Genomic DNA, 56,731 nt, shown 5'->3' on the forward strand with positions numbered 1-56,731 from the left:
GCAAGACGATGGGCCACGCGGGCGCGATCGTCTCCGGTTCGGCGGGTACGGCGTCGGCGAAGAAGGAAGCCCTTGAGGCGGCGGGCGTGAAGGTCGGCAAGACGCCGAGCGAGACCGCGGCCCTGGCCAGGGCCATCGTCGAAGGCAAGTGACACACGCGGGTGACCCCGCTGTCCGGCACGGGCAGCGGGGTCACTGCTGTTTCGGTCCTTTGTGGAAGGACACGGCCCCGGCCGTCGAAACCGTCGAGCACTCAGCCGAACCATTCGGCTACTCGTTGTGCCGGAAAGATCGGCGAGATGAAAACGGCATCTCCCATGTCGGGACACGAGTCGGGCATGTGATCAAAACTTTGCCCGCGCGTCCGTTGCTTCTTTCCGGCAGTCGTCGCTGGTCAACAGCCTTGTGCCGGGCGGGGCCGCCCAGGTGCGGCGCACCGGGCTTCAGAGTCCCGCACTCACCTGACCGGGTGCTGGTGTAGCGTCCGGCCCTGCCAAGTGCAGCGTTCGGCCCATCCGGGGAACCAAGATGTGCCACGCTGCGTCAAAGGTGGAAAAATTTGTCCGAACTATCGCGGTGAGCACCAGCTGAGGAGAAGCACGCGATGACCTTCCCGAGCGGAGCGCCGGGCGGCTACCCGGGTCAAGGCCCGCACCAGCCCCCGCCCGGCCCAGCAGGTTACGGCCCCCCGCCCGGCCACGGGGGTGGCGGCCTCAAACTGGGCCTCCCGCAGATGCTCGCACTCGGTGCGGGCGGTCTGGGGCTGCTGAATCTCTTCCTCGGCTTCGCCCCCGTCGTCACCGGCGCCTCCTTCTACGAGGCGTTCTTCGGCTGGGTTCCGGCCCTGTTCGCGGCCGGTGGCCTTGCCGTGCTGCCGGTGATCCTGCCGGGCGGTGAGAAGAAGGCCGGCCTCCTGCCCGTCGTGCTGACCGTGTCGGTCATGTTGGCGTTCCTGTTCAGCGTGTTCTCCGCTCGCGGGGACATCGCCGCCGGCGGCATCATGATCCTGATCTTCGGCATCCTGCAGACCGGTGCCGCGGTCGCCGCCTTCCTCTTCGAGCAGGGCATCATCAAGCCCCCGGCGCCGAACCCGTACGGCGCGCCCGGTGGCTACCCGCAGCAGCCGCCTGGTGCGTACCCGCCCAGCGGTACCTTCCCGGCGCAGCAGCCGCCGGGTGGTGCGCAGGCGACCGCGCAGCAGTCGCAGCCTGGTCAGCAGCCGTTCGGCGGACCTGGCCAGCAGACGCAGTTCGCGCCGCAGCAGGGCCAGTTCGGCGCGCCCGGCACCCCGCCGGGTGGCTACCCGCAGCAGCCGCCGCAGCAGTAGACCTCTTCTCGACGGGCGGGCCGTGATCTTCACGGCCCGCCCGTCGTCTTGTGTAGACGCACTGTGACCAGGTGCGACATGGTTCACTTGATCGGTTGACGGGCGGCGTGCCTGCTGGCCTGGGCACCTTGCGTGGTGTCAGGGTGACTGTATGTCCCTGTCCCCACCCGACTTCGCGGAAGACGTGGACGAGCCGCTCACCAGTCGGGCCCGGGTGCTGTTCGTTGCCGGGATCGGCCCGTTGATCCTCGGCTACGCGGCCGTGGCCGGTCTGCTCGCGCTTGTCATCTCCGTCGCGACCAAGACAGACATCGCCACGTTGAGCGTGTTGTCAGCCGCTATGCCGAGTTGGCTGGCGGCGTACCAGACGCCGTTGTCGCTCGACGGGCACGCGTTGGGTGCGTTGCCCCTGCTGCCGACGTTGCTGGTCATGTTGTTGGTCGGCCGCGCGGTCACGAACGCGGCGGATCGGCTGGACTTGGAGTCCCCACGGGACGTTGTGCCGATCATCGCGACCGTCATGGCCACCCATGCCGTCACGGGTGTGGTTCTCGCCGGGGTGACGGGGACGGCGACGATACCCGCCGGGTTGCTTGTCCCTGCTGGTGTCGCAGGCCTTGCGGCGGTCATCGGTCTGGCCAGGCGCGGCTACTTCGACGAGGTTCTCGATCGTTGCGACGAGTTGGTGGTGCACGGGCTGCGTGCGGGCCTGATGGGCCTCGTGACCATGGTCGGGCTCGGTGCGGCGTTGTTCCTCTTGGGACTGTCCACGTCGTTCTCGACGGCCGCGTCGCTGTTCGCACCCGGGTTCGGCGACGGCTTGGGCATGTTCCTGATGTCGGTCGCGTACTTGCCCAACGCCGTCGTCGGTGGCGTCTCCTTCATCGCGGGCCCTGGTGTGACGATCGGCCAGTTGAACGTCGCGCCACTGCACTTCACGGGTGGTCCGTTGCCGAGTGTGCCGATTCTCGCCGCGTTGCCCGAGGGAGGCGGTCCGTGGTGGCCGATTCTCTTCCTGCTGCCGATGGCGGCGGGCGCGCTGGTCGGCTGGGTCCTGCGTGACGCGAGCGAAGACCCGATCGCCCGGCTGCGTGCTGTCGGCACGGCGGCTGTTGTCGTGGCAGGCGGTTGTGTCCTGCTGGGCGTCGGGGCAGGCGGACGGCTGGCCGACGGTGTGTTCGACCCGCTGAGCGTGCACCCGTGGAGCACGGGCCTGGCGATGCTGCTGTGGATCGCGTTGCCCGCCGCGACAGTCACCTGGTGGGCTGGTCCGCGGTTGGTGCTCGCTCCGGGGCGTGGGCTGCTGGACGATGCCGTCGAGGCCGAGGCAGTCCCCGAAGACGAAATCGAAGGCGAAACCGGCGAAGACGAAGACACGTCACAGGCCGAGCTCGAGGACGAGGAACCCACTGAGCAGGACGAGGACGAGCCGTCGCCCGGTGACGACGACGGCGACGAGCCGGACCTGCCCGAAGAGATCCAGAAGTGAGCACTTAGGCTGGCCGTAACCGACCAGGCCAGGAGATCACGCTGAGCGCCCACCCGCATTCGCTGCCCACCCCCGCCAAGGTCGTCGTGCTCGTCTCCGGATCGGGCACCCTCCTGCAGGCGCTGCTCGACGAGATCGGCGACGGGTCCGTCCCCGCCGTTGTCGTCGCGGTCGGTGCCGATCGCGCTGGTATCGAAGGCCTTGCGCGTGCCGAGCGCGCCGGAGTGCCCACGTTCGTCGAGCGGGTGCGTGACCACGCCGACCGCGCCGCGTGGGACGAGGCGCTCGCCAAGAAGGTCGCGTCGTACGAACCGGATCTGGTGATCTCGGCCGGGTTCATGAAGATCCTCGGCGAGGCGTTCCTGACCCGGTTCGCCGGGCGCGTGATCAACACGCATCCCGCGCTGCTGCCCGCTTTCCCCGGCGCGCACGCGGTCGAGGAAGCCGTCGGCTACGGCGTCAAAGTCACCGGCTGCACCGTGCACCTCGTGGACACGGGCGTGGACACCGGGCCGATCCTCGCCCAACAGGCGGTGCCGGTCGAGCCCGGTGACGATGTGGCCGGACTGCACGAACGGATCAAGACGGTGGAGCGGCGGCTGCTGGTCGACGTGCTCACGCGCCTGGTGCGCGAGGGATACACCGTGGATGGACGAAAGGTGAGCTTCCCGTGAACTCAGAGACACGCCCGGTTCGGCGCGCGCTGATCGGCGTCTCGGACAAGGCCGGTCTGCTGGAGCTGGCGACCGGGCTGCACGCGGCCGGCGTGGAGATCATCTCCACCGGTGGCACCGCGAAGGTGCTCGCCGACGCGGGCGTGCCCGTCACGCCGGTCGAGGAGGTCACCGGTTTCCCCGAGTCGCTCGACGGCCGGGTCAAGACGTTGCACCCGCGTGTGCACGCCGGCCTGCTGGCCGACATGCGCCGCCCTGAGCACGTGCAGCAGCTCGCCGATCTGGACATCAAGGCGTTCGACCTGCTCGTGGTGAACCTGTACCCGTTCGAGCGGACGGTCGCGTCCGGTGCGTCGCCGGACGAGTGCGTCGAGCAGATCGACATCGGCGGCCCGGCGATGCTGCGCGCGGCGGCCAAGAACCACGCTTCGGTCGCGGTCGTGATCGACCCGTCCCGCTACTCGTGGGTTCTCGAGAAGGTCAACGCGGGCGGATTCACGTTGGCGGACCGCAAGCAGCTGGCGCTGGAGACCTACCGGCACACCGCGTCCTACGACATCGCCGTGGCGTCCTGGATGGGCAGCGCGCTGTCGCCGGACGACGAAGGCAGCACCTTCCCCGGCTGGGTCGGCGCCAGCTGGAAGCGGTCGAACGTGTTGCGGTACGGCGAAAACCCGCACCAGGGCGCGGCACTGTACGTCTCCGGCCACGGCGGGGCGGGCCTTGCGACGGCAGAGCAGTTGCACGGCAAGGAGATGTCGTACAACAACTACGTCGACTCCGACGCCGCCTACCGTGCGGCATACGACCACGCTGAGCCGTGTGTCGCGATCATCAAGCACGCCAACCCGTGTGGCATCGCGGTATCCACTGTGGACATCGCGGAGGCGCACCGCAAGGCGCACGAGTGCGACCCGGTGAGCGCCTACGGCGGCGTGATCGCGACGAACCGCGAAGTCACGGTGGAGATGGCCGAGCAGGTCGCGGACATCTTCACCGAGGTGATCGTGGCGCCGTCGTACGCCGACGGAGCGGTGGACGTGTTGACGCGCAAGAAGAACATCCGAATCCTGGTCGCTCCCGAGCCGCAGCGCGGCGGTGCCGAACTGCGCCCGGTGTCCGGTGGTCTGCTCCTGCAGACCAAGGACACGCTGCAGGCAGACGGCGACGACCCGGCGAACTGGACGCTGGCGACCGGGTCCCCGGTCGACGACGAGACGCTGGCGGACTTGGCTTTCGCGTGGCGCGCGTGCCGTGCGGTGAAGTCCAACGCGATCCTGCTGGCGTCCGGCGGCGCGACCGTCGGCGTCGGGATGGGCCAGGTCAACCGGGTCGACTCCTGCCGACTGGCGGTGACCCGCGCCGGTGACAGGGCGAAGGGAGCCGTTGCGGCGTCCGACGCGTTCTTCCCGTTCCCCGACGGTCCGCAGGTGCTGATCGAGGGTGGCGTGAAGGCGATCGTGCAGCCCGGCGGTTCGATCCGTGACCAGGAGACCATCGCCGCGGCGGAAACCGCTGGTGTCGCGGTGTACCTGACCGGGACCCGCCACTTCGCCCACTGACGTTCGTCCGCCGTTCACAGTCGCCCGGCAGGATCCCGTGGATGCGAAGAGTCCTGCTCGTAGTGTTCATCGCGATCCTCGCCGGGCAACACCCCGCTGTGGCCACGGGGTACCCGCAGGTCGATGCCCGGGTGGAGACGCCCGGCCTGTTCGACGACGCTGAAGGCGGCAACGCCGACGCCGACGACCCCGCGATCTGGGTGAACGAACGCGACCCCAGCCGCAGCATCGTCTTCGCCACAGCGTCGAGCCAGGGAGACAACACGTTCGCGGCCTACGACCTGCCGGGAAGATACCGGACATCGTTCCAGGTCAAATACGGCAACGACCTGGTGCAGGAAAGCGACGGCGCAGCGGTGATCGATACAGGTCTCGGCCCGCGATCCCCCCATGGCCTGCTTGTGGTGCAGGACGGCGACAATTCCGGAGAACCGAGAGACAGCACCAACTTCAAGTTCGTCCGCTGGGACGACGTGTCCCATGCGATCCGGTGAAAACCGCCCAACGGCGGCCCCGGTCGACGAGCAGGCAGGCGCAGAGCAGCCAGCTTGCACGCCAGCGCAGAAGTGGGCGGCTTGCGCGCACGCCGCCTGCTCCGCACATTCCCGGCCGACTCTGTTCGTCGAACTCCTACTTCGCTTGGTCAGCAGTTGGCCATGATCCGGTACGTCTCGTCAGGCACATCCGTGACGAACATGTGCCCAGGCGAATGCGTTATCGCGAACGGCGGGCAAGACGTCATCAGTGCGGCTTGCGGAGTAACCCCGCAAGCCCAATACATCGGTACGTCACCATCTTCTGCGTCGACCGCGTCGCCGAAGTCCGGTGTGGACAGATCTTTGATGCCGAGTCCGCCCGGGTCTCCGATGTGCACCGGGGCGCCGTGCACGTCCGGCATCATGGCGCTGATCCTGCTCGCCTTCTCCACCATGTCCGCCGGGATCGGTCTCATCGACACCACGAGTGGTCCGCGAATGCGTCCCGCTGGTCGGCAGTCTCGGTCGGTGATGTACATCGACACGTTGCGGCCCTGTTCGATGTGCCTGAGTGGGATTCCGGCCGCGATCAGTCCGTGTTCGAACGTGAAGCTGCATCCGAGCAGGAACGCCACCAGGTCCGAGCGCCACATCCGCGTCACGTCTCGCACCTCGCACAGCAGCTCGCCGTTCTCCCACACGCGGTAGCTCGGTATGTCTGTACGCAGGTCGGCGTCGGGTGCCAGTGGTGTGCTTGTCACGCCTGGGTCTGTTACGTCGAGGATCGGGCAGGGCTTCCGGTTCCGTTGCGCGAAAAGGAGGAAGTCGTATGCCCAGTCGCGGGGCACCGCGATCAGGTTCGCCTGCGCGTAGCCTGGCGCCCAGCCGCTTGTCGGTGCTACTTTCCCTGCCCTGAAGGACTTCCTAGCCTCTTCCGGGGTCATGTCAGTTCCCTCCCCAAGGTTTCCGGCAGTCCGAGCAACGCCAGCACCGCTATGCCGTACGCGACCGCTCCGAACACCATTGCACCACCGACACCCCAACCGGTGGCCATGAAACCGACCAGCGTGGGGAACAGCGCGCCGACCGCGCGGCCGAAGTTGTACGTGAATCCCTGGCCTGTGCCGCGCAACGCGGTCGGGTACAGCTCCGCCAGGAATGACCCGAACCCGCTGAAGATCGCCGAGGCGCAGAAGCCGAGCGGGAAGCCCAGTATCAGGACCAGGGTGTTCGCGCCTTCCGGGATGTTGATGTACGCGATGATCAGCACCGCGGACAGCACCGCGAAGATCGTGAACGTCTTCTTGCGTCCCAGCCAGTCGGTCAGGTAGCCGCCGGTGACGTAGCCGAGGAACGCACCGGAGATCAGGAACGCCAGGTAGCCGCCGGTTCCGACGACAGTCAGTCCCCGTTCGGTCTTCAGGAACGTGGGCAGCCACGTCGCCAGCGTGTAGTAGCCGCCCTGCACGCCGGTCGCGAGCAGCGCGGCGAACAGCGTGGTCCGGGTGAACTCGCCTTTGAAGATCGCGGTGAAGGAACCGCGGTTCTTGCTTTCCTTGCGTTGTTGTTCGACGTGCGGTGCGTCGGTGACGTTGCGGCGGACGTACCAGATCAGCACCGCGGGCAACGCGCCTGTCCAGAACAGGATCCGCCATGCGATGTCGGGGTCGGCGAGGCTGAAGACCACCGTGTAGACGATCACCGACAGACCCCAGCCGACCGCCCACGCGCTCTGGATGAACGCGACCGCGCGGCCCCGGTACTCGGGTTTGGCGTACTCCGCGATCAGGATGGCGCCCGCCGCCCACTCGCCGCCGAAGCCGAGGCCCTGGAACGCGCGCAGGACGAGCAAAGTCTCGTAGTTCGAGGCGAACCCGCACGCCACGGTGAAGACCGCGTACGTGATCACCGTGACGACCAGCGTCCGGACGCGGCCGATCCGGTCGGCCAGAACCCCCGCGATCGCGCCGCCGATCGCGGACACCACCAGCGTGACCGTGGTGAGCAGGCCCGCTTCCGCCTTGGTCAGGCTGAAGTACGCCGTGATGGCCACCATGCTGAGCGGCAGCACTTGGAAGTCGTACGAGTCGAGGCCGTATCCGCCGAACGCGCCGACGAACGCGCGCCGTCCGCGCGCGCCGAGCGACCTGAACCACTCGAACGGCCTGGATTTGCCCTGGGTTGTCGTGCTCATGGCACCTCCCGAGGATGCTGTTCGCAGGTGTGTTGGCCCAGCAGTGTGTTGACTGTAAGGATCGTTCAACAATCCTTCAAGAGGTAAGCTGGACGAATGTCGGCCGAGACGTCAGGACTGATCGCCGACCGGGCGCTGCTCGGCCGGACAAGCACTGCCGAGCGGGTAGCCGACGTCCTGCGGACGCGGATCAGCGAAGGCTTCTTCTCGCCGGGCACGCGCCTGGCCGAAGACGCGATCGCCGGTGCGCTTGCCGTGTCCCGCAACACTTTGCGCGAGGCCTTCCGGTTGCTGACGCACGAGCGCCTGCTGACGCACGAGCTCAACCGCGGCGTGTTCGTCCGTGTGCTCACGACCGACGACGTGATCGACATCTACCGCGTCCGCAAGCTGGTCGAATGCGCTGCGGTTCGTGACCTGACCGAGCCGCCAACTGGCCTGGATTCGTTGCTCGCGGCGGTTTCCGATGGCGCCGCGGCGGCCGAGCAGGCCGATTGGCGCGGTCTCGGCACCGCCAACATCCGGTTCCACCAGGTGATCGCCTCGTTCACGGGCAGCCATCGGGTGGACGAGTTGATGCGCGGCATCCTCGCGGAGTTGCGTCTGGTGTTCTACGTGATGCAGGACCCGCGCTGGTTCCACGAGCCCTATCTGGTGCGCAACGGCGAGATCGCCGCGCGCCTGCAAGAGGGGGACGGAGCCGGTGCGGCGACGATGCTGGCTGTCTACCTTGACGACGCCGAACACCAGTTGGTCGGCGCGTACGCGAACCACAACCCGGCAGAGTGACCCGCCTTGCGGCCCCTCTCGGCGGCCCGCTAAGCTAACCTCAGCGCTCGAACACATGTTCGAGACGCGCCGGCTCCCCACGGCGGTCGTTCGGTGTGCGGGAGGTGTTCCGGTGTCGGGGTCAGCAGTGACGAGAGCGGCGTCGCTGATGTCCGGGGCCATGCCCGACGGGGTGGGAGTGGCCAGCGGCCTGACCCTGACATCGGTCGACCGGGAACGGGTGCTGCCGGTGAGTCAAGCACTGGCTGGCCTCTTCCCGTGGGGTGGCTTGCGGCGTGGCAGCACGGTGGCGGTACGCGGGTCCGTCACAGTGCTGCTCGCGCTGCTTGCCGAAGCCACGGCCAGTGGGTCGTGGGCCGGGGTGGTAGGCATGCCGCGACTGGGGGTCGTCGCCGCGGCGGAACTCGGTGTCGCTGTGTCCCGATTGGCCTTGGTGCCAAGGCCGGGGCCCGATCTTCCCGCCGTGGCCGGGGCATTGCTCGACGGGATGGACATCGTGGTGATCGCGGCGGCCGGGCGGTTGCAGGAGTCGCATGCTCGCCGGTTGTCCGCGCGGGCCCGTCATCGGGGCGCGGTCCTCGTCCCGTTCGGCCCGTGGCCCGGAGCGGACCTGGAACTCACGCACGTCCGCAGCCACTGGGCCGGGCTGGCGAAAGGCTACGGCCACTTCCACAGCCGTGAGCTCACCATTGCCGCTCGGGGCAGGGGTTCCGCGGCGCGGCCGACCACGGCAACGGTTTTCGTGAGCCGGGACGGCATGGCGGCCACGCCGACGCCGTTGCCTTCCGACGGTGTCTGGCCGCCTGAGACCGGGCCGGTGCCGGTCGAGCCGTCCATGGTGGAAAACGTCACGCGTCTGCGTGCCTGATCCTCTGTGCCCGGCAGGACCGGTCGGGAATCGAGAAGCACCAGGCACCGCGCCGGGTTCAACGTGACTGCCGGTCGTGTCTCCGATGTTTGATGTTGTTGCGGCGCAAAGGAACCGCTGATATGTCCGCTCGGAGCTCCTAAGTAGACAAAGATCACATCTACTCGATCGAGTGATTGACCCGCCGATAAACGGAACCTATGTTCGAATCATGAGAACGGCGGTGATCTGGTGCCCGGACTGGCCGGTGGTGGCGGCCGCTTCGAGTGCCGGGCTGCCCGTGACGATCCCCATGGCGGTGGTGGCGGCCAACCGGGTGGTCGCCAGCTCGGCTGTGGCCAGGGCCGAGGGCATCCGGCGGGGCATGCGCCGCCGGGAGGCCCAGGGGCGTTGTCCCGAGTTGGTCGTGTTCGACGACGACCCGGTCAGGGACGCGCGGCTGTTCGAGGCGGTCGCGGCGGCGGTGGAGGAGCTGGCCGTCGGCGTCGAGATCGTCCGACCGGGGTTGGTGGCCGTGCCCGCGCGGGGGCCGGCCGGCTACTTCGGCGGTGAGGAGGCGGCGGCCGAGCGGCTGATCGATCAGGTCGCCGACCGGGTCGGGGTGGAGTGTCAGGTCGGTGTGGCCGACGGCCTGTTCGCCGCCACCCTGGCCGCGCACCGCGGGGTGCTGGTGGAACCGGGGGCCAGCGCGGGGTTCCTGGCGCCATTGGCCGTCAACGAGTTGGCGCAACCAGGCGGTCCGGAGCGCACAGAGCTGATCGACCTGTTGCGCCGCCTGGGTTTGCGGACTCTCGGCGCGTTCGCCGGGATCACCGAGCGCGATGTGGCCACCCGGTTCGACGCGGACGCGATCCGAGCCCACCGCCTGGCCAGAGGCCTGGACGAACGTCCGCCGTCCAGGCGCAGGCCACCGCCGGACCTCGCGATCAGCGAGGAGCTCGACCCACCGGTCGACCGGGTGGACGCGGCTGCCTTCGTGGCCAAATCCCTCGCGGACCGATTACACGCGGGCCTGGCCGCACACGGCCTTGCCTGCACCCGCTTGGGCATCTACGCGCGCAGTGAGCGGGAGGAGGAGCTGGGCCGCGTCTGGCGGTGCGCGGAACCGTTGACACCCAACGGAATCGCCGACCGAGTGCGATGGCAACTGGATGGTTGGTTGCGAACCGGCGGACCAACCGCCGGGATCAGGACACTGTGGCTCGAACCTGAGGAGGTAGTCGAAGGCAAAGCACTACAACTGGATCTATGGCGAGGCGAAGGGCACGCCGAAGCCGGGGAGAAAGCCGGACGGGCCATGGTCCGCGTCCAAGGCCTCCTGGGCCCGGAATCCGTGTACACGCCAGTACTGGGCGGTGGCCGCGACCCCGCCGAGCGCGTGCGGCTGGTGCCGTGGGGCGAGGAGCTCACCCCGGCGGCAGACCCGGACCTCCCCTGGCCAGGGCAGCTCCCCGCGCCATCACCGGCGGTGGTGTTCCCCGACCCGGTCCCCGTGACCGTCGTCGACAAGACCGGCGAGCCCGTCCGAGTGACGGACCGCGACCTGCTCACAGCAGACCCCGCAACGGTAGGCGTCAACGGCGCCCCACCCCGCCCGGTGACCGGCTGGGCAGGCCCATGGCCGGCCAACGAACGCTGGTGGGCAAAGGAAACCCGCTGCCAAGCCCGAATCCAGGTCCTCATCGGCACCGAACCGGCCCAAGCCGCCCTCCTCCTCGCCTACCACGAGGGAGCATGGACAGCACACGCCCACTACGACTGAACAAGCCATTCGCAACAGCTCCCGCAGTGGCCTCTGTAGCCGGTGCTGAAGTCGTCGATGCCCAGCCCAACGCCCATCTCCCTGATAGGCGGAATCCATGGCCGCGATGAACACCGTGGCAGCGCTACAAGCGCGTGCACACAACAAGCTCAAACTATGTACGGGCCGCCGTTGGGGCCCGTCAGGCAACAATCCCGACGTGCCCCACGGAGCACTGGGGGCGGCTCCTACGGCGGCCTGCGGGTGCGCTTGCTGCTGAGCAGTTCGAGAACACGGATCGCATGCCTGCGCCCTTTCTCGTCCGCCCGCAGCGACCAGACGATGACCACGAAAAGGGCCACGTACCGGAGCGCCACCGCTGCACCGACAACACTGCTGACGAGCACAACATCACCAATCAAGGCGGCGCTCCTCTCCGCGCTGCCAACCGATCGAATGATCGGAAGTCCTGTAGAACGCACCCCCACGCGCGATCAACAGGACTCTGGCTGGTCAGAGAGAACAGTCAGCTATGCAGTTGGTGCAACTAGGTCGAGCCTAGATCGTGCGGACCTGCTCGACAATGAGTATCGCCCGTTCGCCGTACGCCAGTTGGAGTCCGCTCACGCTGGTCTGCCCTGTCGGAGGCGATGTCGACGAGTACGGCGGTTGCGGAAGTTCGTGGTCGTGGGTGTCCAGGAACACCCGGTGTGCGCACCACAGTGATCAACCGGGCTTCTGTGCGGTGTCACCCTGGTCCTGGGCAGGTACCTCGCTGTCCGAGTCGTTGACGTATCGTGGTACGGGCTGACAGTTCGGGCATCCGCGACAGCCATGACCGGACACCGAGAACCCGCACCGGGGGTGGCGTTCCGGCTCACTCGTCTTCGTCATCCTCTCACGCTCCTCCTTGTCTACATCGGACAGTTTGGGCGGCGAGAAGATCCCCCGATAGTGGTGCTGATGATCTTTGTCGGTCAGGGCTGGTGGGCCCGCACAGTCCGGATGAACCACGTCAACGCGGGCGTGACCGGTTCCGGTCGGTCCCAGCCGTTGATGATCGCCAGCAGTTCCATGTAACGGTCCCGCCTCTCGTCGGCGGCGGGTTCCACCTCGGCCACGCGGTCGGCTGGGACGATGCTTGTGGCGAGCGCGTAGGCCTCCGGAGACGCCGGATCGAGCGACAGGTCGGCGTTGTCCCGGATCAGCGCGACGGCGTTCGGTTCGAGCGGGTGGTCCGCGTAGCGCTCGGCCATCCGGCGCATGGCCGCCTGGAAGTCCTTGTCCCGCGCGAGTTCGGTCAGCTCTAGCCAGGCTTCCAGCTGGCTGGCCGACGGGGTCGCGGGCAGGTGGGGTGTCATGTTCTGCGCGATTCCCGGCCGCAGCCCCAGCCGGGACGGCAGATCCGGCTCCCCAGCCAGTGCTTTCAGCGCCGCGTGCTGCTCCCGCAGTGCGCGGATCCGGGCTTCGACGGTGTTGGCGTGGTCTGCCGCTGCTTCGGCCACTGCGATCTCCTTGTCGAGGATTTCACGGACAGTGCGCAGGTCGATGCCCAGCGACCGCAGCACGCGGACGAGTTCCAGCCTGGCACCGGCCTCGGCCGAGTACTGCCGGTGACCAGCCGGGCTGCGGCCGGTCGGCGGGACGATGTCCTGGTTCGCGTAGAACCGGATGGCTTTCACCGTCAGTCCGGTCCGTTTGGCCAGTTCGCCGATCGTGTAGCGCACGTCGTCACTCTGCGAGCTCCCCACGGGGGAGACTCAAGCACAATTTCAATTAACAAAGCTGGACGTGCCATACGGTGGTAAGACCACGTTATGATCCGCAGCCCCTTCGATGACCTCGCCGACTACGTCAAACTGCCGCGCAACGGCTCGCCACGGCTGTCGCCGGATGGCCGCAGACTCGTCTACACGGTTGCCGTGCCCGACGAGAAGAAGAACCGGTACGTCACCTCCTTGTGGGAGGTCGACTCCGGTGGTGAACACCCGGCCAGGCGGCTCACCTGGGGCGCCGAAGGCGAGGCAAACCCCGCGTGGACGCCGGACGGTGACCTTCTGTTCACCGCCAAGCGGCCGAGTGACCAGGACAAGGCCGCGCTGTGGCTGCTGCCGTCCGGCGGCGGGGAGGCGCGGCAGGTCGTGGCGCCGTCCGGCGGCATCGACGATGTCCGGGTCAGCGACAGCGGCACGGTCGTGATCTGCTCGCCGCTGCTGCCGTCCGCCACGGATCCCGAGCACGACAAGGAACTCCGTGAGCTGCGGGACGATGCCGGGATCACGGCCATCCTGCACGAGGAGTACCCGATCCGGTACTGGGACCGGCACATCGGACCGGACCGGCGTCGGCTGCTTGTCGTCGAGGACAACGGGTTGCGGGACCTGACCGGGCACGTCGGCCGTGCGCTGGACAGCAACGAGACCGGTTGGGACATCTCGGCTGACGGTTCGACGGTCGTCGCGGGCTGGCTTGTCGCGGAGGCCACCGGTCACCAGCGCAGCACTCTCGTCGCCATCGACGTCGCCACCGGTGACCGCCGGGTGCTGGCCGACAATCCGGACTACGAGTACGTTTCGCCCGCGATCTCCCCGGATGGCACGCACGTCGCGGTGGTGATCCTGCGGCGCTCCGCTCCCGATGAGGTCTTCGACCGCTGGCTCGCCGTCATTCCGCTCGGTGGTGGCGATATGCGGCCGCTCGCCGGGGAATGGGACCGCTGGCCACGGGATCCGCTGTGGACGACGGATGGCCGGTCCCTCGTCGTCGTCGCGGACGACAACGGCCGGGCGCCGCTGTGGCGCGTCGACGTCGAGACCGGTGAGCCGACGAGGTTGACGCCGGACGACGGGGCATACACCGACTTCCAGGTCTCCCGGGACGGGCAGTGGGTCTACGCGTTGCGTTCGGCCGTGGACAGCCCGCCGTCGCCGGTCAGGATCGCGCTGGACAGGTCCACAGTGGAGCGTCTGGCGGAACCGGATTACGAGGTTCCGGGACGACTCGAGGAAGTCACCACCACAGCGGCTGACGGGACCACTGTGCGTGCGTGGATCGCGTTGCCGCAGTCGACGGAACCCGCTCCGCTGCTGCTGTGGATCCACGGCGGCCCGTACATGACGTGGAACGCGTGGACGTGGCGCTGGAACCCGTGGCTCGCGGTCGCACGCGGGTACGCCGTGCTGCTGCCCGACCCCGCGTTGTCGTCGGGTTACGGGACGGAGTTCATCCGCCGGGGCTGGGCGAACTGGGGTGGTGCGCCGTTCACGGACCTGATGTCGATCACCGACGAGGCGCTGGAACGGCCGGATGTCGACGCGAGCCGGACCGCCGCCTTGGGCGGGTCGTTCGGCGGTTACATGGCCAACTGGGTGGCCGGGCACACCGACCGGTTCGACGCGATCGTCACCCACGCCTCGCTGTGGGCGATGGACCAGATGCTCTCGACCACCGACATGGCGTTCGACTTCACGCGGGAGATGACCGATGCGGACGCCGAAGCCAATTCACCGCACCGGTCGGCCGACGCCATCAGCACGCCGATGCTGGTGATCCACGGCGACAAGGACTACCGCGTGCCGATCGGGGAGAGCCTGCGGCTGTGGTGGGACCTGTCGTCGCGGGCAAAGGCCGACAGCCCGCACAAGTTCCTCTACTTCCCCGACGAGAACCACTGGATCCTCAAACCGAATCACACGATGGTGTGGTACTCGACTGTCTTCGCGTTCCTGGCCCAGCACGTGCTCGGGCAGCCGTGGCAGCGCCCGGAAAACCTGGGCTGACCAGCGTGAACACCCGGAGGGGCCCTCGTGCGCCGCACGAGGGCCCCTCGACTTGACCAAGGTGACCCGTAGGGACATACTCGAACACATGTTCGAGCACTTCTCTTCGTTGTACCGGTCGGACCGGGACATGGCCCAGGACCTCCTCACCGAGTTGATCCCGAGGCAGCGTCCGCCGATGGAGGATCAGCCGCCGAAGTTCTGGGGTCCGGGCGGCGGTGGGTATCCGGGTCCTGCCGACGCGGACTTGAAGTAGGCGTTCGAGTCCTGCTGGAACAGGAAGAACAGCGTCGCGCCCAGCGCGGCGACCTGGACCAGCGAGAAGATCAGCAGCACCGCGCCGAAGCCGCCGCCGACGGTGAACAGCAGGCCGAGGCTGAACAGGCCGATCAGCCCGAGCAGCGCGCCCAGCCCGCTGAGCACGGCCAGCACGATCCGGGCCCACTCCGCGCCGTTGCGCATCATCACCGAGATGACGAACAGGCCCGCGCAGATCAGCAGGCCGAAGACCGTGGCACCGCCGTTGTAGAACCCGCCGAAATAGCTGGAGAACATGATCGCGTAGACGATGTAGTACAGCGCGCTGATCAAGGCAGCCCCTGCGGACAGCAGGAAAGCCCAGATCACGCTCTTGGGCACGGGCAGCGTCGGCCGGTTGCCGCCGGTGCCCCAGTTCGCGCCGATCCCGGTGAACTTCATCGCGAAGCCGGGGACATCGGGGGTCTTGGGGTGCGCGCCACCACCGGCATGGTGGTTGCCGTAAGGCTGCTGGGGCTGGCCGTAAGGCGGTTGTGGCTGACCGTACGGCGGCTGCTGGTCGTATGGCTGTTGGCCGCCACCTTGCGGCTGGCCTTGTCCGGACGGCCCCTGACCATACGGGGAGCCGCCGGGTTGGCCCGGCTGGTACGGGCCCTGCGGGTGCTGAGTCACGGCTGGACGGTAAACGCGTGACGCTGTGGGAAAAAGGGTTTCGGGTCCCGATTGGACCAAAGTCTGCCCGGTCGGGCAGTGTGGCCCGGTAACCGGAAGTGGAGCGACATGGGGTGGAACAACCCGCCGGTCCGCTGGACGGAACTGGAACGAGCCTTGTCCGGCAAGCCTTTCCAGAACGGCGACGGCGGTGACAGTCCAGCGTGGACCCATCACCGCGAACCGTACACCCGGCCACCGGGCATCGGCCTGCCCGGTGCGACCGACCACCCCGGCGAGGAACGGGTGCCGTACGCCGAACTGCACTGCCACTCCAACTTCAGCTTCCTCGACGGCGCCAGCCACCCGGAGGAGCTGGTGGAGGCGGCGGCGCTGCGGGGCCTCGACGCGATCGCGATCACCGACCACGACGGCATGTACGGCGTGGTCCGGTTCGCCGAGGCGGCAAAGGAACTCGGTGTGCGCACGGTGTTCGGCACCGAGCTGAGCATCGGCTTGCCCGCGCCGCAGACCGGCGTGCCCGACCCGGTCGGCGAGCACCTGTTGCTGCTGGCCCGCGGGCTGGACGGGTACACCCGGCTGTGCCGGGCGATCAGCGCAGGGCAGCTCGCCGGTGCCGAGAAGGGCCGTCCGGTGTACGACCTCGCGCAGGTGGTCGACGTGACCAAAGGTCATTGTGTCGCACTCACCGGCTGCCGCAAGGGTCCTGTGCGCCGCGCGCTGGACGCCGGTGGACCGTCGGCGGCGGCCGAACGGCTCGGTCAACTCGTCGACATGTTCGGCAAGGACAGCGTCGTCGTCGAACTGACCGACCACGGCATGCCGGGGGACAGCTTCCGCAACGACGTGCTGTCCGGGATGGCGGCCGAGTTCGGGCTGCCGACGATCGCGACCAACGCGGTGCACTACGCGCAGCCCGACCGTGCCCGTCTGGCGGCTGCCATGGCCGCCGTGCGGTCGCGCAAAAGCCTGGACGAGATGGCCGGTTGGCTACCGCCCGCGACCGCGTACCTGCGGTCAGGGGCCGAGATGCTCGAACGGTTCGAGCCGCGTTACCCCGGCGCCGTGCAGCGGGCCGCGGTGCTCGGCGTCGAGCTCTCGTTCGATCTGCGTCTGGTGGCGCCGAAACTGCCGCCGTTCGACGTACCGCCGGGGCACACGGAGGACTCGTACCTGCGGTACCTGACGTACAAGGGCGCGGCAGGCCGCTACGGCCCGCCGGACGGCAACGCCAGGGCGTACGAGCAGATCGAGCACGAGCTGCGTGTGATCGAGGAACTCGGGTTCCCCGGTTACTTCCTGGTGGTGTGGGACATCGCCCGGTTCTGCCGGGAGAACGACATCCTGTGCCAGGGCCGTGGTTCCGCCGCGAACTCGGCGGTCTGCTACGCGCTCGGCATCACCGGAGTCGACGCGGTCGCGCACGACCTGCTGTTCGAACGTTTCCTCGCGCCTGCCCGTGACGGTCCACCGGACATCGACCTCGACATCGAGTCCGACCGCCGCGAGGAGGCGATCCAGTACGTCTACCAGAAGCACGACCGCTGGTGTGCGGCGCAGGTCGCGAACGTGATCACGTACCGCGCCAAGTCGTCGGTCCGGGACATGGCGCGTGCGCTCGGGTACTCGCCCGGCCAACAGGACGCGTGGAGCAAACAGATCGACCGCTGGGGCCCGGTCCGCGACACGGTCGGCGAGAACGACCACGACATCCCCGGTGTCGTGCTCGACCTGGCCGGTCAGATCGAGGGGTTCCCGAGGCACCTCGGCATCCACTCCGGTGGCATGGTGATCTGCGACCGGCCGGTCGGCGAGGTGTGCCCGATCGAGTGGGCGCGGATGGCCGACCGCTCGATCCTGCAGTGGGACAAGGACGACTGCGCCGCGATCGGGCTGGTCAAGTTCGACCTGCTCGGCCTCGGCATGCTCTCCGCGCTGCACTACGCGATCGACCTGGTGCGCGAGCACGAGGACATCGACGTGGACATCGCCAACCTCGACCTGAACGACCGGAACATCTACGACATGTTGTGCGAAGCCGACTCCATCGGCGTCTTCCAGGTGGAGAGCCGCGCGCAGATGGCCACGCTGCCCCGGCTGAGGCCGGAGAAGTTCTACGACCTCGTGGTGGAGGTGGCACTGATCCGGCCCGGTCCGATCCAGGGCGGGTCGGTCCACCCGTACATCCGCAGGAAGAACAAGAAGGAGGACGTCACCTACGACCACCCGCTGCTGGAACGCGCGCTGGAGAAAACCCTTGGTGTGCCGTTGTTCCAGGAGCAGCTGATGCAGATAGCCGTGGACGTCGGCGGTTTCGACGCGGCCGAGGCGGACGAGCTGCGCAGGGCGATGGGCGCGAAGAGGTCGACCCGCCGGATGGAACGCCTGCGTGAGCGGTTCCACGAAGGCGCTGCGGCCAAAGGGATCACCGGTGAGCTGGCCGAGCGGATCTACTCGAAACTGCTGGCGTTCGCCAACTTCGGTTTTCCCGAGAGCCACGCGTTGAGCTTCGCGCACCTGGTTTTCGCCAGCTCCTACTTCAAGTACTACCACCCCGCCGCGTTCTGCGCCGCGTTGTTGCGCGCCCAGCCAATGGGTTTCTACTCGCCGCAGTCCCTGGTCGCCGACGCGCGCAGACACGGCGTAGAGGTGCGCGGGCCGGACATCAACGCCAGCCTCCCGCACGCGACGCTGGAGCGCACCGACGCGAAACCCGCTGTCCGGCTGGGAATCGGCGCGATCCGTACGATCGGCCAGAAGCCCGCGGCCGCGATCGTCGCCGAACGGCAGGCGAACGGCCCCTTCAAGAGCATGACCGACCTGGCCCGGCGGGTTCAGCTGACCACCGCACAGGTCGAGGCGCTGTCCACGGCGGGTGCCTTCGGCTGCTTCGGGGTCAGCAGGCGAGCGGCGCTGTGGTCGGCCGGTGCCGTGGCGGGCGACCGGCCGGACCGGTTGCCGGGAACGACGGCGAGCGCCGCCGCGCCGACCCTGCCGGGGATGGACGCGGTCGAGCTCGCGGTGGCCGACGTATGGGCGAACGGCCTGTCACCGGACAGCTTCCCGACCCAGTTCGTCCGCGACCACCTCACCGGGCTCGGCGCGTTGCCTGTGGCAGAGCTCTCGGCTGTGAAGTCGGGAACCCGGATCCTCATCGGCGGCGCCGTCACCCATCGCCAGCGGCCGGCGACCGCGGGCGGGGTGACGTTCCTGAACATCGAGGACGAGACCGGAATGGTGAACGTGGTGTGCTCACCAGGTTTGTGGGCACGCTACCGCCGGGTCGCCCGAGGCAGCGCGGCCATGCTGGTGCGTGGAATCGTCGAGAACGCCGAAGGTGTGATCAGCCTGCAGGCCGATCGCTTGCAGAACCTGGACTTGCGCATCCCGTCGAAGTCCCGCGACTTCCGGTGACCCGGATCGAACGGGCCGCCGCAGGCCACCCCGCCGGAGGGGCGAAGTTGCGCACGCCGGACAGCCAGATCACCGGATAGTCCCTTACGATCCCGGTGTGTCCGAGGGCGCGGCCGATTTCGAGATCGGTAAGGACGGCTTGACCGTGATCATCGTGGGCGTCGACGGCAGCCCACCATCTCTGCACGCCGCCGCGTGGGCCGGTGGTCTCGCCCGCCGGGAACGGGCGCGGCTCGTCCTGGTCTACGTCGAACCGATCGCCAGCCCGGCGTACTGGACGGCGATGGGCATGGCCGGTGCCACCGAGGCCGCGTCGGCGTTCGTCGACGAGATCCGCCAGGAGGCCGCGGCGTACCTCGACCACGCCGGGATCGCGTGGGAGCTCGTGCACCACCGGGGTGATCCGGCGCACGGCCTGGAAGCCATCGCCGAGGAGCGGCGTGCCGACTGCATCGTGGTCGGCCGGTCGCGGCACGGCGGCGGCCTGGTCGGCTCCGTGCCGAAGATGCTCGTCAAGGGCGCGAAACGACCGGTCGTGGTCGTCCCCTGAGCCTCGACCCGTGCAACCCTCGACCCGTGCAACCAATGTGGCCTTCGTTGCGTTTCGCGCAACGAAGGCCACATTGGTTGCCAACAACAGCGGTGTCAGGCGAGCGGTGGGCGTTCCCTGCCGGGGACCTCGACGAGGTAGCCGTCCTCGATCAGGTCCTCGACCGCGTGCGGCAGCAGGAACGCCGTGCCGCCACCCGGCTGCTCGAACCACGGGATGGCCACCCCGGTCAGCGCCTCGAACGGCTGCTGCACGCGGTAGACGCGGTAGTCCCGGTTCACCCAGTCCGGTACGAGCGACCGCAGCGGGAACGGCGTGCCGACGGCGTACGTCAGGTTGCCGTCGCCCTCGCCGAACCGGTCGATCTCGGTGCCGGGGTGCAGCTCGATCATCCGCTTGCCGCGGAACAGCGTCAGCGGTGGTTCGCCGTACAGCGGCTGGATCGGCCAGTCCTGCGCGCGGGGCTCGGATGCCGCGCTGCCAGCCGTGTTGACCCCACCGCCACCACCGTTGTTCCGGTTCGGTGCGGGCAGCAACGCCGTCGAGTTGCCGACCTCCGGCGCGGGTGCGCTGGGCACGGACACAGGCTCACGTGCGTCCGTGTCCTCCAAGTCGGACAGCGGTGGCAACGACAGGAGCGTCCGGTCCAGGTCGTCGTTCTCCAGCACGGGAGGCGCTGGTGACGGCGGAGGCGGTTGTGGGGGCGGCGCCGTGGCGACCGGCGGCGGTTCCGGCAGCGCGGGCCGTGGCCCGTCCAGCAACACCTTGCCGAGCAGGAACGCTGTGGCGTCCGCCACGTCGTCGAAGTCCGACGGCGCGACGTACTGGTCCCGTTCGAACCAGCCGACCCGCCAGCCCTCGTCCACCCGCTCCAGCGTCCAGGTCCGCTCGACCGGCGGGCCGATCCGGTACGCCGACTCCGGTACACCCAGATCCGCGAACTTGGCCCTGACCTGGGTCAGCGCGGGTCCCGGCTGAGGTGGCGCGGGCACCGCGGGAACAGGCGGCGGCGCGGGCGCGGCCGCGGGCATCGGCGGCGGGGGTGGCGGTGCCACCGGACGTCCCGGAGGCGGTGGCGGGGCACCCCGGTTGACGAACGCGGCCGCTTCCGCGACCGTCGGCTCGTCCACCACCGGCAGCTCGAAACCCTGCCTGCGGATGTGCGCGACCAGGTCCGGCTCGGGGCTCACGCCGTAGGTGCGCAAGTAGTAGTTCACCGACGCGGGCCAGATCCACGTGCCGTCCGTGTGGAACGCGATCGGCACCGAGTTGCGGCCCTCGGGGTCGAGCCGGTCGACGTCGTAGCCGCGGCCCGGCATCGCGAACTCGGCCTCTTCCAGGTAGGCCAGCATCGCTTCGGTGTCCAGCTCGTCGACCGGTGGGCGGTTGACGATCGGACGGCCCTGCGGGCCCATCCCGTCGAAGGTCCTCGCCACCCGGAACCGCGGCCGTTCGAAACCACCCGGAGGGGTGGGCGGCTGCGGCGCCATCGGCGGCGGTGGGGGCGGAGGCGGCGCGGCGAGACGCCTGGCCAGCCACTCCGGGATGTTCTCGTCCTCACGGGGGAACATCTGCAGCTCATCGGGGTACGCCGGGGGCGGCGGCGGGTTGTCCCACTGCGGCTCGTCGCGGTCGTACTCGAGGTTGTAGCTCGACGGTCGGTCCAGCTGGTAGCGCGCGTTGAACCAGGTCCCGCGGCCGTCGCGGTACATGCCCGCGCGCAGCCGCGCGAACAACGCCGCCATGTCCGGCGACACCGTCCACGCCCTCGGGTCCTCGTTCTCGCAAGTCAGCTCGGCCGTCATCTCGTTGTAGCGGCCGACCGCCCGGTAGTGCACGACGACCTGCTGCCATTCGGGCGGCGCCGCCCGCAGCAATGCCAAGCCGATCTGCTTGACCAGGGTGTCCTGCTCGGTCGGATCCAGCTGGGTCGGTTGCGTCACGTCGCCATCCTCCCTTTTGCGACCACGTTCGGCACACGCGGCATTCGCCATGTACCCAACCCGGCCCCGTGACCACCTTGAGAGTAATCGGTCGTGGATTGTCGGTGCCCCCTGAGACAGTGGTCGGGTGCTGCAGCCGTACCGCGACCTCGCCGCCGTCCCCAAAGTGCCCAGCTTGCTGGTCTGGGCGTCGATCGGCAGGTTGCACATGACGGGCACGCCGCTGGCGATGTCGTTCCTGATCGCCGGGTGGACGGGGTCGTACGCGATCGCGGGTGTGATCGGTGCCGCACTGCTGACGGGCAACGGGGTGGCCGGTCCGGTCCGCGGCCGCGCGGCGGACCGCCGGGGTCCAGTCGGACTGCTGCTGATCACGGGTGTCAGTTACGGCGTCGGACTGATGCTGCTGGCGCTCGTCCCGCTCTGGTTACCCGGCTCGGCCTGGCCGCTGATGGCGGTGGCCGCGTTCGTCGTCGGCCTGTTCAACCCGCCGGTCGTCCCGGTCAGCCGAGCGGTCTGGCCCCGGATGCTCTCCGGCGCGGCGCTGCAGTCGGTGTACACCGTCGACGCGACGCTGACCGAGCTGATGTTCGTCGTCGGCCCGTTGCTGGCTGCCGCGTTGGTCGCCGCGGTCAACCCGGAAGTGTCGTTGGTCATCTCCGGTGCGCTGGCCCTGCTCGGTGCTGCGGCGTTCGCCCGCGCGTTGTCCAGGGCGGGGCAGACGAAGCCCGTCGGCACCAGTGACCAGGCCAAGTCGCGGAAGGTCGGGTTGTTCGGCGTGCCTGGTGTCGTCGCGTCGCTGGCGCTGTCGTTCTTCCTGGTCGCCGCCCTGCTGATGGTCGACATGACGATCGTGGCGTGGGCGCGCAACGTCGACATCCCGATCCTGGCCGGTGTGCTCGGCGCGGTCTGGGCGATCGGGTCCGGGATCGGCGGTCTGATCGCGGGCGGGCTGACCGGCAGGCCCCGGCTGACCAGGCGGGTGATGCTCAACCTGGTGGGCGTGGCCGCGCTGGTGCCCGTCCTACCCCCGGTGTTCGACCCGGCCTCGCCCTGGCTGATCGGGCTGGTGCTGCTGCTCGGCGGTGCCGCGATCGCGCCCGCCGCGGCGGCGTCGAACGCCATCCTCGGCGAACTGGCCCCGTCCGAACGCCGGACCGAGGCGTACGGCTGGCTGTCGTCCGCGTCCACCGCGGGCTTCGCCATCGCGCTGCCCACCTCCGGTCTGTTGCTCGACCACGGCGGCCCGGCGTTCGCGGCGGCCGGCGCGGTCGTCTTCGTCGCGCTGGGTGCCGTACTGGCCATGCGCATCCCGGCTCCCGCACCCGTGGCGGAGCCCGTCGCCTCATGAAGCGATGGCCCTACGGTCTGGTGGCGGTCATTGCTGGGGTTTTGCTCGCGTCCCAGGGTCGGATCAACGGCCAGCTGGGCGCCCGGTTGCACGATGGGGTCATCGGCGGCCTGATCTCCACAGCCTTCGGTTTTGTCGCACTTGTCACTTCGGTGGTGTGCGCGCCCGCAGGCCGTCGCAGCGCGGGCCGGGTGGCCGCGGCGCTGCGCAAGCGGGATCTGCGGTGGTGGGAGTGCCTCGGCGGGTGTGTCGGGGCGTACTTCATCGTCACCCAGGGCCTGACGATCACCGCGCTCGGCGTGGCCGTGTTCACGGTCGCGACGATCAGCGGGCAGCTGGTGAGCGGGCTGTTCGTCGACCGCGCCGGGCTCGGCCCCGGCGGTCCGCAGCCGATCACGAGGTGGCGGGTGCTCGGCGCGGCACTGGCCGTCGGCGCGGTCACCCTCGCCGTCCAGGAGCAGTTCGTCCGGCCGCAGAGCGTGGCGCTGTTCGTGCTGCCCGCGATCGCCGGGTTCGGGATGGCCTGGCAGAGCGCGGTCAACGGCCAGGTCAAGGACGCAGCGGGCAACCCGGTGGTCGCCGCGACGGTCAACTTCGCCGCCGCGTCGACCACGCTGCTGATCTTCGCCGTCGGCGACGTGATCCTGCGCGGCTGGCCGGTCGAGTTCCCCGGTGAATGGTGGCTTTACGCCGGCGGTGCGTTCGGGATCGTCGTGGTCGGGATCTCGGCGGCCGCCGTGCGTGCAGTCGGCGTGCTGGTGCTCAGCCTCTGCCTGGTCTCCGGGCAACTGCTCGGCGCGCTGGTGCTGGACATCCTCGTACCCGCCCGCGGTGCGCAGCTGTCGTTCACGGAGGTGCTCGGCGTCGTCATCACGCTGTTCGCCGCGGTTGTGGCCGCGCTACCACTCAGGACGGTCTCTGAGAGGATGACCACGTGAGCGCGACGATCCTGGATGGCAAGGCAACCCGAGACGCGATCTACGAGGACCTCAAGGTGCGAGTGGCCGCACTGCGGGCCAAGGGCATCGCGCCCGGCCTGGGCACGGTCCTGATCGGTGACGACCCCGGCTCGGCGCTGTACGTGCGCGGCAAGCACTCGGACTGCGCCAAGGTCGGGATCACCTCGATCCGCAAGGACCTCCCCGCGGACATCTCGCAGGAAGACGCCGAGGCCGTGCTGGACGAGCTGAACGCCGACCCGGCGTGCACCGGCTACATCGTCCAGTTGCCCGTCCCCAAGCACCTGGACACGGGCAGGCTGCTCGAGCGCGTCGACCCGGCCAAGGACGCCGACGGCCTGCACCCGGCCAACCTCGGCAGGCTCGTGCTGATGGAGCCCGCGCCGCTGCCGTGCACCCCGCGCGGGATCGTCGAGCTGCTCAACCGCTACCAGGTGCCGATCGCGGGCCAGAACATCACGGTCGTCGGGCGTGGTGTCACCGTCGGCCGCCCGCTGGGCCTGCTGCTCACCCGTCGTTCGGAGAACGCCACGGTCACGTTGTGCCACACCGGAACCAAAGACCTGGCCAGTGAGGTCCGGCGTGCGGACATCGTGGTCGCCGGTGCGGGCGTGCCGCACCTGATCACCCCGGAGATGGTCAAGCCCGGGGCGGCGGTGCTGGACGTCGGCGTCAGCCGGACCGAGTCCGGAATGGCCGGTGACGTCCACCCCGACGTGCGCGAGGTCGCGGGTTTCCTGTCGCCCAACCCCGGCGGGATCGGCCCGATGACCAGGGCGATGCTGCTGACGAACGTGGTCGAGGCCGCCGAGGCGCAGGCGTGACCGTCGTGTCGCCGAAGTCCAAGCTCCGCGACCAGTGGCCGTTCGCGGTCGTCCTGTCCATCGTCGTGATCGGCCTGGTGCTGGTCCTGCTGTACCACTGGCGCAAGGGCACCTCGCTGGTCGGCGGTGCCCTGCTCGTCGCCGCCGCGCTTCGGCTGCTGCTGCCGGACAGCAAGGCCGGTCTGCTGGCGGTGCGCAAACGACGCGTGGACATCCTGCTCTACGGCGGGATCGGCCTGATGATCCTGTACATCTCGGCGTCGATCATCGGCGGTCCGCTCAACTGAGCGGCTGAACGGCCGATCGGCCGTCTCGGCCAGGTGGCCGATCAGGCCGGGCTCTTCGACCGAAGTCACGGCGGCGGGAAATCCATAACGTCGTCACCATGACCACGTCGCAGCTCACCGCCATCCACTTCGGACTGATCGGGTTCGCCGCGATCTGGCCCGTCGTCCTGCTGGCGCTCAGGGGCCGGGGCCGCCCGGCGGTGAGCGGAGTGGTGACGCTCTACGCGGTGCTGGCGCTCGCGGTCGTCTTCCTGCCACTGCCCGGCCCGCACACGCCGAGGCTGCGGCAGACGATCCAGCTGGTGCCGTTCCAGTGGGTGCTGGACACCGTCGGCGGTGACTTTATGGCCGTCAAGCAGGCGCTGCTGAACGTCCTGTTGTTCGTGCCGCTGGGGTTCTTCGCCCGCGCGCTGTGGCGCCGGACCGCGCGGCAGGCCGTCGTGATCGGCTTCGCGGCATCGCTGATGATCGAGATCACCCAGTTGAGCGGCAACTTCGGTACCGCACCGTTCGTGTACCGGATCTTCGACGTGGACGACCTGATGACGAACACCTTCGGTGCGCTCGCGGGTTACCTGCTGGCGAACGCGGTACTGCAGATCCGTGTCCCGGCGAGCATGAGGGCTTTGTCACCGGTCCGGGACCACGCAGTGCGGGGTTGATAGCCTGCCGGGGCAGGTCCCGGCGCCGAGACCGTGACTCTCGTAGCTGGTCGCGCCCGAGACCCCACCTGAACGCTTGAGTGGATCGGAAGGCAATGACCCGCACCCCCGTCAACGTCACCGTCACCGGCGCGGCCGGCCAGATCGGCTACGCCCTGCTGTTCCGCATCGCGTCGGGCCAGTTGCTCGGCCAGGACACCCCGGTGAGGCTGAAGCTGCTGGAGATCACCCCGGCGCTGAAGGCGGCCGAAGGCACCGCGATGGAACTGGACGACTGCGCGTTCCCGCTGCTGTCCGGCATCGACATCTCCGACGACCCGAACGTCGCCTTCGACGGTGCCAACGTGGCCCTGCTGGTCGGCGCCCGGCCGCGGACCAAGGGCATGGAGCGCGGTGACCTGCTCGAGGCCAACGGTGGCATCTTCAAGCCGCAGGGACAGGCCATCAACAACCACGCCGCGGACGACATCCGCGTCCTCGTGGTCGGCAACCCGGCGAACACCAACGCCCTCATCGCCCAGCAGCACGCACCGGACGTACCCGCCGACCGGTTCACCGCGATGACCCGGCTCGACCAGAACCGCGCCTACAGCCAGCTGGCCGCGAAGCTCGGCGTGACCGTCAACGACATCCGCAAGCTGGTCATCTGGGGCAACCACTCCGCGACCCAGTACCCGAGCCTGGCGCACGCCGAGGTGAACGGCAAGAGCGCCGCCGAGGCCGTCAACGACCAGGCCTGGCTGGAGAACGACTTCATCCCGACCGTCGCCAAGCGTGGCGCCGCGATCATCGAGGCGCGCGGCGCTTCGTCGGCCGCTTCGGCCGCCAACGCGGCGATCGACCACGTCTACGACTGGGTCAACGGCACTGCCGAGGGGCAGTGGGCTTCGGCCGGTGTCGTTTCCGACGGGTCCTACGGTGTTCCTGAGGGTCTCATTTCTTCTTTCCCGGTCACGTCGACCGGTGGCAAGTACGAGATCGTTCAGGGCTTGGAGATCGACGAGTTCTCGCGGGGCCGGATCGATGCTTCGGTTGCTGAGCTCGCTGAGGAGCGGGATGCCGTCAAGGGTCTTGGTTTGATCTGATTCGCACTGGGAGGACAGTCCCTCGCTTTTGGGCGGGGGACTGTTTCTCTTTCAGGATTTTCTCGCCGGGCGGCAGACCTCTGGGGCAGGAGACACCCCCGAAGGCCTTCCTGTGCTGTTACCAGGCGACTGGCAGTGAGTGAACTCCGTAGATCGTCATGTCGTCACGCATCGGTACTTCTTCCGGTGCAATCGCGAGTCGCAGCCTGGGGAACTCGCGCAGCAGCGTCGTGAAGCCGATGCGCATTTCGATGCGGGCCAGTTGTTGTCCCAGGCATTGGTGGATACCGTGTCCGAATGCCACGTGCCCGCTGGGGGTTCCGTTCAGTGCCAGCTTGTCCGGGTCGACGAATCGCATCGGGTCGCGATTGGCCGCCGGTAGTGAGATCGCCAGCGGCTCGCCTGCCTTGATCAGCTGGCCGTCCAGTTCCACGTCCTCGAGCGCTGTTCGTGCTGTTCCGAAGTGGACGATGGTCAGGTAGCGCAGCAGTTCCTCGACCGCGTTCTCCACCAGGCTGGGATCGTTGCGCAGCAGTGTCAGTTGGTCCGGGTTGGTCAGCAGGGTGTATGTGCCCAGTGCCAACATGTTCGCGGTTGTCTCGTGTCCGGCGATGAGCAGCAGCAGACCGATGTTGCTCATTTCCTCGTCGGTCAGGGTTTCTTCCGCTATCAGGCCGGACATCAGTGCGTCGTCCGGCTGTGCTCGTTTCATCCTGATCAGGTCGAGCATGTAGTTCTCGATCGACTCGACGGCCGCCCTGACCTCCTGCTGGGAGGCAGTCAGCGACAGCAAGCGGCTTGAGTCTTGCTGGAAGCGCTCGCGGTCGGCGTACGGGACGCCCAGCAGTTCGCAGATCACCAGCGAGGGGATCGGCAGCGCGAACTCCGGCACCAGGTCCGCTGGGGAGCCATGCCTGCGCATGCTTTCGGCGTGGTCGTTCGTGATCTCCTGTACTCGGGGGATCAGGTGGTTCATCCGGCGCACGGTGAACTGGCCGGTCAGCAGTCGCCGGTAGCGGGTGTGCTCCGGTGCGTCCTGGGCGATGAACATGCCTGGTTTGGTCGGTTCGTTGGTGATGTTGTCGCGGATCGGTGATTTCCGCAGCTCGCCCCGGGAACTGAAGCGTGGGTCCGCGAGCACCGCGCGGGTCAGCTTGTGCGTGGTCACCAGCCAGCCGACTGTGCCGTCGGCGAACGTGATCCGGCTCAACGGCCCGCGGTCGGCGAGGTCCGGTGGTGGGTCGAGCGGTGTCGTCCGCTGCTGGGGCATCAGCGGGGCGCCGGGAAGTGTTTCGGTCATCCGCTTCCCTTCACCAGGCCACGGGGAGTTCGTGGACGCCGAAGATCGCCATCTGCTCGCGCAACCGCACGTCCTGCGGCGCGGTCGCCAACCGGAGGGTCGGGAACTCGCGCAGCAGTGTGGCGAAGCCGATGCGCATCTCGATGCGGGCCAGTTGCTGTCCGAGGCACTGGTGGATGCCGTGCCCGAACGCCACGTGGCCGGTCGCGGTTCCGTTGAGCGCCAGCCGGTCCGGGTCGACGAACCGCATCGGGTCGCGGTTGGCGGCAGGCAGTGAGATCGAGATCGGGTCGCCTGCTTTGATCAGCTGCCCGTCCAGTTCCAGGTCCTCGGCCGCGGTCCGTATCGTTCCGAAGTGGATGATCGTCAGGTAGCGCAGCAGTTCCTCGACCGCGTTCTCGGCAAGTCCGGGGTCGTCGCGCAGCAGTGCCAACTGGTCCGGATGGGTCAGCAACGTGAATGTGCCGAGTCCCAGCATGTTCGCGGTCGTCTCGTGGCCGGCGATGAGCAGCAGGAACCCCATGTTGGCGATTTCCTCGTCGCTCAGCCCGCTGTCGGTGACCAGGCCGCTGAGCATGTCGTCACCCGGAGCGCGCCGCTTGGTCCTGACCAGGTCGAGCAGGAAGTTCTCGATGTCCTCGATCGCCGCCTTGATCTCCTCCGTCGTCCTGGTCAGGTCGACCAGCTTGTGGGTGTTCTCCTGGAACCGCACCCGATCGGCGTACGGCACACCGAGGATCTCGCAGATCACCAGCGACGGGATCGGCAGTGCGTACGCCTGCACGAGGTCCACCGGCGGGCCCTGCTCGCGCATGGCCTTGGCGTGGGCGTCCGCGATTTCCTGGATGCGGGGGACGAGCTGGTTCATCCGGCGCACGGTGAACTGGCCGGTCAGCAGCCGCCGGTAGTGCGTGTGGTCCGGTGGGTCCTGGGACAGGAACATCCCTGGCTTGGCCGGTTCGTTGGACACCTCGGCGCGGATCGGTGACTTGCGGTTCTCGGGGTTGACACTGAAGCGCTGGTCGGCGAGTACCGCCCTGGCCAGCTTGTGCGTGGTGACCAGCCAGCCGATCGTGCCGTCGGCGAACGTCAACCTGCTCAGCGGGCCGCGTTCGTGCAGTTCGGCCGGTGGATCGAGGGGATTGACCCGGTCAACGGGCAACCGTGGGATGTCGGTCGCGGGCAGAGTCTCAGTCATGGTGCACTCCTTGGCCTCGTCCCCATCGACGTTTCCGTGCGAACCTGACTACCCCCTGTCACTTTCCTGACGAAGAGCTGACGCCTCCCAGCACCACGGTGAATGTCGTGCCCGTCCCGGGCGCCGTGGACACGTGCACCTCGCCGCCGTGCGCCTGCACGATGCGTTGCACGATCGCCAGCCCGAGCCCCGCGCCGCCGTCGGACTGCCGCTTCTCCGCGCGGTAGAAGCGTTCGAAGATCCGCGAGGCGACCTCCGGCGACATCCCCGGCCCCTCGTCGGAGACCGACAACCGGTCGCCGTGCACGCTGACGGTGATCGGCGTGTCCTGCGGGGTGTGCTGCAGCGCGTTGCCGACCAGGTTGAGCACGACGTGCCGGAGCAGGCGTTCGTCGCCTTCGACGATCACCTCGGCGGGGGCGTCGAGCGAGATCGTCCGGTTCGGCGCGATCACCGACGTGTCCGCGACGACCTCGGCGGCGATTCCGCGCAGGTCGACCTCCTCCCGCTCCAGCTCCCTGTTCAGGTCGAGGCGGCTTATCTCGAGCAGTTGGTCGACCAGCGAGTTCATCCGGTTGGCCTCCTGCTCGATGCGGCTCAGCGCCTTGGCGGCCAGCTCGGGTTTGCCGGAAACCCGGTGCAGCTCCGCCCAGCCACGGATCGTGGTCAGCGGCGTGCGCAGTTCGTGCGACGCCGCCGCGAGGAACTGCAGCAGGCCCCTTTCCAGGTCACGTTGCTCTTTCAGCGACCGGTTGAGCACGTGCACACCGAACAGGGTCACCGCGACCACCGCGGCGCCGGTCGCGATCAGCTCGAACACCAGCAACTGCGCGACCGCGTCCTCACCTGGGCCGAGGCTGCCCGCGACGACCACGGACCTGAACCGCACCGGATCCGGCCTGCCGTGCAGCTGGATCATCGCGTTCGGGCCGATGTCGAACGCCTGCACCCGCCACCGGGTGTCCGAAGAGGACACTGTGGTCGGCCGGAGCGCCCAGTGCGGCGGCACCGGATCGGGGATCGGCGGCGCGGTGATCGGGTCGCCGGACAGCAGGTACGGCTTCGTCGCCACGAGCACACGCCCGTCCTCGGCCAGGATGGCCGCGAAGAACCCTTCCGGCAGCTGCTGCTCGAGCGTCAGGCCGTCCACGTTGATCCGCCGGCTGCCGAGCACCGGCAACGCCCGTTGCACCTCGCCCAGCGTGCGTTCCACCCGGTTGAGCGCGTACAGGTCGACGACGAACAGCGCGGCGATGTCGATGATCGCCATCCCGAGCAGGGTCAACGAGATCAAGCCGAGCAGCAGCTTGCCGCGGACCGCGCGGATCCCACGGCGTGGATGTCCACGCGGCACCGGGTGTCAGCTCTCGGCGATGCGGTAGCCGAAGCCGCGGACGGTGTGGATCAACGGCAGCCGCCCGGCGTCGACCTTGTGCCGCAGCCGGGAGACCAGCTTCTCCACCACGCCCTCGCCGAAGTCGTGCTGCCACACGTGCTGCAGGATCTGCTCCTTCGTCATCACCTGGCCCATGTTGACCATCAGGTACCGCAGCAGCTTGTACTCCGTCGGAGTGAGATCCAGCGCCTCGCCGCCGCGGATGGCCTGGAACTTCGCCTCGTCGAGCACCAGGTCGGCGCTGCGCAGCACCTGCTCGTCCGGCGCACGGCCGGACCTGCGCAGCAGCGCGTGCACCCGGGCGAGGAGTTCGAGGACGTGGAACGGCTTGGTGACGTAGTCGTCGCCACCGATCCGCAGGCCGGTGACCGTGTCCTCGATCGACCCCCGCGCGGTCAGGAACAGCACGGGCGGCGCGTGCCCGCGCTCAGCCAGCTTGCGGCACACCGTGAAACCGTCCATGTCGGGCAGCATCACGTCCAGGATCACCATGTCGGGTCGTTCCGCCTCGACAGCCGCCAGCGCGGCCTGGCCGGAGCAGACCGCCGACACGCGGTAACCGGCCAGGTCGAGGGTGGTGGACAGCAGCTCGGTGATCCCGGGTTCGTCGTCGACCACCAGCAGGTGCTGGCCATCCCCGGTGTGTTGCACAACGCCTCCTTACGGTCACGCAACGAACACAAGTCCATCGCTGTTCCCCTTGGACTGCCGCGTGGCCCGCTCGTACCGTGCACTCATGTCGAAGATCAGTTGGCCGGTGCCCGTCCCCAGCCTGCCCGAAGGGATCTACCCCCCGCTCGCCGAGGCCGCGCGGGCCGCCGCGGTCGCGTACGGGGCCGCGCGGGCCGAGTATCCGCGCGTGGAGTTGGCCGAGGAGGTCGCGACCGGTGCGGACGGCACGCCGACCATGCGGGTCGACGCGCTGGTGGAGGCCGCGATCGTCGACGTGATCGACGCCGCCAAGGTCAACCTGTTGAGCGAGGAAGCCGGGTTCATCGACCACGGCTCGGCCGTGACACTGGTGATCGACCCGATGGACGGCTCGGCCAACGCCGCGATGGGTGTCCCGCTGTCCTGCTTCGCGGGCGCGGTCTTCCGGGACGGTGTGGCGACCGAAGCGCTGACGGTCTGGCTGGACACCGGTCGAGCGTGGTGGGCCGCGGCGGAGCAGGCAACGCCCTATCGGACAACCGGGCGTACCACAGTGGACGGCTCATCGATCTCCATGCTGCGGCCGAAGGACAACAGCCGCGACGCCTGGCTGCGGGTGGCGAGCCGGGTGGACCGCGTCCGCGTGCTGGCCACGACGTGCCTGGAGACGGCGCTGGTCGCCGAGGGATCGATGGACGCGTTCGTCGACCCGGGCTCCGACACCCACCGGATCATGGACCTGGCCGCGGCCATGGTGACGTTGCCCGCGGCGGGTGGTGTCGTGCTGGACGTGCGTGGCAGGCCGCTCGAGTTCGACATCGACCTGTCCCGCCGCTGGTCGGGGATCGCCGCCGCGACCAGGGAACTCGCCGACGAACTCGCCGAGCTCGCCTGCTGATGGCGGTGCGGAACCACCTGCTGGCGATCGGCACGTTCGCGGCGTTGGGTCCGGTGGCCGCCGTGATCGCGTCGGCGGCCCTCGGCGTGTTCGTCTTCGCCTGCCGCGCTCAGTCGCCGTTCGCGGGCCGCACAATGGAATCGGGGCCGGGGAAGACCAGCGCCTCGTGACCGTCCGCGAACCGGACGAGGTAGGGCGGAGCCCCGTTGTCGCCGCGTACTTCGATGATCTCGCCTTGCCTGTCGGCAAGGCCCACGTTCTTGCCGTGGACCAGAAGCTGGTCACCTACCGTCGCTTGCATGGTTCTCACCTCCGGTCAACCAGAGTAAAACCGGACACAAGGGGTAGTCACCAGGCGCGGCTCATTTCGCCTTCGCGGCGGCCTTCGTCGCCTTCTTGAACGCACGGACCTCGGCCAGCGTCTCGGCGCTGGTGACATCGGCGATGGACCGCCGAGAGCCGTCCTCGCCGTACGCGCCCGCGGCCTCCCGCCAGCCCTCGGCCTTCAGGGCGAACTGCTTGCCAAGCAGCGCAAGGAAGATCTTGGCCTTCTGCTCGCCGTACCCGGGCAAAGCCTTGAGCCGCCTGAAGATCTCGGGGCCGTCCGGCTTGCCCTGCTTCCAGATCCGATCGGCCTTGCCGTCGTAGGTCTCGACGATGTACTGGCACAACGCCTGCACTCGCTTGGCCATCGCGCCGCCATACCGGTGGATTCCCGGCGGGGTGGTGGCGAGGGTGGCGAACGCGTCCGGGTCGTATTCGGCGATCTCGTGCACGTCGAGCTTGCCCATCTTGGTGACCAGCTTCTGCGGGCCCTTGAAGGCCACCTCCATCGGGATCTGCTGGTCGAGCAGCATGCCGATCAGCAACGCGAGCGGGTCCCTTGCCAGCAGGGCGTCCGCTTCCGGTTCACCGGCGAGGTGCAGCTTGCGCGTCATGGCCGCAATCGTGACACATTAGGGTGGCTTCCTCTTCCGGGCGACCCGTCGCGTCCGAATCAGCCATAGCATCGATGCTATGGATTGGGGTACCGTCGAGCTGGAGCCGGAGATCTGCGAATGGCTCAGAGGGCTCGGCGAAGCTGCGGTGAACCACGTCGCGTTCTATATCGATCTGCTGGCTGAACGCGGTCCGCTGCTTGGCGAGCCGTACACCCGTCAACTGGAGGGCAAGCTACGCGAGCTGCGGTTCTGGCTGGACGAAAGGCAGACCCGGATCAGCTACTGGATCGCGCCGGGGCGGCGGATCATCCTGTTGACGACGTGGCACAAGACGAAGATGCGTGAGACTGCCGAAGTCGAGCGGGCTCACCGAGCGATGCGACAATGCCAGGAAGAGCAGCGCACTGTGGACGAGGAGGAGCTGTGACCGAGCGGAAGGCGTGGACTGAACTGCGCAAGGAGCTCGGGGTCGATCCTGCTCACCCCGCCTACGACGCTGCGCGTATCGCTTTCGAGCTCGGAGCCGCAGTGCGAGCGCTGCGGGAACAGCGTGGCTGGTCACAGACTGAATTGGCCGAGCGCGCCGGGATGACGCAGTCCGCCATGGCTCGTTTCGAGGCGGGTGGCACTGTGCCCACTCTGCCGGTGCTCGAACGGATCGCTGCGGCGTTGGACATGCGTCTGTCCATCGAACTCAAGCCCGCGTCCTGACCAATTGCGGGATCTTCCACCTTGGCACGGGGTCAGCAGGTCGCGTACACGAGGAACACGATGCGTGACGACACCTCGAGTTTGTGGGAGACCACGTCCGAGTACCCGGCGTCCAGCGCGATCCTGGCGGCGTCGTCGACCGACGACGGCAGTGGGATGTCGGACGCGACTAAGGACGCGAACGCGGGCGACGGGGTGAACGTGTCGCCGAACGGCATGCTGAACGCCAGCCTGCCCGCCGGGCGGAGCACCCGCAACCAGTCCTTCAACGCCGCCGTGCCCAGGAAGTGCAGCGAGGACGCGCACACCACCAGGTCCGCGCTCGACGCCTGCACGGGCGCGGGCACAGCCTGGCCGACGTGCCAGTCGATCTTGCCCGACGGGTCCTGGACGGCGGCTTTCGCCTTGGCGCGTTCGATCATCCTCGGCGACGAGTCGATCGCGACCACTGAGCGGGCGCCCAGGTGCTGCAGGGCCGCGAAGGCCGCCGCGCCCGTTCCGGTCGCCACGTCCAGCACCAGGTCCGGCTTCGGGGCGTCCGCCACCCCGTTCACCAGTTTTTCCGCGACGACCTGGTGGAAGAGGTCGTCGTCATACCCCGCCGCGATCTCGTCGAACACGCTCACCGACGGATTCTAGCGAGGCAGGAAGGTGAAACCCCACAACGAAGGAATGGCTCCGGCCTGCTGCAACGCCGCCAGCGACAGCCAGACCGACGCCACGGTGATCAACGGGCCGATCAGCGTCATCTCCACCTTGCCGCCGGTCTGCATCCGCAGGATCTTCGGCGGCGCCACCGGGTACCAGGTCTTGCCGCCGAGCGGGATCGGCCACAGCATCGGGCAGCCCTGCTCGGTGATCGCGTCGCCGATGTAGTGCGCGATGCAGCCGATCCCCACCGCCACACCACAGGCGGCCGCGTTCGCCGACGTCTGCTCGGTCCACAGCAGGCACACCGCGGTCACACCCGCCGAGGTCAGCGTGATCACCAGCGCGTCCTTGCGTGGGTGCCATTTGTGCAGGATGCCGCGCACGGCCAAGCCCGCGAACACGAACATCAGCGCGGGCAGCGCCCACTTCTGGCTGGTCTGCACGATCGCTGTCGTGATCACCGCGGCGATCACCGCGAACACGAGCGTGTGCGTCAGGCCGCGGTGGCCGCCGTCGCGGTTGGAGTCACGTCTGGTCCTGGTCAGCCGGTAGACGCCGTGGCTGAGGGCGTTGATCCCGCTGGAGAAGCCCTGGCTGATCGAGCCGAACGTCCGCGACACCGTCGACGACGGGTGGTCGAGGTCCGGCAGCAGCGCCGCGCCCGACGCGAGGACCGCGCCGACCACCCACGCCCTGGGGCTGAGTTGCCCGATCGAGTGACTCGTGGCCAGCGCCGTGGTCGCCGACCACGCCAGTAAGCCACTCATCGCATGCGTCGGCCCAGTTGCCATCCCGGTGTCCCCCTCAAGATCGCCAAGGACCGCAGGATAGCGGTTTTCCGGCCGTGAGCTGGGGATCTCGACCCGACCGGTGCGCCAGGGTGTCGGGGTGTGCATGATCTTGGCCTCGAACCACCTGGGAGCGCCCGCATGCACCGTCACACCCGTCGTGTACTGGCAATACTCACTGTCACCTTATGTTTGGCGCCGGGTGCCACGGCGGCCGCGACACCGCTGCCTCCGGACACGCGTGCGACGACAGTGACGGGCGCTCCGAAGACGTGCCGTTCGGCCGCCATCCCCGGCGAGATCATCGACGTGACGGCCGAGGTCAGACAGCAGACGTCGGTGGACATCACCGCCATCCCCGGTGGTTACCAGGTGCTCGGCGTGGTGGTTCAGGGCGCGTCGTCGTACAACAAGTACCCCAACCTCGGCACGTTGCCGTGGAAGGACCTCCGGGCTCCGGGCGACGGGACCACCGCGATAACCAACTGGTTCGCGTGCGCCAAGCCACGGTCGACGTCCTCGTCGCAGCCCACGACCACGACCACGACCACGGTCACCAGTTCGTCAACCTCTGCACCAGCGACCGCCACGTCCACGACGAGCACCAGTTCGGCGGTCGTCGCGCGGCCACCGCAGGACGATGACCTGGCACGGACCGGGTTCGACGCCGGTGGCTTGTTGATCGTGGCCACCCTGCTTGTCCTCGCCGGTGCGGTGATCCTCGCGGTGGTGCGCAGGCGGCATACGATCCAGCCCAAGTGACGGCCGCGACACGGCCACGACAAGCTACCAGTACGCTTGTACCGTTAAGTGCAGACTCAAAGACGAGAACATCCCGGGAGAGGAACCCAGGCAGATGGCCAAGATCAAGGTCCAGGGGACGATCGCCGAGCTCGACGGCGACGAGATGACCCGCATCATCTGGCAGTTCATCAAGGACAAGCTGATCCACCCGTACCTGGACATCAACCTGGACTACTACGACCTGGGCATCGAGCACCGCGACGCCACCGACGACCAGGTCACGGTGGACGCGGCCAACGCGATCGCCCGGCACGGCGTCGGCGTCAAGTGCGCGACCATCACGCCGGACGAGGCGCGGGTCGAGGAGTTCGGCCTGAAGAAGATGTGGCTCTCGCCCAACGGCACGATCCGCAACATCCTCGGCGGCGTGATCTTCCGCGAGCCGATCGTCATCTCCAACATCCCCCGGCTGGTGCCCGGCTGGACCAAGCCGATCATCATCGGCCGTCACGCACACGGCGACCAGTACAAGGCGCAGAACTTCAAGGTGCCCGGCCCCGGCACGCTGACCATCAGCTACAAGCCGGAAGACGGCTCCGAGCCGATGGAGTTCGAGGTCGCCAACTTCCCCGAGGGCGGCGGCGTCGCCATGGGGATGTTCAACTTCCGCAAGTCGATCGAGGACTTCGCGCGCGCCTCGCTGCGCTACGGCCTCGACCGGGAGTTCCCGGTCTACATGTCGACCAAGAACACGATCCTCAAGGCCTACGACGGCATGTTCAAGGACGTGTTCCAGGAGATCTTCGACGCGGAGTTCAAGGCGGACTTCGACGCCAAGGGCCTGACCTACGAGCACCGGCTGATCGACGACATGGTCGCCGCGGCGCTGAAGTGGGAAGGCGGCTACGTCTGGGCCTGCAAGAACTACGACGGTGACGTGCAGTCCGACACCGTGGCGCAGGGGTTCGGCTCGCTCGGCCTGATGACCTCCGTGCTGATGACCCCGGACGGCAAGGTCGAGGCCGAGGCCGCGCACGGCACGGTCACCCGGCACTACCGCCAGCACCAGGCAGGCAAGCCGACCTCGACCAACCCGATCGCGTCGATCTACGCGTGGACCCGCGGCCTGGACGCGCGGGCCAAGCAGGACAGCACCCCCGAGGTGGCCGGCTTCGCGCACGCGCTGGAGCAGGTCGTCGTCGAGACCGTCGAGAGCGGCAAGATGACCAAGGACCTCGCCCTGCTCATCGGCCCTGACCAGGCGTGGCAGACCACCGAGGAGTTCCTGGCCACCCTGGACGAGAACCTCCAGAAGAAGATGGCCTGAAAGTTCACCCGCGGAGAAACCCCCATGGCCCATGTCCATGGGGGTTTCGCCAAGGCATAATCACCGTGGGTGGCTGATCGCTGACTTGGGTGGTTCTCGGGCTCAGCGGTTCTACCTGGCTGTGAGCTGCGTTATACGTGGTCTCATGGTGACGAAATTGTGGGCCAGGGCGAGAGAGGTGATCGTGTTGGCACCGAAGCGGACACTGATCGTGGTCGCGGTGCTGGTCGGGGTCGTCATCTTGTACGTGCTTGGCAGCGACAAACAGCGACAGGGCGGCACGAACAACGCCAACGCCCCGGCGGCGAGTTCGAGCGCGTGCCGGGTGGCGGTGACCGCCGACATCCTCAACGTCCGGCAGGCGCCGGACGCGAAGGCCCAGATCGTCGGCAAGTTCCAGCGCAACGCCGAGGCGGACGCGGAGAAGCTCGTGCAGAACGGCTTCCGCAAGCTCTCGGAGAACCGCTGGGTGTCCAACGACTACATCAAGCCACTGCAGGGCCGCGACTGTTGACTTGGCCGCGCCGGGCGTTTACGCCACGCAACACGCCCGGCATCGCCCCAGCCACGTCGACGGTAGGCTCACCGCGAAGATGCCGGTCGCGTGGGGCGGGGTGGAAATGGTCGGCTTTGGCGGCCGAGTCAGCCGAGCGGAGCGAGGCAGTCCAACACTGTTGATCCTTTCTTCGATAAACGTGAACGGCCTGCGGGCTGCCGCGCGCAAGGACAACGGCTTCTCCGAGTGGCTCGACGCCACCGACGCCGACGTCGTGTGCATCCAGGAAGTCCGGGCCACGCTGGACCAGTTGCCCGCCGAGGTCCGTAACCCGGACGGGTGGTTCGCAACGCATGCGCCCGCGGCTGTGAAAGGCCGTGCGGGTGTGGCGGTCTACAGCCGTGTCGAGCCGGAGTCGGTGCGGATCGGTTTCGGTGCGCCGGAGTTCGAGGACAGCGGCCGGTACGTCGAGGTCGCGCTGCCCGGCGTCGTGGTCGGCAGCGTGTACGTGCCCAGCGGTGACGTGGGCACCGAGCGGCAGTTGGAGAAGGAACGCTTCATGGACGCGTTCCTGCCGTACCTCGCCGAACTTCGGGACAAAGCCGCCGCGGTCGGCTCGGAGGTCCTGATCGCCGGGGACTGGAACATCGCGCACCAGCAGTCGGACCTGAAGAACTGGAAGGGAAACCAGAAGTCGTCCGGGTTCCTGCCGGAGGAACGCGCCTGGTTGTCCCGCATCTTCGACGAGGTCGGCTACGTCGACGTCGTCCGCGCCCTGCACCCGGAAGGCCCCGGCCCGTACACGTGGTGGAGCTACCGCGGTCAGGCCTTCGACAACGACTCGGGCTGGCGCATCGACCTGCAGATCGCCACTCCAGGCCTCGCCGCCCGCGCCACGACTGCGGTCGTCGAACGCGCCGCCAGCTACGGCGAACGCTGGTCGGACCACGCGCCGGTGACGGTCACCTTCGCCGATCAGTCGCTGTAGTACGCTGCCCAGCGCTGTGGGCAGGACATGACAGTGGCGTTCATCCGGGCCCACCCACGAGAGTTCACCCCGGTGTCGCGCGTGCGCGTCCTGGCGAACAAGAAGTGGAGGCCAGCTCTTGACTGCGAAGGCGGACAGTCGTCCGACTCCGAAGCACAAGGCCGCGTTGGACTCGTTACGCTCGCAGGCGGACAAGATTCGCTATGCGTGTGAACAGGTTCCGCAGCCGACCACCGCCGCTGTGCGTGAGTGGCTGGGGTTGTACAAGGTGCGGCCCGACCGGTCCCACCTCTCCAGTGTGGTCAGCGCATGGCGCAAGCAGAACGGTGTCGGATCGACGGGTGAGCTGGTCACGCTGACGCCGGAACTCATCGCGGAACTGGACGCCATCGCGAACTCGCCGGAGCAGGTGCCGGTCGTCGTGGAGAAGCCGCGAGCCGTGCCGAGCGAGCCACCGGCCGACAAACCGCAGAAGCGTTTCAGTACTTGGGTTTTCCTTCTTGGCGCACTGGTCGGTCTGGTTGTCTCGGTCGACACCAGTTGGCGGTTCTTCGGCGACGAACTCGGCGTGACCAACATCCCCGAGCGGATCGCCATGTTCGCGGGCATGGAAATCGTCCTTGTCGCGTGCGGTATCTCGATGTTCGAGGGTGTTCGTCGCCGCGGTGGCACGCCTGGTCCCGCTCGTTGGCTGGCGTGGGCGTTGTGTGGCGCGTCCGCGTACGCCGCGCTTGTCCTGTCAGGGCCTTTTCTCGGCACGGCACGAGTGGTCTTCGGTCCCGTTCTGTCCGTTGTCGCACTGCATTTCGCGCTGGGCGTCGAACTCCGGGCCCGTGGTTACCAGCGGACGGGCACGCTGGCCCGGATCGGTCGTGAACTGCGGGAGCGTTTCCTGTCCCGGTTCGGCCTGGCCGACGATGAGCGGGATGCGTTGACGCGTACTCGCGATCGCGCCGCTCGTCGCGTCGCGCGGTTGGCGTTGGCGCCGAAGTGGACGCCCTTGCGGCAGTCGCGGCTCGATCGCAACCTGCGCAAGTCCAACGCCGCCCACGATCCGGAGGCCCGGGAACGGATGCTCGCCGAGCTCGCCGCCATCCGCCACGCCAGGGACCTGAGGAACCTGAGTCAGGAGTCGCCTTGGCAGGCATGAGAGGCGTACGCACGCGCTGAGCGGGCGGTGGTCACTGGTGACCACCGCCCCTTTCGTCGGTGTTCACACCGGCGTTTTCGCGTTGTCCGCCAGACGCGGAAATGCCTTTGACGCATCAAGCAATCGCGCCGCGCCGGACGGGATGAACGCTGACAGCTCGTGCGCGATCGTCCGGCAGGCGCCGCCGAGTTGGCTCAGTATCCCGCTTCTCTCCGCCTCGGAGCGCTCCCAGGGTTTCGTCGTCTCAATGAGACGGTTGGCGTCGTCTACCGCCGCGACGATCGCACCCGTCGCCGCCCGGAAGTCGAAGTCCCGCAGTGCCGTGTCCACTGTGGACGAAAGGTCGATGGTGGGGCCGTCCGGGATGGATCCTCCGGAGAGGCCCCTGACCCGGTTGAACAGGTTGCCGACGCCGTTGGCCAGTTCGCTGTCCGCGCGGTCGACCAGCCGCTGCTCGGTGAAGTCCGTGTCGCCGAGTTTCGCCGGTTCGCGCAGCAGCCACCAGCGCACCGCGTCCACGCCGTACCTGTCGATCAGGTCCACAGGGGACACCCGGACCCCCGAGCTCTTGGAGATCTTGGCGCCGTGCGACGTCAGGTACTCGTGCACGAAGATCGTCTTGGGCAGCGGCAACCCCGCCGACAGCAGCAACGCGGGCCAGTAGACCGCGTGGAACCGGATGATGCCCTTGCCGATCACGTGCACCTGGTCGGCGTCGCGCCACCACTGGTCGAACGAGTCACCCAGCGTTGTCACGTAGTTCGCCAACGCGTCCCACCACACGTAGATGACCTGCGACGGGTCGTCCGGCACGGGGATGCCCCAGCCGCCCGACCGGGCCGCGGGCCTGGACACGCTGATGTCCGACAAACCGGATCGGACGAACGACAGCACCTCGTTGCGGCGTGCCTCGGGCTCGATGCGGATCTCGTGCTCCAGGGCGTGCAGGATCCGGTCGGCGTACTTCGACAACCGGAAGAACCAGTTCTCCTCGGTGACGGTCTCCGCCTTGGTGCCGTGTTCCGGGCAGTACGGCTCGGTCACGAACGCCTCGCAGCCCGCGCAGTAGTACCCCGTGTACGACTTCCGGTAGAAGTCGCCACGCTCGGCGGAGGCTCGCCACAGGCGTTCGACGCCCGCGAGATGCCGGGCATCCGAGCTGGTGCTGACGAAGTCGTCGTATGACAGGTCCAATGGTTCACGCAGCGCCGCGAAGCGCGCCGAGTTGCCGTGGACGAATGACCGGACGTCGACACCGGCCGCGCGTGCGGCGGTTGCGTTCTTGAACGCGTTGTCGTCCGTGCCGGTCTGGAACCTGACTGGTTCGCCGCGTAACCGGCGGTTGCGGGCGAGCGCGTCCGCCTGGACGAGCTCCAGCGCGTACCCGATGTGTGGTTCGGCGTTGACGTACGCGATGGATGTGGCAACGTAGAAGTTCACTGTCGTTCTCCCTGGTGGCTTGGCCGCCGACCGGAGGGACGAACCGCTGTACCCGGTCACAGGCCGGGTACTGGGTGCGAAGGATTCAGCGCACGCTGACGTAGCCCGGAGGGGGCCACATCGTGACGGTGCTCACCACGCTCTTTCGCATGCTCCAACTGTACTCAATGCGCCTAGGCTAATTCGGTGGCAATCGAATTGATGATGACCCCGCCTGAGCCTCGTCCCAGCGACGCGGCGATGCGGCGGGCGTTGCGCAGGGCGAGCGACGGTTCCACGTTGGACCTCACCGAGGCCACGGTGTTGCTGCACGCTCGGGGCGATCAGCTGGACGAGCTGATGGCCGCCGCCTCCCGGGTGCGGGACGCCCACCTGCGGGCCGAAGGCCGCGAGGGGATCGTCACCTACAGCGGCAGCGTCTTCATTCCACTCACCCGACTTTGTCGTGATCGTTGTCACTACTGCACGTTCGCGACCGTCCCGCACCGGTTGCCCGCGGCCTTCCTGGAGCGTGACGAAGTTCTCGAAATCGCTCGGCAGGGCGCGGCCGCCGGGTGCAAGGAAGCGCTCTTCACGCTCGGCGACCGCCCGGAAGAACGATGGCCCGCGGCGCGGAAATGGCTGGAAGAGCGGGGTTTCGACTCCACTTTGGACTACGTGCGGGCGTCGGCGATCGCGGTGCTCGAGGAGACCGGTCTGCTGCCGCACCTCAACCCGGGAGTGCTGTCCTGGGAAGAGCTGTCCCGGTTGCGACCGGTCGCGGCCAGTATGGGCATGATGTTGGAAACCACGGCTCACAGGCTGTGGAGTGAACCGGGCGGCCCGCACTATGGCAGCCCGGACAAGGAACCGGCGGTCCGGCTGCGCGTGTTGACAGACGCGGGCCGGGTCGCTGTGCCGTTCACCACCGGCATCCTGGTCGGCATCGGCGAGACGCTCACCGAACGCGCCGAGTCGCTGCTCGCCATCCGCGGCATCGCCCGCCAGTACGGGCACATCCAGGAGATCATCGTCCAGAACTTCCGCGCCAAGCCGGACACGGCGATGCGGGGCATGCCGGACGCCGACCTGCACGAGCTGGCCGCGACGGTGGCCGTCGGCAGGCTGCTGATGCCACCCGGCGTGAGCGTCCAGGCGCCGCCGAACCTGGTCGGCGACGAGTTCCAGCTGCTGCTGAAGGCGGGCATCGACGACTGGGGCGGCGTTTCGCCCGTCACGCCGGACCACGTGAACCCGGAACGGCCGTGGCCCGCGCTCGACGCGTTGCGTGAGCAGACCTCGCAGGCCGGGTTCGACCTGAACGAGCGGTTGCCCGTCTACCCGCGGTTCCTCAAGGGCGCGCCCGGCCAGTGGACCGACATCCGCATCGCGGAGCACATCTCGGCCGTGGCGAAGCCCAACGGCCTGGCGGCGGACGTGAAACCGGCCGGTCTGCCGTGGCAGGAACCGGATGGTGGCCTGGAGACAGTCGGCCGCGCGGATCTGAACACCACGATCGACACCACGGGTCGTACCGGGGACCGGCGCGGCGACTTCGACTCGGTCTACGGCGACTGGGAGGAACTGCGCAAGCAGTTGCCCAAGGCGCCCGAACGGCTCGCGGCCGACGTGAAGCAAGGCCTGAGGCTCGCGGAGGCGAACCCCGGCGCCCTGCTCGACCAGGAGAACGCCGACGTCGCGCTGGCGTTGATGACCGCGGACGGCGAAGCGCTGGAAACTCTGGTGCGCCTGGCCGACGAGGCCCGCAAGGAGGCGGTCGGCGACGACATCACGTACGTCGTCAACCGGAACATCAACTTCTCCAACGTCTGCTACGTCGGCTGCAGGTTCTGCGCCTTCGCGCAGCGTGAGCGCGACGCGGACGCGTTCCGGCTGTCGGTGGAGGAAGCCGCGGACCGCGCCGAGGAAGCGTGGAACGACGGCGCGACCGAGGTGTGCATGCAGGGCGGCATCGACCCGAAGCTGCCGGTCACGTACTACGCGGACCTGGTGCGGGCGATCAAGAAGCGCGTGCCGGGCATGCACGTGCACGCCTTCAGCCCGATGGAGATCGTCAGCGCCGCGTCGAAGGCGGGCGTGAGCGTCCGGGAATGGCTGACGGACCTGCGTGACGCAGGCCTGGACACCATCCCGGGCACAGCGGCGGAGATCCTCGACGACGACGTGCGGTGGGTGCTGACGAAGGGCAAGCTGCCCGCGTCCACCTGGATCGAGGTCGTGTCGACAGCGCACTCGCTGGGGATCAGGTCGTCGTCGACGATGATGTACGGCCACGTCGACCACCCGGGTCACTGGCTGGCGCACCTGCGCACCCTGGCCCGCGTGCAGGACGAGACAGGCGGGTTCACGGAGTTCGTGGCGCTGCCGTTCGTGCACCGCAACGCCCCGATCTACCTGGCCGGTGTAGCCCGCTCAGGCCCGTCACGCCGCGACAACCGCGCAGTGCACGCGATGGCACGACTCGGCCTGCACGGCCGCATTCCGAACATCCAGTGCTCATGGGTGAAGCTCGGCGAGGAAGGGACAGCCGAGATCCTGCGCGGCGGAGCGAACGACGTCGGCGGCACGCTGATGGAGGAGACCATCAGCCGCATGGCCGGGTCGGAGCACGGCTCGGCGCGCACGGTTCGCCAGTTGGAGGAGTTGGCCACCCTGGCAGGCCGCCCCGCACGCCAGCGCACGACCACGTACGGCTCGATAGCGGCCGCGACACGTTAGCGCAGGTACCCGCCGTGTCCCCGGACGCGGCGGGTCTTGATCGACACCCCGCCAAGCCCGCGCGCCCGAACGAGCGATAGCCTCCGTGACCGCAAGCCCGAGTGACGCTCCACCGCTTGACACACTCGGTAGCTTTTCCTTGGCTCAGGATCCCTCGATCGGGGGACGTCAGATCGGTTGTGGCGCAGGAGGCGAACCAGTGCGTGACCGGGTGGTCAGAACCCGTTCCCTGGTGACGATGACGTTCACGACCCTCTTCATGGTGCTGCCCGCAGGAGCAGCCCTCGCACAGGACAACGCACAGGCAATGCCCGCCACCTTCGGCGGACCAGTCGGAATCGGCGTGGCAGCGGTCGGACTGACCGGAATGGTGCTCGGCTTCCTGAGGTTCTTCCGCAAATCGGTGAAGGACGCCAAAGCCAGGAAGACAGTCGAGACCCCGGCGGAAGCGACCCCGGCAGCGGCTGTTGTCCTGCCTGCGGTCGCGGCTGTGGTCGGAGAACCGGAAGCCGCTCCCCAACCTGCTCGCACTGCTTGATCGATCTGACACGGCAGCCGCAACTGTCGCGCGAAGTGTGAGCACGCAAACCCACCCAACCCAGCCATAACGGGCGCGCGCAAGCGCAGAGCAGGCGGCCTGCGCGCCAGCGCGGGGGGTGCGGCGTGCGCGCAAGCGCAGAGTGGTGCTTCGGGGGTGTCTCCTGCCCGTCGGCCTGGGCGAAGCCAACCACGGGCTGTCCAGAGGTCGGCCTACCCGAAGAGCCCCAGCGACAGCCATACCGATCCTCTTGATAGACCGTGGTTCCCTGGGGCAGGTCGACGGGCAGGAGGCGCCCGCGCCTCACAACCCCGGGTCATGAAGGTATGCGCCGGGAGAAACACGACGCGAAGAACCTCCTGCCCAGAGGTCTGCTCCCGGCGAGGGGCTATCTTTCCCCACAGGATCCCGAGCCTTGACCAGGAGTAAGGCGTGGTCACCAGACCCGCAATGGAGATCCTGGGTCTGAAAAGACGAAAAGACGAAAAGACGAAAAAACGAAAAGACAAAGAAGGTCCCTCGCCGGGAGGCAGACCTCTGAGCAGGAGGTCTTCGCGCCGTGTTTCTCCCGGCGCACGCTTTTCATGTCCCGGGGGTTCAGGGCGCGGGTGTCCCCTGCCCGTCGACCTGCCCCAGGGAACCACGGACTGTCAAGAGGTCCGTAGGGCTGTCGCTGGGCCCGCCTGTTGGGGAGGCGGACCTCTGGACAGCCCGTGGTTGGCTTCGCCCAGGCCGACGGGCAGGAGACACCCCCGAAGCGGACCTCTGCGCTTGCGCGCCAGCCGCAAACTCCCGCGCTCGCGGGCACGCGAGCCGCCTGCAAGCTCCTGCGCGAGCCGCGAGCCGCGAGCCGCCCTTGCACGCTCACCACCGTCGGAGCACGCTCACCACCGCAGGACGACGAGCCACTGGCGGTGCCGGGTGCCCGCTCCACACGCTGGCGAATAGGATTCGGGCGTGTCCACCGAGCAGAGTCTTCCCCGGGTGTTGTCCGGTATCCAGCCGACTGCCGACTCCTTCCACCTCGGCAACTACCTCGGTGCGATCCGCCAGTGGGTTGCCATGCAGGAGACCCACGACACCTTCTACTGCGTGGTTGACCTGCACGCGATCACGGTCGAGCACGACCCTGAGGTGTTGAGGCAGCGGACGAGGGTTTCCGCCGCTCAGTTGCTCGCGCTGGGGATCGATCCGGACCGGGCCACTTTGTTCGTGCAGAGCCAGGTTCCTGAGCACCCGCAGCTTTCCTGGGTGATGGAGTGCATGGCCGGGTTCGGCGAGGCCAGCCGGATGACCCAGTTCAAGGACAAGTCCGCGCGGCAGGCTCTCGACCGGGTCAGCGTCGGCCTGTTCACCTACCCCATCCTCCAGGCCGCCGATATCCTTCTGTACCAGGCCAACTTCGTTCCGGTCGGCGAGGACCAGCGTCAGCACCTCGAGCTCACGCGGGATCTGGCCCAGCGGTTCAACTCCCGCTTCGGCCGGACGTTCACCCTCCCCGAGGCCTACATCCCCAAGGCCACCGCGAAGATCTTCGACCTGCAGGACCCGACCGCCAAGATGAGCAAGTCCGTTCCCGCCGGTGTCGTGGAACTGCTCGAGGATCCCAAGAAGGCCGCGAAGAAAATCCGCTCCGCCGTCACCGACACCGGTCGCGAGGTCGTTTACGACGTCGAGAACAAACCGGGCGTCAGCAACCTGCTTTCCATCTACTCCGCGCTTACCGGCAGGTCCGTCGACGAGTTGGAGAAGGCGTACGACGGCAAGGGCTACGGCGACCTCAAGAAGGACCTCGGTGAGGTCGTCGTCGAGTTCATCACGCCTGTCCAGGCTTCCGTCCGCGCCTACCTCGACGACCCAGCCGAGTTGGACAAGCTGCTGGCCAAGGGTGCGGAGCGGGCTCGTGCCGTTGCCGCCCAGACGCTCGCGCAGACCTACGAAAGGGTGGGTTTTCTCGCCGGGTGAGCGTTTCATCATGCGGAGCCCGTGTGGCGGACTTAGCGTCGGTACGTGGGCAAGCTGGATGATTACCGCAGGAAGTGGTCGTGGCTCGACCACTTGATCCGGGCGGGCGACGCGTTCTCCGAGCGGTACGGCAACCAGTTCGCGGCTGCGATCACTTATTTCAGTGTGCTGTCGCTGTTCCCGCTGCTCATGATCGCGTTCGCGGTCGCCGGTTTCGTGCTTCAGGCTCAGCCGGAGTTGTTGACGGAGCTCAAGAACGGCATCAGTGAGGCCGTTCCCGGCAGCCTCGGCACCACGATCAACGACGTCGTCACCACCGCTCTGCAGTCCAAAAGCACCGTCGGTGTGATCGGTCTGCTCGCCGCCCTGTACTCCGGCATCGGCTGGATGAGCAACCTGCGGGACGCCCTCACCGCGCAGTGGGGTCAGAAAGGCGGCCAGCAGCCGCTGATCCCCACGCTGTTCAAGGACTTGGTCGCGCTGCTGAGCCTCGGTGTCGCGCTCGTCGTCTCGTTCGGCCTCACCGCGGCCGGGACCGGGCTGGCGAACCTGCTGCTCGAGCTCGTCGGCCTGCGGGAGGTCGGCTGGGCGCGGTTCCTGCTGTTCGTCGCCACCCTGGCGTTGTCGATCATCGCGAACTGGTTGGTGTTCCTCTGGGTACTCACCCGACTGCCCCGGGAGAAGGTCGACGTCCGCAGCGCGGTCAAGGGCGCGCTGGCGGCCGCGATCGGCTTCGAGATCCTCAAGCAGGTCGGTGCGATCTACCTGACCACCGTCACCAATTCACCGACCGGCGCGCTGTTCGGCCCGGTCATCGGTCTGCTGGTGTTCGCCAACCTCGTCGCGCGGTTCCTGCTGTTCATCACGGCGTGGACGGCGACAGCCAAGGTCAGCGATCGTCCCGATACCGCTCGATCCACACAGTCCGCTCAGGATCCGTCTCCTCAGGAATCCCCGCAGGCTCGGCCTGACGCGAGTACCGCAGCCGAATCCGCCAGATCAGGAACCCGAGGATCGTGACGCCGGAGATCGCCATCGCCGCCGTCGGCAGCACGCCGCCCTGGTTGTTGATCGGCTTGCCCGCCGCGTCTGTGGTCCCCGATCCGTTGCTGCCCTGTGCGTTGGGGGCGTCCGGGGAATCCGGTTTCGGCTGAGGCGTGTTGAGGGTGCCGACCGGCTCGACCTGCTTGCCTCCCAGGGCGAAACCCCAGGTCATCAGGTGTGCTGCCTGGTCAGTCATCCTGACCGGAGTCTGCTCGCCACGCATCAGCACGACGACCAGCTTGCGGCCTTTCTGCTGCGCGCCGCCGATGTAGGTGTGCCGCGCGTCGTCGGTGAAACCCGTTTTGCCGCCAAGGAAACCGTCGTACTTGCCGAGCAGGCGGTTGTCGTTGTTGACCTTGAAGCCCGCTTTCGTGCCCCAGCCAGGCCAGTCGATCTGCTTGGTGGTGATCGCCTTGCCGAACTCCGGGCGCTTCATCGCCTCGCGGTAGAACAACGCCAGGTCGTAGGCCGAGGTCATCATGCCCGGCCCGTCCAGGCCGGACGGGGTGGCGACCTGGGTGTCCAGCGCACCGAGCTTCTTCGCCGTCTCGTTCATCTTGGCGACGGTCTTGTCCATGCCACCGAGCTGCCTGGCCAACGCGTGCGCCGCGTCGTTGCCCGAGTGCATCAGCAACGCGTGGAACAGCTGGTCCACGGTGTACTGCCCGCCTGGGCCCATGCCGACCTTGGTGCCGTCCTGGTTGGCGTCCTCCTGCGTGCCCGCGACGACCGTCTTCATGTCCAGTTCGTTCATCACCACGATGGACAGCAGGATCTTGATCACCGACGCGGGGCGTTGCCGGGCGTGCGCGTCCTTCGCCGCGATCACGTCACCGCTGGTCAGATCGGCCAGCAGCCACGACGCGGTGGTCACGTCAGCGGGTACGGCGGGCACACCCTGCGGCGTGACGACCGTGCACTCGCCCAGCCGTTCACCGCCGACCGGCTTGTCCGGTACGGGGATCGGCTCGGGTGACTTCTGGCCTGGCTTCGGCCGCTCCGAGGTGTCCACCGGTGCGGGTGGAGCCGTCTTGTTCGGGCACGAGCCGCCTGGTTGCGCGGTCGCCGTGAAGCTCGCGGACGCGAACAAGCACAACGAGGCGAACAGGAGGGCGAACAACCGCCGTGACGTCAGGACCACGACCTCAGGTTAGGCCGTAACGGCGAAGTCAAGTCAACGGGTCTGCGCGCGCAACCGCCTGGCACGAGCCATCTTGCGTTTCGCCGTCAACACCAGAGCGATGAGCACGACGACACCGGCGAGGATCGTGACAGGCAGACCGAACGTGCCGAACGCCGAGCGGTGCACCGCTGCGTTGCTCGCCTGGTTGTTCGACTCCTTCTCGTCGCTGCTCGGGGTGTCCGTGCTGCGGCTGGTCTGCGGCGGCTCGCTGGCGCCGGACAGCTTGCCGACGGGCTTCGAGTGCGCCGCGGTCAGCGTGAACCCGTACTCCAGCAGCGACTCCGCCTGTTCGAACGGCTGCTCCCCTGAGCGCATGACCGCGACGATCAGCTTTTTGCCGTCCCGTTCGGCGCTGCCGACGAGCACGCTCTTGGCCGCGAGGGTGCTGCCCAGCTTGCCGCCGGTCGCGCCCTTGAACTTCTTCAGCAACTCGTTGTCGTTGCTGCGGGAGATCGGCTTGTTGCGGTTGCCCTGCGGCTTGATCTGCACCGTCTTCAAACCGGTCGCCTCGGCGAACTCGGGGATGCGCATCGCCTCGCGGTAGATCAGCGCCGTGTCGAACGCCGAGGTGCTCTGGCCGGGCACGTCGTTGCCGTTCGGGTTGACGACCCTCGTGTCCTGCGCGTTGAGCTCACGGGCGAGGTCGTTCATCTTCTGCGCGGCCACGTCGGGGCCGCCGAGTTCACGGGCGAGCGCGTTGGCCGCGTCGGCGGCCGGGGTGACGATCAGCGCGCGGATCAGGTCCTTGGCCGCGTACTTGCCGTCCGCGACGATGCCGACCCGGGTCCCCGTCTGCCTGGTGTCCTCGCGGGTGCCCTCGATGACCTTGTCCGGGGCGATCTCCTTGAGCGCGACCATCGCCAGCAGCACCTTGACCGTGCCGGCCGGGCGCTGCCGGGCGTGCGGCCCGAAACCGGCGAGCACGTCACCGGTGTCCTGGTCGGCGATCAGCCACGAGTCCGCGGTCAGCCCGTCCGGGGGGAACGGCGCGTCCTTGGGGAGCACTCCGTTGCAGCTGCCCATCGCCGGGCCGCCGATCGGCTCCTTGGGCAGCGGCAACGGCGGCAGCTGGTCGCCGTTGCCCTCGTTGGCAGGCGGCGGGACGGCCTTGGCCGCGCAGTTGGTCGCCGGTTCGCTGTCGGCGGACTTGTCGGGCTGCTTGCTGCCCGAGCTGCCGGGCTTGGGGGTGTTCTTGCCGGACGACGCCCCTGGCGGCTTCGGGGTGCTCGTGGACGACTGAGCGCTCGCCGCGGGCGCGGCCGCGAACGTCACGACAGCGGCCATGCTGAGGCTCAGGTTCAGTAGACGGGCCAGTTGCCGAGCTCGTTCAGGCACCCCTGCAGGCTAGTCACTCGAAAGTGATGTCGGTTGGCGGGGTGAGTCCGAGGACCGGTCGGTGTCGCGTTCGGTGATGGGCGAATAATGCCGTTCTGGCTGTTTGCACCCCCCTTCCCACCACGAGGGAGAAGTTCAGTGGAGTTCGTCCGGCACCTGCTCGTGTTCCTGCACCTGCTCGGTATGGCGATGCTGATCGGCACGCTGATGCTGCAGCTCAAGGCCGGAAAGGGCGCGCCTGTGAACAAGGGCTGGCTGCACGGCGCCGGTCTGCAGCTGGTCACAGGCCTCGCGTTGATGCTGCTCGCGCCGTTGACCAACGCGGACTACGACCACATGAAACTGGGGATCAAGCTGCTGGTTCTCGTCGTGATCGGCGTGCTCGCGGTGCTCTACGTGACCAAGGACAAGGCGCCGAAGTGGTTCGCCGGGACGCTCGGCGGTCTCGTGGTGCTCAACGTGGGGCTGGCGGTGTTCTGGACCTGATCGTGTGAAAGATCAACATGTGCTGCGGGAAAGATCAACATATGGCAGGATGGCAATAACCCTACGTATGGCGTATTTCACTCCATAGAGTTAATCCGTACTGTCAGCCCGTTCGTCTGTGGCCGGAGAGTGATCCCTCCGGCGATCAGAGCACGGGAGGGCAAGTGCATCGAAGAAGTTCCGCCGGCCTGGCGCTGCTCGCGCTGGTCGGCTTGGGCGTCAGCTCCTTATCGGCGCCCGCCATGGCCGCGCCCAGCGCGTCACCGTCCGGTTTCGAGTACGCGCCGGGCGAGCACGATCTGCCGAACAAGTTCGAGGAGAAGCGCCGGGCGCTGCGCCAGGAGGCGCTCGCCGAGGTGCTCTCCGGCCAGGCCAAGGTGGAGAAGCGCGGCGCGAGCACGGTCGCCAGGATCGGCGACAAGCCCGCCGAGGCCGCACGCGGTGCAGCCAAGGGGCAGCGCGTCGACCAGTACGTCGAGTTGGCCAGGGAGAAGACCGACAAGATCTTCGTGGTCCTTGCCGAATTCGGAAACAAGCGCGACCCGCGTTACCCCGACGTGGACACCGCGCCCGCGGTGCCGGGACCGACGAAGTTCGACGGCCCGCTGCGCAACGAGATCCCGGCGCCCAACCGGTCGGTCGACAACAGCACGATCTGGCAGCCGGACTACTCCCGTGAGCACTACCAGCAGATGTACTTCGGCCAGGGCGCCGGAGTCGAGTCGCTGAAGACGTTCTACGAGAAGCAGTCATCCGGCCGCTATTCGGTCGACGGCACCGTCACCGACTGGGTCAAGGTCGACTACAACGAAGCGCGCTACGGCCGGTCCAACGGCTTCCCGTGCGCGGGCAACGTCTGCAACAACACCTGGGACCTGGTTCGCGACTCGCTGAACAAGTGGGCCGACGGTCGCGTCGCCGCCGGTGCCACCCCGGAGCAGATCCGCGAGGAGCTCAAGTCCTACGACACATGGGACCGCTACGACTTCGACAACGACGGGGACTTCAACGAGCCCGACGGCTACCTCGACCACTTCCAGATCGTGCACTCGGGCGGCGACCAGTCCGACGGTGACCCGATCCAGGGCGAGGACGCGATCTGGAGCCACCGCTGGTACGCGTACTCCAACGCGCCGGACGGTCCCACGAACAACAAGCGCGGCGGCACCCAGATCGGCACGACCGGCCTGTGGGTCGGCGACTACACCATCCAGCCGGAGAACGGCGGCCTCGGCGTGTTCGCGCACGAGTACGGCCACGACCTCGGCCTGCCGGACCACTACGACACCGTCGGACCCGGCGGTGCGCAGGAGAACGGCGTCAACTGGTGGTCGCTGATGGGCCAGAGCCGCGTGTCGGCGCCGGGTGAGGCGATCGGTACGCGCGCGGCCGACCTGTCCGCCTGGGACAAGCTGCAACTGGGCTGGCTCGACTACGAGGTCGTGGTGGCGGGCCAGGACCGCCGGATCGACCTCGGCCCGCACGAGTACAACACCGACAAGGCACAAGGCGTCGTGGTCGTCCTGCCGGACAAGAAGAAGACCACGGAGTACGGCAAGCCCTTCGCCGGGACGAAGATGTACTGGAGCGGCAAGGGCGACGACGTCGACAACAACATGGTCAGGGACGTCGACCTGACCGGCAAGACGTCGGCATCGCTGACCCTCAAGTCGCGTTACGACATCGAAGAGGACTTCGACTACCTGTACGTGCAGGCGTCGACCGACGGTGGCACGACGTGGACGCCGCTCGACGGCACGGTGAACGGTGCGCCGTTCAAGAAGGACGGCTCGAACGCCCCGGCGCTGACCGGGACGCAGGCGAGCTGGGCCGACGTGTCCGTCTCGCTGAACTCGTTGGCGGGCAAGCAGGCCAAGCTGCGCTTCCGCTACGTGACCGACGGTGGTGTGGCGCCGGACGGCTTCTTCGCCGACGACATCAAGATCACCGCCGACGGCGCGGTCCTGCTCGACGACGGTGCCGAAGGCGCGCCCGCGGGCTGGACCCTCAACGGGTTCAAGCAGACCACGGGCACGGAGACGGCGACGTTCGACCACTTCTACATCGCCACCAACCGCACGTACGCGTCGTTCGACAAGTACATGCAGACGGGCCCGTACAACTTCGGTGAGCCGGCCCGTCCGGACTGGGTGGAGCACTTCCCGTACCAGGACGGCCTTCTGGTGTCCTACTGGGACACGTCGCAGGCGGACAACAACACCAGCGCCCACCCGGGTGAGGGTCTGATCCTGCCGATCGACGCCAACCCCGAGCCGATATACAACCTGCAGGGCCAGCCGTGGCGTCCGCGCATCGCGGGCTACGACGCGCCGTTCTCGTTGCAGAAGTCGGACTCGTTCACGTTGAAGGCGGACGGCCGGGCCAGCTACATCCGTGGCCGGGACGCCCAGCCGCTGTTCGACGACACCAAGCCGTACTGGTCCGCCGGTCAGCCGACCGCGGGCGTGAAGCTGCCCGCGGCCGGTGTGAAGATCAGGGTGCAGTCGCAGCAGGGCACTTCGATGACGGTTCGCGTCTTCAAGTAACCCCCGTTTTGTGTGCAACCAATGTGGCCTTTGTTGCGTTTTGCGCAACAAAGGCCACATTGGTTGCACGGGTTGGCGGGGTGCGGGTGCGGGTGCGGGGGTCAGAGGGCTTCGATGAGCTCGGCCGCGTGGGTGAGCAGGTCCGCGTTGAACTTGTTCGCGATGATCGCCACGCCTGTGCGTGACTCGCGCGAGAACGCGGCCATGCTGGTGAACCCGCCGGTCCCGCCGTCGTGGAAGGTCGCTTCGCGTCCGCCCGGCAGCGTGAGCATGTGCCAGCCGAGCCCGACCTTGGCCTGCGGGTTGATGTCGAACCGAGGGCGTTGCACGAGATCCAGCGCGGGCCTCAGCCAGAACGGCGCTTCGCCGACGTGCGCCCGCATGTATCGCAGCAGGTCGTTGACTGTGCCGTACAACGCGCCAGCGCCGGGGATGACCGGCAGGCGCCAGTCCGGCGTCGCCTTGCCCTCCGCGTCATAGCCCTGGACCTTGCGCCGCCGCTGAAGCGGGTTGAGCGTCAGCACAGTGTCGTTGAGCCCCAACGGAAGCGTGATCCGCGCGCGGACGAGCGCCTCGTAGTTCCTGGTCAACGCGAGCCCCAGCAGACCCGCGCCGTAGTTGGAGTACGCGTACTTCGTGCCCGGCGGCGTGACCAGGGTGGTCTTCCGCAGTGCCTCGATGAGGAAGTCCTCGGTGATGCGGGCGTACGGGTCCCGCAGGTCGAAATCGGGGTCTTCGAGCAGACCTGGTGGCAGCGGGGGCATTCCTGAGGTGTGCGAGGACAACTGCGCCATCGTCACGCCCTGCGGCGCGGGGAACCGGCGTGGCAGGTGCTTGCTCAGCGGGTCGTCGACGCGGCCGGTCAACGCCAGCAGCACGGCGGTGAAGGTCTTGGTGATCGAGCCGATCTGGAAGATCGAGTCGCCACGCAGGGCGTACGCCTCCCGGCCGCGGAACGCGCCGATGGCGACCGTGTCGTAGCCGGTGATCTTGGCGGCTTGCTTGTCCACCAAGGTTTTCAGTGAGCTCGATGCGGTCGCGGGTGTCGCGGTCAGCGCGAGCCCGGTCGCCGCGGTCGCGGCGAGGACTGTTCGTCTGCTCGGCACGGTGTTTCCCCCGTCATGCTGGATCCTGGACAGCGGTGAGCACTGTGAGCAGCGGGATCACCTTCGCGCCCGGCACGGCGTAGTGCCCGCGGGACGTCAGTTGCAGCCAGCCTGCCGCCACCAGTTGACGCAGGTGGTGGTAGAGCTGGCCGGTCGTGCCCAGTGACTCGTGCTCCTGGAGTTCGGCGGTGGTCTGGACGCCCGTGAGGATCAGCCGCAGCAACAGCAGCCGGACCGGGTTGCCGAGCGCGGCGATGGTGGCGCTCAGCTGGGACCAATCCATCCCCAGCAGGTTCTCGACCGTTTCGCCCTGTTGCCACTCGTAGTGGTGCCCGGTGGGCAGCGGGACGGCGCCGGTGAACAGCACCGCGCCGTCCGGCGCGCGCTCCTTGACGCCTTCCAACGCCCAGAACGCGCCTGTGGGCACCGGTTTCGGCTGTCCTTCCAGTGCGGCGACCCGCTCCTCCAGCGCGGACAGCCGCTCGTCGAACTCCATGCGACCATGCTGCGTAATTACGTAGAAGTTGCAAGACCGTAGACGTCAGTCAGCCGGTCGTCCCCCTGGGGGTAGGGGACGACCGGCTGGGAAATGTCGCTTCCGGCGTTTACGCGTCCGGCCGGAAATGGTCAGTTCGAATCAGACACCGGCGGTGCTGCGGATGAACGACCGGCTGTTCGCGACGCTCGCGTAATTCTGGGTGCCCTGCGGGTTGCTGCCGCTGTTCGACCCGGTCGAGCAGACGCCGACCTGAACACCGTTGGCGATCTGCGGGCCGCCGGAGTCGCCGTGCCACGCGGCACCGTTCACGCCGACACTGGCGATCGCCGGGCCGCCGTACGCGTCCGAGCTGGTGCCGGTGACGCGGACGTTCGCGGTCTTGAGCACCGGGGACGGCGGGTTGCTGCCCTGGGTGCGGCCCCAGCCGTAGATCTGGTTGGTCGACCCGGTGGCCGGGTTCGAGTCGGCCAGCTTGATGTAGGTGGTCTGCACAGCGGAGCTCAAGTGCAGCAACAAGATGTCACCGCTGGGTGCGGTCGCCTTGCGGTCGACCGTGCGGTTCTGGCCCTGGCCGAGGTTGACGTTGCCGACCTTGACCGACAGGCTCGACCCGTCGCAGTGCCGGGCGGTGAGCACCCACTGCGGCGCGATGATCGACCCGGAGCAGTTGAACTGGCCGTTGACGTAGACCTGCGCGCCCCAGGGTGCGGAGCTGACAGTGCCGCCACCGATGATCATCGGCTCGACGGACGGGGTGTCGGCGAGCGCGGCGGGTGCGCCGACGCCGGAAATGGCGACCGCGAGCGCGGCGGCCGAAACAAACTTACGCATGAAAGCGCATTCCTTTCAATGCAGGGAGAAAAGGAATGGCTCGGGGGCTGCCCTCGAAACGCGCCCCGAACGCTCTTTCACGCTAGGCCGCACGCGGAGACCAGGTAAACCCGTCGATCGTAGGGTTAGGCCGAACGGCCCATCGGGCGCAAAGTAGACATAGATATATGAACGTGAAAAACGACGCCCGGCTGACGCGGGACGTTCTTACGCTTTCGCATACATGACACCGTTATGAAAGATGGCGTCTGGCGACCGGTACGCTGCTCCTCATGGCTCAGCCTGACGACATCGAGGCCCGTGTGGCCGCCCTGGAGAGGCAGGTTCGCGAACTGACCAGCGTCGTGCGCCACACGGCCAAGGACGCGGCGGCCGCTCGGGTCCTGGCGGGTGGGGCGGATCGCGACGTCGCGGAGATTCGCACGGAAATCCGGGACTTCCGCCAGGCGACCTCGTCCAGCTTCAACGCGATGCGCGAGGACCTCACCGACTTGCGGGACAAGACGGACCGAGGGTTTGCCGAGATGCGTGGCAAACTCGACGCCACCGCCGCCGGACAACAGCAGATCGTCGACCTCTTGAACACGATCATCGATCGCGACCAGCAAGACGGTCAGTAGACCGCTCGCCAACCTACGACGGACGCACCTGTCTTTCTCACGGCATCCGGTTGGCGGCTTTGTTTGCTTGGGACCCGCAGGTGGAAGTCCATCTTCGTTGCCCGTCGAAGAGAGTCGACATCTGGTGGAGTCGATCTTGAAGGATGGAAGCCGTACTGGCAACTTCGACCTGGCGGAAGGCATCGCGGTCGACGCCCGACCACTCCTGCGTTGAAATCGCTCGACCTGTTGCGAGCCGAACGTGGTCGGGTTACGGGATTCGAAGAACCGCCATGAT

Annotated in this window: 52 protein-coding genes and 2 pseudogenes (1 of these 54 cut by a window edge); 33 read left to right on the forward strand and 21 right to left on the reverse strand. The window is 67.9% G+C overall.

The genetic code is table 11. The annotated features are described in order from the left end of the window. From ALI144C_RS54265 to ALI144C_RS11710, 6 genes and pseudogenes are all read left to right on the forward strand, one after another. Positions 1-152, forward strand: a pseudogene (locus ALI144C_RS54265) (succinate--CoA ligase subunit alpha); the annotation flags it as partial. 452 nt (positions 153-604) lie between these two features. Continuing rightward, complete coding sequence (locus ALI144C_RS11690; RefSeq protein ID WP_076987101.1) at positions 605-1,327, forward strand: DUF5336 domain-containing protein; 723 nt, start codon at positions 605-607, stop codon at positions 1,325-1,327. 151 nt (positions 1,328-1,478) lie between these two features. Beyond that, a complete protein-coding gene (locus tag ALI144C_RS11695) occupies positions 1,479-2,816 on the forward strand; it encodes a cell division protein PerM (RefSeq protein WP_083752957.1) in 1,338 nt (445 codons plus the stop codon). A gap of 86 nt (positions 2,817-2,902) precedes the next feature. After that, on the forward strand, positions 2,903-3,490 hold the full coding sequence (gene purN / locus ALI144C_RS11700; protein ID WP_330359583.1) for a phosphoribosylglycinamide formyltransferase: 588 nt from the start codon (positions 2,903-2,905) through the stop codon (positions 3,488-3,490). Further along, positions 3,487-5,052, forward strand: coding sequence for a bifunctional phosphoribosylaminoimidazolecarboxamide formyltransferase/IMP cyclohydrolase (purH, locus tag ALI144C_RS11705; protein ID WP_076987103.1), 1,566 nt, complete (start codon positions 3,487-3,489; stop codon positions 5,050-5,052). The genes purN and purH overlap by 4 nt, the downstream gene beginning before the upstream one ends. A gap of 41 nt (positions 5,053-5,093) precedes the next feature. After that, entirely contained in the window at positions 5,094-5,546 is a 453-nt protein-coding gene (locus ALI144C_RS11710; RefSeq protein ID WP_083752958.1) for a phytase, read from the forward strand. 149 nt (positions 5,547-5,695) lie between these two features. On the opposite strand, the gene ALI144C_RS11715 is transcribed toward ALI144C_RS11710, so the two are convergent. Then, positions 5,696-6,472: a putative hydro-lyase gene (locus ALI144C_RS11715; RefSeq protein WP_076987105.1), complete on the reverse strand. Its 777-nt coding sequence runs from the start codon at positions 6,470-6,472 to the stop codon at positions 5,696-5,698. Then, the gene (locus ALI144C_RS11720) at positions 6,469-7,722 is read right to left on the reverse strand and encodes an MFS transporter (RefSeq protein WP_076987106.1); all 1,254 of its coding nucleotides are present in this window, start codon (positions 7,720-7,722) and stop codon (positions 6,469-6,471) included. The genes ALI144C_RS11715 and ALI144C_RS11720 overlap by 4 nt, the downstream gene beginning before the upstream one ends. Before the next feature lie 96 nt (positions 7,723-7,818). Between ALI144C_RS11720 and ALI144C_RS11725 the strand changes: the two genes are divergently transcribed. The 3 genes from ALI144C_RS11725 (at position 7,819) to ALI144C_RS11735 (ending at position 11,141) form a co-directional block, all read left to right on the forward strand. Continuing rightward, positions 7,819-8,511 (forward strand): GntR family transcriptional regulator, encoded by a 693-nt coding sequence (locus ALI144C_RS11725; RefSeq protein WP_076987107.1) that lies wholly within the window; start codon positions 7,819-7,821, stop codon positions 8,509-8,511. Positions 8,512-8,623: 112 nt separating this feature from the next. Then, a complete protein-coding gene (locus ALI144C_RS11730; RefSeq protein ID WP_143230593.1) occupies positions 8,624-9,379 on the forward strand; it encodes a hypothetical protein in 756 nt (251 codons plus the stop codon). A gap of 211 nt (positions 9,380-9,590) precedes the next feature. Beyond that, on the forward strand, positions 9,591-11,141 hold the full coding sequence (locus ALI144C_RS11735; RefSeq protein ID WP_076987109.1) for a DNA polymerase Y family protein: 1,551 nt from the start codon (positions 9,591-9,593) through the stop codon (positions 11,139-11,141). A 227-nt stretch (positions 11,142-11,368) separates the two neighbouring features. Here ALI144C_RS11735 and ALI144C_RS55405 read toward each other — a convergent pair whose 3' ends face one another. Next, positions 11,369-11,542, reverse strand: coding sequence for a hypothetical protein (locus ALI144C_RS55405; protein ID WP_168211231.1), 174 nt, complete (start codon positions 11,540-11,542; stop codon positions 11,369-11,371). Positions 11,543-12,097: 555 nt separating this feature from the next. Continuing rightward, entirely contained in the window at positions 12,098-12,847 is a 750-nt protein-coding gene (locus tag ALI144C_RS11740; RefSeq protein ID WP_076987110.1) for a MerR family transcriptional regulator, read from the reverse strand. A gap of 90 nt (positions 12,848-12,937) precedes the next feature. Between ALI144C_RS11740 and ALI144C_RS11745 the strand changes: the two genes are divergently transcribed. Then, complete coding sequence (locus tag ALI144C_RS11745; protein ID WP_076987111.1) at positions 12,938-14,899, forward strand: S9 family peptidase; 1,962 nt, start codon at positions 12,938-12,940, stop codon at positions 14,897-14,899. A 186-nt stretch (positions 14,900-15,085) separates the two neighbouring features. On the opposite strand, the gene ALI144C_RS11750 is transcribed toward ALI144C_RS11745, so the two are convergent. Beyond that, complete coding sequence (locus ALI144C_RS11750; protein ID WP_083752959.1) at positions 15,086-15,829, reverse strand: hypothetical protein; 744 nt, start codon at positions 15,827-15,829, stop codon at positions 15,086-15,088. 108 nt (positions 15,830-15,937) lie between these two features. Between ALI144C_RS11750 and ALI144C_RS11760 the strand changes: the two genes are divergently transcribed. Both ALI144C_RS11760 and ALI144C_RS11765 read left to right on the forward strand, forming a co-directional pair. After that, positions 15,938-19,243 (forward strand): error-prone DNA polymerase, encoded by a 3,306-nt coding sequence (locus ALI144C_RS11760; RefSeq protein WP_076987114.1) that lies wholly within the window; start codon positions 15,938-15,940, stop codon positions 19,241-19,243. Between the two features lie 97 nt (positions 19,244-19,340). Next, positions 19,341-19,793: a universal stress protein gene (locus ALI144C_RS11765; RefSeq protein ID WP_237774105.1), complete on the forward strand. Its 453-nt coding sequence runs from the start codon at positions 19,341-19,343 to the stop codon at positions 19,791-19,793. A gap of 95 nt (positions 19,794-19,888) precedes the next feature. Here ALI144C_RS11765 and ALI144C_RS11770 read toward each other — a convergent pair whose 3' ends face one another. After that, positions 19,889-21,736: a TNT domain-containing protein gene (locus ALI144C_RS11770; protein ID WP_076987116.1), complete on the reverse strand. Its 1,848-nt coding sequence runs from the start codon at positions 21,734-21,736 to the stop codon at positions 19,889-19,891. 127 nt (positions 21,737-21,863) lie between these two features. Here ALI144C_RS11770 and ALI144C_RS11775 point away from each other — a divergent pair, with 127 nt between their 5' ends. From ALI144C_RS11775 to ALI144C_RS11800, 6 genes are all read left to right on the forward strand, one after another. After that, positions 21,864-23,087 carry an MFS transporter gene (locus tag ALI144C_RS11775; RefSeq protein WP_076987117.1) on the forward strand — a complete coding sequence of 408 codons (1,224 nt, stop codon included), beginning with the start codon at positions 21,864-21,866 and terminating at the stop codon, positions 23,085-23,087. Beyond that, complete coding sequence (locus ALI144C_RS11780) at positions 23,084-24,025, forward strand: DMT family transporter (RefSeq protein WP_076987118.1); 942 nt, start codon at positions 23,084-23,086, stop codon at positions 24,023-24,025. The genes ALI144C_RS11775 and ALI144C_RS11780 overlap by 4 nt, the downstream gene beginning before the upstream one ends. Then, a complete protein-coding gene (locus ALI144C_RS11785) occupies positions 24,022-24,870 on the forward strand; it encodes a bifunctional methylenetetrahydrofolate dehydrogenase/methenyltetrahydrofolate cyclohydrolase (RefSeq protein WP_076987119.1) in 849 nt (282 codons plus the stop codon). The genes ALI144C_RS11780 and ALI144C_RS11785 overlap by 4 nt, the downstream gene beginning before the upstream one ends. After that, complete coding sequence (locus ALI144C_RS11790; RefSeq protein ID WP_076987120.1) at positions 24,867-25,157, forward strand: DUF3017 domain-containing protein; 291 nt, start codon at positions 24,867-24,869, stop codon at positions 25,155-25,157. The genes ALI144C_RS11785 and ALI144C_RS11790 overlap by 4 nt, the downstream gene beginning before the upstream one ends. Positions 25,158-25,255: 98 nt before the next feature. Then, the gene (locus ALI144C_RS11795; protein WP_076987121.1) at positions 25,256-25,819 is read left to right on the forward strand and encodes a VanZ family protein; all 564 of its coding nucleotides are present in this window, start codon (positions 25,256-25,258) and stop codon (positions 25,817-25,819) included. 95 nt (positions 25,820-25,914) lie between these two features. Further along, positions 25,915-26,904, forward strand: a complete 990-nt coding sequence (locus ALI144C_RS11800; RefSeq protein WP_076987122.1) for a malate dehydrogenase — start codon at positions 25,915-25,917, stop codon at positions 26,902-26,904. 118 nt (positions 26,905-27,022) lie between these two features. Here the strand turns inward: ALI144C_RS11800 and ALI144C_RS11805 are convergent, their stop codons facing one another. The 4 genes from ALI144C_RS11805 to ALI144C_RS11820 are packed head-to-tail and all read right to left on the reverse strand — an operon-like array spanning position 27,023 to position 31,449. Beyond that, a complete protein-coding gene (locus tag ALI144C_RS11805) occupies positions 27,023-28,204 on the reverse strand; it encodes a cytochrome P450 (RefSeq protein ID WP_076987123.1) in 1,182 nt (393 codons plus the stop codon). A gap of 10 nt (positions 28,205-28,214) precedes the next feature. Beyond that, entirely contained in the window at positions 28,215-29,402 is a 1,188-nt protein-coding gene (locus ALI144C_RS11810; RefSeq protein WP_076987124.1) for a cytochrome P450, read from the reverse strand. Between the two features lie 58 nt (positions 29,403-29,460). Next, positions 29,461-30,756 carry a sensor histidine kinase gene (locus ALI144C_RS11815; RefSeq protein WP_076987125.1) on the reverse strand — a complete coding sequence of 432 codons (1,296 nt, stop codon included), beginning with the start codon at positions 30,754-30,756 and terminating at the stop codon, positions 29,461-29,463. 6 nt (positions 30,757-30,762) lie between these two features. Then, a complete protein-coding gene (locus ALI144C_RS11820; RefSeq protein WP_076987126.1) occupies positions 30,763-31,449 on the reverse strand; it encodes a response regulator transcription factor in 687 nt (228 codons plus the stop codon). An 85-nt stretch (positions 31,450-31,534) separates the two neighbouring features. Between ALI144C_RS11820 and ALI144C_RS11825 the strand changes: the two genes are divergently transcribed. Then, positions 31,535-32,347: an inositol monophosphatase family protein gene (locus ALI144C_RS11825; RefSeq protein ID WP_076987305.1), complete on the forward strand. Its 813-nt coding sequence runs from the start codon at positions 31,535-31,537 to the stop codon at positions 32,345-32,347. A 109-nt stretch (positions 32,348-32,456) separates the two neighbouring features. Here the strand turns inward: ALI144C_RS11825 and ALI144C_RS11830 are convergent, their stop codons facing one another. Both ALI144C_RS11830 and ALI144C_RS11835 read right to left on the reverse strand, forming a co-directional pair. Then, positions 32,457-32,648 (reverse strand): DUF1918 domain-containing protein, encoded by a 192-nt coding sequence (locus ALI144C_RS11830; RefSeq protein WP_076987127.1) that lies wholly within the window; start codon positions 32,646-32,648, stop codon positions 32,457-32,459. 61 nt (positions 32,649-32,709) lie between these two features. Next, positions 32,710-33,285: an HhH-GPD-type base excision DNA repair protein gene (locus ALI144C_RS11835; RefSeq protein WP_076987128.1), complete on the reverse strand. Its 576-nt coding sequence runs from the start codon at positions 33,283-33,285 to the stop codon at positions 32,710-32,712. A gap of 79 nt (positions 33,286-33,364) precedes the next feature. Between ALI144C_RS11835 and ALI144C_RS11840 the strand changes: the two genes are divergently transcribed. Together ALI144C_RS11840 and ALI144C_RS11845 are read left to right on the forward strand one after the other, a co-directional pair. After that, positions 33,365-33,715, forward strand: a complete 351-nt coding sequence (locus ALI144C_RS11840) for a type II toxin-antitoxin system RelE/ParE family toxin (protein WP_076987129.1) — start codon at positions 33,365-33,367, stop codon at positions 33,713-33,715. Beyond that, positions 33,712-33,999, forward strand: coding sequence for a helix-turn-helix domain-containing protein (locus ALI144C_RS11845; protein ID WP_076987130.1), 288 nt, complete (start codon positions 33,712-33,714; stop codon positions 33,997-33,999). Before ALI144C_RS11840 ends, ALI144C_RS11845 begins: the two co-directional genes overlap by 4 nt. A 32-nt stretch (positions 34,000-34,031) precedes the next feature. Here the strand turns inward: ALI144C_RS11845 and ALI144C_RS11850 are convergent, their stop codons facing one another. After that, positions 34,032-34,625, reverse strand: a complete 594-nt coding sequence (locus tag ALI144C_RS11850) for a class I SAM-dependent methyltransferase (RefSeq protein ID WP_076987131.1) — start codon at positions 34,623-34,625, stop codon at positions 34,032-34,034. A gap of 9 nt (positions 34,626-34,634) precedes the next feature. Then, positions 34,635-35,441, reverse strand: a complete 807-nt coding sequence (locus tag ALI144C_RS11855) for a metal-dependent hydrolase (RefSeq protein ID WP_076987306.1) — start codon at positions 35,439-35,441, stop codon at positions 34,635-34,637. Positions 35,442-35,690: 249 nt separating this feature from the next. Between ALI144C_RS11855 and ALI144C_RS11860 the strand changes: the two genes are divergently transcribed. From ALI144C_RS11860 to ALI144C_RS11880, 5 genes are all read left to right on the forward strand, one after another. Further along, on the forward strand, positions 35,691-36,200 hold the full coding sequence (locus tag ALI144C_RS11860) for a hypothetical protein (RefSeq protein WP_168211232.1): 510 nt from the start codon (positions 35,691-35,693) through the stop codon (positions 36,198-36,200). Positions 36,201-36,294: 94 nt separating this feature from the next. Further along, entirely contained in the window at positions 36,295-37,509 is a 1,215-nt protein-coding gene (locus ALI144C_RS11865) for an NADP-dependent isocitrate dehydrogenase (RefSeq protein WP_076987133.1), read from the forward strand. 145 nt (positions 37,510-37,654) lie between these two features. Continuing rightward, positions 37,655-38,023, forward strand: a complete 369-nt coding sequence (locus tag ALI144C_RS11870; protein ID WP_076987134.1) for an SH3 domain-containing protein — start codon at positions 37,655-37,657, stop codon at positions 38,021-38,023. A gap of 106 nt (positions 38,024-38,129) precedes the next feature. Beyond that, a complete protein-coding gene (locus tag ALI144C_RS11875) occupies positions 38,130-38,993 on the forward strand; it encodes an exodeoxyribonuclease III (protein ID WP_143230611.1) in 864 nt (287 codons plus the stop codon). 118 nt (positions 38,994-39,111) lie between these two features. Next, positions 39,112-40,143 (forward strand): hypothetical protein, encoded by a 1,032-nt coding sequence (locus ALI144C_RS11880; protein WP_076987135.1) that lies wholly within the window; start codon positions 39,112-39,114, stop codon positions 40,141-40,143. Positions 40,144-40,206: 63 nt separating this feature from the next. Here the strand turns inward: ALI144C_RS11880 and ALI144C_RS11885 are convergent, their stop codons facing one another. After that, positions 40,207-41,583 (reverse strand): methionine--tRNA ligase, encoded by a 1,377-nt coding sequence (locus tag ALI144C_RS11885; protein ID WP_076987136.1) that lies wholly within the window; start codon positions 41,581-41,583, stop codon positions 40,207-40,209. Positions 41,584-41,784: 201 nt separating this feature from the next. On the opposite strand from ALI144C_RS11885, the gene ALI144C_RS11890 reads away from it, so the two are divergent. The 4 genes from ALI144C_RS11890 to yhjD all read left to right on the forward strand — a co-directional run bounded on the left by ALI144C_RS11890 (position 41,785) and on the right by yhjD (position 47,824). After that, entirely contained in the window at positions 41,785-44,301 is a 2,517-nt protein-coding gene (locus ALI144C_RS11890) for a bifunctional FO biosynthesis protein CofGH (RefSeq protein WP_076987137.1), read from the forward strand. Positions 44,302-44,539: 238 nt separating this feature from the next. Beyond that, positions 44,540-44,839, forward strand: a complete 300-nt coding sequence (locus ALI144C_RS11895) for a hypothetical protein (protein ID WP_143230595.1) — start codon at positions 44,540-44,542, stop codon at positions 44,837-44,839. 957 nt (positions 44,840-45,796) lie between these two features. After that, positions 45,797-46,804: a tryptophan--tRNA ligase gene (gene trpS / locus ALI144C_RS11900; RefSeq protein WP_076987139.1), complete on the forward strand. Its 1,008-nt coding sequence runs from the start codon at positions 45,797-45,799 to the stop codon at positions 46,802-46,804. A gap of 45 nt (positions 46,805-46,849) precedes the next feature. After that, on the forward strand, positions 46,850-47,824 hold the full coding sequence (gene yhjD, locus ALI144C_RS57365; RefSeq protein ID WP_076987140.1) for an inner membrane protein YhjD: 975 nt from the start codon (positions 46,850-46,852) through the stop codon (positions 47,822-47,824). Between the two features lie 253 nt (positions 47,825-48,077). On the opposite strand, the pseudogene ALI144C_RS57370 reads toward yhjD, so the two are convergent. Both ALI144C_RS57370 and ALI144C_RS11915 read right to left on the reverse strand, forming a co-directional pair. Then, positions 48,078-48,989: pseudogene (locus ALI144C_RS57370) on the reverse strand (D-alanyl-D-alanine carboxypeptidase family protein); the annotation flags it as partial. Between the two features lie 33 nt (positions 48,990-49,022). Then, a complete protein-coding gene (locus ALI144C_RS11915) occupies positions 49,023-50,366 on the reverse strand; it encodes a D-alanyl-D-alanine carboxypeptidase family protein (protein WP_143230596.1) in 1,344 nt (447 codons plus the stop codon). Between the two features lie 138 nt (positions 50,367-50,504). Here ALI144C_RS11915 and ALI144C_RS11920 point away from each other — a divergent pair, with 138 nt between their 5' ends. Further along, the gene (locus ALI144C_RS11920; protein ID WP_076987143.1) at positions 50,505-50,852 is read left to right on the forward strand and encodes a hypothetical protein; all 348 of its coding nucleotides are present in this window, start codon (positions 50,505-50,507) and stop codon (positions 50,850-50,852) included. Between the two features lie 164 nt (positions 50,853-51,016). Next, complete coding sequence (locus ALI144C_RS11925) at positions 51,017-53,398, forward strand: immune inhibitor A domain-containing protein (protein ID WP_076987144.1); 2,382 nt, start codon at positions 51,017-51,019, stop codon at positions 53,396-53,398. A 101-nt stretch (positions 53,399-53,499) separates the two neighbouring features. On the opposite strand, the gene ALI144C_RS11930 is transcribed toward ALI144C_RS11925, so the two are convergent. The 3 genes from ALI144C_RS11930 to ALI144C_RS11940 all read right to left on the reverse strand — a co-directional run bounded on the left by ALI144C_RS11930 (position 53,500) and on the right by ALI144C_RS11940 (position 55,834). Next, the gene (locus ALI144C_RS11930) at positions 53,500-54,504 is read right to left on the reverse strand and encodes a serine hydrolase domain-containing protein (RefSeq protein WP_076987145.1); all 1,005 of its coding nucleotides are present in this window, start codon (positions 54,502-54,504) and stop codon (positions 53,500-53,502) included. A 13-nt stretch (positions 54,505-54,517) separates the two neighbouring features. Further along, positions 54,518-55,000, reverse strand: coding sequence for an ArsR family transcriptional regulator (locus ALI144C_RS11935; protein ID WP_076987146.1), 483 nt, complete (start codon positions 54,998-55,000; stop codon positions 54,518-54,520). Positions 55,001-55,141: 141 nt separating this feature from the next. Continuing rightward, positions 55,142-55,834 carry a DUF1986 domain-containing protein gene (locus tag ALI144C_RS11940; RefSeq protein WP_083752965.1) on the reverse strand — a complete coding sequence of 231 codons (693 nt, stop codon included), beginning with the start codon at positions 55,832-55,834 and terminating at the stop codon, positions 55,142-55,144. A 272-nt stretch (positions 55,835-56,106) separates the two neighbouring features. Here ALI144C_RS11940 and ALI144C_RS11945 point away from each other — a divergent pair, with 272 nt between their 5' ends. Next, the gene (locus ALI144C_RS11945; protein WP_076987147.1) at positions 56,107-56,454 is read left to right on the forward strand and encodes a permease; all 348 of its coding nucleotides are present in this window, start codon (positions 56,107-56,109) and stop codon (positions 56,452-56,454) included. A 250-nt stretch (positions 56,455-56,704) separates the two neighbouring features. Here the strand turns inward: ALI144C_RS11945 and ALI144C_RS57375 are convergent, their stop codons facing one another. Continuing rightward, positions 56,705-56,731: the 3' portion of a hypothetical protein gene (locus tag ALI144C_RS57375; protein ID WP_237774106.1), read on the reverse strand. The gene runs 126 nt beyond the window's last position; the window shows 27 of its 153 coding nt (coding positions 127-153); the start codon falls outside the window, past its right edge — the gene reads right to left on this strand; the stop codon is at positions 56,705-56,707.

It is taken from the genome of Actinosynnema sp. ALI-1.44 (assembly GCF_001984155.1).
In the GTDB taxonomy this organism is placed as follows: Bacteria; Actinomycetota; Actinomycetes; order Mycobacteriales; family Pseudonocardiaceae; genus Kibdelosporangium.

What these genes read in the sequence shown, in the direction of transcription:
- ALI144C_RS11690 (WP_076987101.1), top strand. Translation starts at nt 605, where the DNA reads ATGACCTTCCCGAGCGGAGCGCCGGGCGGCTACCCGGGTCAAGGCCCG.
- ALI144C_RS11695 (WP_083752957.1), top strand. Translation starts at nt 1,479, where the DNA reads ATGTCCCTGTCCCCACCCGACTTCGCGGAAGACGTGGACGAGCCGCTC.
- ALI144C_RS11710 (WP_083752958.1), top strand. Translation starts at nt 5,094, where the DNA reads ATGCGAAGAGTCCTGCTCGTAGTGTTCATCGCGATCCTCGCCGGGCAA.
- ALI144C_RS11715 (WP_076987105.1), bottom strand. Translation starts at nt 6,472, where the DNA reads ATGACCCCGGAAGAGGCTAGGAAGTCCTTCAGGGCAGGGAAAGTAGCA.
- ALI144C_RS11720 (WP_076987106.1), bottom strand. Translation starts at nt 7,722, where the DNA reads ATGAGCACGACAACCCAGGGCAAATCCAGGCCGTTCGAGTGGTTCAGG.
- ALI144C_RS11725 (WP_076987107.1), top strand. Translation starts at nt 7,819, where the DNA reads ATGTCGGCCGAGACGTCAGGACTGATCGCCGACCGGGCGCTGCTCGGC.
- ALI144C_RS11735 (WP_076987109.1), top strand. Translation starts at nt 9,591, where the DNA reads ATGAGAACGGCGGTGATCTGGTGCCCGGACTGGCCGGTGGTGGCGGCC.
- ALI144C_RS11745 (WP_076987111.1), top strand. Translation starts at nt 12,938, where the DNA reads ATGATCCGCAGCCCCTTCGATGACCTCGCCGACTACGTCAAACTGCCG.
- ALI144C_RS11760 (WP_076987114.1), top strand. Translation starts at nt 15,938, where the DNA reads ATGGGGTGGAACAACCCGCCGGTCCGCTGGACGGAACTGGAACGAGCC.
- ALI144C_RS11780 (WP_076987118.1), top strand. Translation starts at nt 23,084, where the DNA reads ATGAAGCGATGGCCCTACGGTCTGGTGGCGGTCATTGCTGGGGTTTTG.
- ALI144C_RS11795 (WP_076987121.1), top strand. Translation starts at nt 25,256, where the DNA reads ATGACCACGTCGCAGCTCACCGCCATCCACTTCGGACTGATCGGGTTC.
- ALI144C_RS11800 (WP_076987122.1), top strand. Translation starts at nt 25,915, where the DNA reads ATGACCCGCACCCCCGTCAACGTCACCGTCACCGGCGCGGCCGGCCAG.
- ALI144C_RS11805 (WP_076987123.1), bottom strand. Translation starts at nt 28,204, where the DNA reads ATGACCGAAACACTTCCCGGCGCCCCGCTGATGCCCCAGCAGCGGACG.
- ALI144C_RS11810 (WP_076987124.1), bottom strand. Translation starts at nt 29,402, where the DNA reads ATGACTGAGACTCTGCCCGCGACCGACATCCCACGGTTGCCCGTTGAC.
- ALI144C_RS11825 (WP_076987305.1), top strand. Translation starts at nt 31,535, where the DNA reads ATGTCGAAGATCAGTTGGCCGGTGCCCGTCCCCAGCCTGCCCGAAGGG.
- ALI144C_RS11830 (WP_076987127.1), bottom strand. Translation starts at nt 32,648, where the DNA reads ATGCAAGCGACGGTAGGTGACCAGCTTCTGGTCCACGGCAAGAACGTG.
- ALI144C_RS11835 (WP_076987128.1), bottom strand. Translation starts at nt 33,285, where the DNA reads ATGACGCGCAAGCTGCACCTCGCCGGTGAACCGGAAGCGGACGCCCTG.
- ALI144C_RS11840 (WP_076987129.1), top strand. Translation starts at nt 33,365, where the DNA reads ATGGATTGGGGTACCGTCGAGCTGGAGCCGGAGATCTGCGAATGGCTC.
- ALI144C_RS11855 (WP_076987306.1), bottom strand. Translation starts at nt 35,441, where the DNA reads ATGGCAACTGGGCCGACGCATGCGATGAGTGGCTTACTGGCGTGGTCG.
- ALI144C_RS11865 (WP_076987133.1), top strand. Translation starts at nt 36,295, where the DNA reads ATGGCCAAGATCAAGGTCCAGGGGACGATCGCCGAGCTCGACGGCGAC.
- ALI144C_RS11870 (WP_076987134.1), top strand. Translation starts at nt 37,655, where the DNA reads ATGGTGACGAAATTGTGGGCCAGGGCGAGAGAGGTGATCGTGTTGGCA.
- ALI144C_RS11875 (WP_143230611.1), top strand. Translation starts at nt 38,130, where the DNA reads ATGGTCGGCTTTGGCGGCCGAGTCAGCCGAGCGGAGCGAGGCAGTCCA.
- ALI144C_RS11890 (WP_076987137.1), top strand. Translation starts at nt 41,785, where the DNA reads ATGATGACCCCGCCTGAGCCTCGTCCCAGCGACGCGGCGATGCGGCGG.
- ALI144C_RS11895 (WP_143230595.1), top strand. Translation starts at nt 44,540, where the DNA reads ATGACGTTCACGACCCTCTTCATGGTGCTGCCCGCAGGAGCAGCCCTC.
- ALI144C_RS11935 (WP_076987146.1), bottom strand. Translation starts at nt 55,000, where the DNA reads ATGGAGTTCGACGAGCGGCTGTCCGCGCTGGAGGAGCGGGTCGCCGCA.
- ALI144C_RS11940 (WP_083752965.1), bottom strand. Translation starts at nt 55,834, where the DNA reads ATGCGTAAGTTTGTTTCGGCCGCCGCGCTCGCGGTCGCCATTTCCGGC.
- ALI144C_RS11945 (WP_076987147.1), top strand. Translation starts at nt 56,107, where the DNA reads ATGGCTCAGCCTGACGACATCGAGGCCCGTGTGGCCGCCCTGGAGAGG.